This is a genomic window from Paracoccus sp. (in: a-proteobacteria), assembly GCF_030604785.1.
Classification (GTDB): Bacteria; Pseudomonadota; Alphaproteobacteria; order Rhodobacterales; family Rhodobacteraceae; genus Paracoccus.
Window position 1 is genome coordinate 1 of record NZ_JAUVVF010000027.1, and the last position, 49,510, is coordinate 49,510.

Here is a 49,510-nt window from a genome sequence, read left to right on the forward strand (position 1 = left end):
AATCACGGATCAAGCGCCAATCTCTCGACGCCCAGCCCGGTCATCCATTCCCAGAATTTCCTCAGAAGAACCAACCTCAAGGCCGCTTCCCCATCCCCTCAAGCGTTCCCGCCTTCGGTGAAGCGGTAGATAGGCGGAGCAAACGGCAGACGCAACAGGAAAAATGACAGGGAGATGAAAGTTTCTCGCAACCCACTGTATTCGATGTGGAAATACGATCCATGCCGGCCTCCGCCCCCCGAATCGCGGCAGAATCGCCCTCGCCGACAGCCTGCCTGCGCCCGGCTTGAAATCGGCGCGCCCTGCCCCTAGCTTTGGCCTTGGCGGGTTTCTGCTCTTCGCGCGTGCGGCCATTTTTCCACTGGCCTATAAGTTTTCCGAGGGTGCTGGCTCTGTCGTGACCCTGGTCACGTTACCCGGTGCCCACCTGAATGATCAGGCTTTCGGGAAATCTGACGCCGCCGCGGTCGCTGCGGTTCCCGCCACCCCCCACACACCTCCCGCGACACGGAAAAGGGCGACCCGAGGGCCGCCCTTCCAGAGAGACAAGTGATCGAGGGAACGATCAGAAGCCGTAGACGACCGCGACGCCCAGACGGTTGTCGGTGCGGGTTTCGCGATTTTCGACATATTCGGTGCGATAGCTCACACGGGTCGCCAGCTGATCCGACACGCGGAAATTGACGCCCAGCTCGTTGGTGATGCGGTCGTTCGCATCGCTCGAACCCAGATAGTCGGTGTCGTTGGTCAGGAAGACCATGTCGTTGAAGCGGTGATACAGGCGCGACGAGGCGATGTAGCCCGTCTCGGTCACCGAACCTTCGTCGCCCGAGAAGGCGGCGCCGGTCTGCTGGTAGCGGATGCCGACACCGGCCTGGACGCGCCACGCAGTGTCCTGCGTGTTGATGATTCGGTAGCCCGGACCGAAGCCGAGGAAGCCGTCGCGACGCAGGTCGTCCGGGCGGTTCGTGCCGTTCACCAGACCGTCGACCTTCAGGCTGCCGAGGGCGAAGCCGTAGAACTGGTCGTTGAAGTAGTACTGGGCGTCATAGATCGCCTGCGTCTCTTCGGTGTCGCGGTCACCGTCGTCGTTCTCGCCGTATTCGATCGAGACGCCGACGCTCTGCGCGAACTGGCCCTGGTTGTAGTTGACGCGGCCGGCGATCGCCAGATCCTGGTTCTCGGTGTTGCCGGTGCGGCCGGTGTAGCTCAGCGACATGGTGCCGAACAGGCCGGTGCGGCGGTCGGCGGGGCCGAAGCGGTCGGCGTCGGCCGAGCGGTCGAAATCGTCACGCACCGCATCTTCGATATCGGTGATGCGGTCGTCGATCTGCGTCACGCCGACGGCGGTGGCGCCGGTAGCGCGCTCGGTCTGTGCCAGGGCGGGGACCGACAGGACGGCCATCATCGCGGCGGTGCTGGTCAACAGGGTAATCTTTTTCATCTTCATCCTCACGAGCTGAGTGTCGTCTGTCCGGCTGTGTCATGCCGGAGCATCTCTGCTGGTTTGAGAACTAAGGGTCCGCCCGCCGGGTTCAAACCCCAGCCCCACACAAGGGAAAATGCCGAAAACGTGAGGAAATCGTGATTTTCGCGAGATCGGCAATAGATCGCTCAAATTGTGACGACATGATTTGTGATGCAACCGGAACCCGTCATCACAAAGCGCAACGCATCCAGTAGGTTTGCGCCCTTTTCTCTTTGCGGTCGCCGTGATGAACGGATTCGTGCATCTGAAACAGATGTGTGACTGCCTACTTGTTAGGCAGGTCATCCGTGGTTTCAGAGCCAGGAACTTGTTGCCTTCACGCCACACTTATCGAACGGGCGCCACAGGTCAAGCCTGCTGGATGGCCGGAACCGAGGCCGCTCCGGAACATGAAAAAGGCCCGGTCAAGGACCGGGCCTTTCGGATATGCACAGAACTGGCGGGTTCAGAACGCTTCGGGACGCAGTTCGCGGGCGACGTGATCCAGAACGGCGTTCAAGAATTTCGGCTCTTTTCCTTCCGGGAAGAAGGCCTCGGTCAGGCGCACATATTCCGAGATCACCACCTTGGGCGGCGCCTTGCCCGCAACCAGTTCCGCCCCGGCGGAGCGGAACATCGCACGCAGGACCGGGTCGATCCGGTCAATGGGCCAGCGCGCAACCAGGGCGCGGTCGGTGGCCTGGTCGATCCGCGACTGCCAGGTGACCGCATCGTCCAGGATGCGCGCGAACAGATCCTCGTCCGCGGCCGAGGTCGGACCGTCGCGGTCGTCGGCGTCGATGCGGTAATTGCGGAATTCGCGCGTGACGCGCTCGGCGGATTGGCCGGCGGCCTCCATCTGGAACAGGGCCTGCACGGCATAAAGCCGGGCCGCACTGCTCAGGCTGCGGCGGTCGGGGCGCGGGGTGGCGGTGTCCGAATTCATGCGCGGCCCTGCCCGTCCAGCTCGCCCGCAAGGCGGATCACGTCATGAGGCACGGCGCGGCCGGGGGCCGATTGCCAGCGCCGCGCCAGCGCGACGAGGTGCAGGGCCGCCGCGGCGGCGCCGCCGCCCTTGTTCATGTCGGCGGGATCGGCGCGGCGTTCGGCCTGCGCCATGGTCTCGACCGTCAGGATGCCGTTGCCGATGCAGATGCCCTGAAGGCCCAGCAGGGTCAGCCCGCGCGAGCTGTCGTTGCAGACCGTATCGTAATGCGTCGTCTCGCCGCGCACCACGCAGCCAAGCGCGACGAAGCCGTCATGCCGCCCGGCCCGCGCGGCAAGCGCGATGGCGGTCGGGATTTCCAGCGCGCCCGGCACCTCGACGATGTCAAGCTGCGCTCCGGCGGCCTCGGCCACGGCGCGCGTGCCGGCCAACAGGTCGTCAGCGATCGCGCGATAATAGGGCGCGACCACCGCCAGCAGCCGCACGGGCGCATCGAAATGCGGCAGCGGCAGGTCGTGTTGCTCGGTATGGGATGCCATGGCTCAGTCCTTGGGGATAGGCCGGGTGGAATGGATGGAAAGCCCGTAGCCGTCAAGCCCCACGACCTTGACCGGCGCGGTATTCGTCAGAAGGATCAGTTCGGACAGGCCAAGCGTGGACAGGATCTGCGCCCCCAGCCCGTATTGCCGCAGGATATGGGGCGCGGGTTCGCCGGGCTGGGTGATCTTCTCGACCAGATCACGGATCAGGACGACGACGCCGCGCCCCTCATCGGCGATGGCGCGCATGGCGGCGGGCAGGCTGCCGCCCGATCCGCGCTGCACGCCCAGAACGTCATGCAGCGGGTCCAGCGCGTGCATCCGGACCAGAACCGGGCCCGGCGCGGTCAAGTCGCCCTTGGTCAGGACGATATGCTCGGCGCCCTGCGTCTCGTCGGCGAAGATGCGCATCATCCATTCGCCGCCATGTTCGGACACGACCTGGCGCTGCGCGCGCTCGACGATCAGGTTGTCGTGGCGGCGGCGATAGCGGATCAGGTCGCTGATCGTGCCGATCTTCAACCCGTGGCGCTGCGCGAAGGCCACCAGATCGGGAAGCCGCGCCATGCTGCCGTCGTCGTTCATGATCTCGCAGATCACGCCGGCCGGGTTCAGCCCGGCCAGCCGCGAGATGTCCACGGCGGCCTCGGTATGACCCGCCCGGACCAGCACGCCGCCGTCGCGCGCGCGCAGCGGAAAGATATGGCCGGGCGTCGCGATGTCGGCCGCCCCTTTCGAGGGATCGATGGCCACGCTGACCGTGCGCGCGCGATCATGGGCGCTGATGCCGGTCGTCACGCCCTCGCGCGCCTCGATCGACATGGTAAAGGCGGTCTCGTGACGGCTGGAATTGCGCGGGCTCATCAGGCCGAGGCCAAGTGCCTCGATCCGGGCCGCGGTCATGGACAGGCAGATCAGCCCGCGCCCATGCGTCGCCATGAAGTTGATCGCGTCGGGCGTGGCCATCTGCGCGGGGATCACCAGATCGCCCTCGTTCTCGCGATCCTCGTGATCGACCAGGATGAACATGCGGCCGTTGCGGGCCTCGTCGATGATCTCTTCGATGGGCGAGATCGCGTCAGACAGGTCCGTCTCGACAGGGCCGGGCTTTTCATACTGCATGGGCTTACCTTTCCAGCGATTGCCCCTGATCTAGCCCAGCCGCACCGCAAGGGCCAGAGGCAGGGCGCCGCGTCACGGATGCCCGATGGTCCGGTCAGCCTCGGCAAGACGGGCGACATAGCGGGCCAGCGTGTCGATTTCCAGGTTCACGGCATCGCCCTCGGCGGCATCGCCCCAGGTCGTGACCTCTTGCGTGTGCGGGATGAGGTTGATGCCGAAGGACGTGCCCTCGACCTCGTTCACCGTCAGCGAGGTGCCGTTCAGCGCGACCGAGCCCTTGGGCGCGATGAAGCGCGCCAGCGCGGCGGGTGCCTCAAAGACCAGACGCAGGCTGTCGCCCTCGCGCCGCGCCTCGGTGATCCGGGCCACGCCGTCCACATGCCCGCTGACGATGTGGCCGCCCAGCTCGTCACCGACGCGCAGCGCGCGTTCCAGGTTCAGCCGCTTGCCGACCGGCCAGCCGGCGCTGCCGATATTCGTCTTCGACAGCGTCTCGGCCGAGATGTCCACGTCGAACCAGTCGGGCCCCTTGGCGATCACGGTCAGGCAGACGCCATCGCAGGCGATCGAGGCACCCATATCCACACCCGCCATGTCATAGCCGCAGCCGATCCGGGCGCGCATGTCGCCCCGCATCTCGACCGCCAGCACCTTGCCGATATCGGTGATGATCCCGGTGAACATCGCTTTCCTTCCCTGAAACCTGCCTCGAGTTAGGACAAACCCCCTGCCCGTTCAAGCGGCCTGGGGGCGCGAAGTCGCGCATGCGCCGCGGCGCGGGGCAATTGCACGATAAATCGGTGGCGCCACGGGCCGTCTCATGCGATGACTGGAGAAGGAAAAATCCGTTGTCCGCCAATAACGATCGCCCCATGTATCACCACAGCCCCGCGCTGCCCCAGACCGCCGACCGGCAGACCGGCATCCCGCCGGAAGCCGTCACGGATCGCGTCTTCCTGATGCTGCAAGGTCCGCACGGGCCGTTCTTCAACCGCCTGGCCACGCTGCTGGCGGCGGCTGGCGCGACGATCTGGCGCTGCGGCTTCAACGCGGGGGACCAGTTCTTCTGGTCGGACCGCGACCGCTTCATCCCCCATCACGGCAGCGTCGAGGATTGGCCGGACCATCTGGACCGCATCCTGACCGAAAAGGGCGTCACCGACATCGTGCTTTACGGCGATGTGCGCGCGATCCACGCCATCGCCCGCGAAAAGGCCGCCGAACGCGGCATCACCGTCCATGTCTTCGAAGAGGGATATCTGCGCCCCTACTGGATCAGCTACGAACGCGAGGGTTCGAACGGCCATTCGGCGCTGATGCGGATCCCGCTTGCGCAGATGCGCGCGGCGCTGCGCGAACAGGTCAGCGAGGTTCGCCGCCCGCCCGCCCATTGGGGCGACATGCGCCAGCACAAGTTCTATGGCCTGTTCTACCACCTGCTGCTGCTGATCATGAACGGCGATTACCGCGCCTATCGCGGCCACCGCGCGATCCCGGTGGCGACCGAGGTGCGGCTGAATGCCCGGCGGCTGGTTCTGGCACCGCTTTACGCCCTGCAGCGCAGCCTGCAATGGCGCCGCCTGCGCCTGTCGGGCTGGCCCTTCAGCCTTGTGCTGATGCAGCTCGAACATGACAGCAATTTCCTCGGGCACTCGCCCTTTACCCGGAACGCGCAGTTCATCGACCAGGTGATCGACGCCTTCGCGCGCTCGGCCCCTCGCCATCACCATCTGGTCTTCAAGGCCCATCCGCTGGAAGACGGGCGCGCGGGCAACCGTGCCGCGATCCAGGCGGCGGGCGAACGCAATGGCTGCCTCGACCGCATCCACTACATCCGCGGCGGCAAGCTGGCCGAGATCCTGTCGCATGCCCGCGCCGTCGTCACGGTCAACTCGACCGGCGCGCAGCAGGCGTTGTGGCGGGGCATCCCGGTCAAGGCGCTTGGCCGGGCGGTCTATGACAAGCCGGGCCTCGTCTCGGACCAGGATCTCGACACGTTCTTCGCCCGACCCATGCCGCCCGATCCGCAGGCCTATCGCGTGTTTCGCGATTATCTGCTGCAGACAAGCCAGATTCCGGGGGGGTTCTACGCCAAAAGGTCGCGCGCCCATGCGCTGCGGCTTGTGGCCGACATGATGCTGTCGCCCGAGGACCCCTATCAGGCCCTGGCCGCCGGTCATGTGACCCATCGGCACCAACCCACCGAGCGCGAGCGCTGATCCCCTCTGCCGCTGCAATTCCGGTAGCGGCAGAGGCAATTCGCCGCTAAATTGCGCCAAAAGGCGTCCGCCCCGACCGGACGATAATAACAGGAGTATCAGAGGTGACAGTACCCTTCCGTGCATCGGCCGTGTTCCGGTTGATGATGATTGCGTCGCTTGCCCTGCTGGCGGCCTGCGCCCTGCCCCGTTCCGGCCCGAACAAGACCGAGATCTTTCGCGGCTCGGTCGAAAAAGGCGGCAACACGCATGTCATCTATGTCAACGACCACGTGACACGCGCCTCTGCCTTTGCGCCCGCTTTCGGCTTTTCCGCCAATTTCCGCAACGCCTCGCAGGTCGGCGCGGACGAGATCCGGGCCGGCGACCGGCTGGCTCTGGCGATCTGGGAAAACGTGCAGGACGGGCTGCTGACCTCGGCCGGGGCCAGTTCCGCCCAGCTGACCGAGATCCAGGTGGACAGCGACGGCTTCATCTTCGTGCCCTATGCGGGCCGGGTCCGCGCGGCGGGCAACACGCCCGACCAGCTGCGCCAGATCATCACCGACCAGCTTGCGGTCCGCACGCCCGATCCGCAGGTCTCGGTTGCGCGCGTGGCGGGCGACGGGGCGACGGTGTCGGTCATGGGCCGGGTCAGCGCGCAGGGCGTCTATCCGATCGAGCGGCCGACCCGTTCGCTGTCGGCGATGCTGGCGCGCGCGGGCGGCGTGGCCATTCCGCCGGAGGTCGCGGTGATCACCGTCAAGCGCGGCAGCGAATCCGGCAAGGTCTGGCTGACCGATCTCTATGCCAGCCCGACCAATGACATCGCCCTGCGTCCCGGCGACCTGATCGTCGTGGAAGAGGATCAGCGCACCTTCACCTCGCTCGGCGCGCTTGGCGGCCAGACCCGAGTGCCGCTTGGCAACGAGGTCATCAACGCCGTCGAGGCGATCGCGATGGTCGGCGGTCTCAGCACCCAGCTGGCCGACCCGACCGGCGTCTTCGTCCTGCGCGACGAACCGCCCTCGGTCGCCAGCCGCGTGCTGGGCCGGCCCGTCGCCAGCACCACGCGCTTTGCCTATGTGCTGGACCTGACGCGTCCGAACGGGCTGTTCCTGGCGCGCGACTTCATCATCCGCGACGGCGACACGATCTATGTGACCGAAGCGCCCTATGTGCAGTGGCAAAAGACGCTTGGCGCGATCACGGGCAGCGCGGCGACGGCGGACAGCTTGTCGAACCTGGGCAACTGATCCGCCCATGCAGGCCGAAAGACCAACAGCCGCCGGGATCCCCCGGCGGCTTCATGTTTTCAACCTGGGCTTCCTTCGCCAGCCGCGCCTTTCGCGCATCCTGACGCTGGCGGGCTGGAAACCCGTCTTAGGCCTGCCCGGCCCGGACGGCGCGGTGGGCATCTGGGGCGCCAGTCCGACCGCGTGGCGCGGGCGCCGCATCGCCGCGCGCACCGGCGCATCGGTGATCACGGTCGAGGACGCGTTTTTGCGTTCGATCCTGCCGGGTCGGGCGCGGGGTGCGCTGGCACGACGGGGTCCGATCGGTCTGCTGATCGACCCCGAAGGGCTGCATTTCGACCCGGACCGCCCCTCGCGGCTGGAACGCCTGATCGGCGCGCCCCTGCCGCCAGAGATTGCGGCGCGGGCCCGCGACGCGCTGGCCCGGCTGCGCGCCGCCGATCTGTCGAAATACAATTCCCATGACCCCGCCCTGCAGGGACCCGAGCCCGGCTATGTGCTGGTGATCGATCAGACGCGCGGCGATGCCTCGCTGCGCGGCGCCGGACGGGAACTGTTTCTGTCGATGCTTGAGGCCGCGCGGGACGAGAATTCCGGCCAGCGCATCGTGATCCGCGCCCATCCCGAAACCGCCCAGGGCCTGCGGCCGGGCCATCTGACGCGCGACGATCTTCGCGAAGGCGAAATGATCTGCGACGCCCCCGTCTCGCCCTGGCGACTGGTCGAGGGGGCTGCGCGGGTCTATGCCGTCAGCTCGCAGCTGGGTTACGAGGCCTTGCTGGCGGGCCATCGGCCACGGCTTTTCGGCCTGCCCTTCTATGCGGGCTGGGGCCTCAGCGAGGACGAAGAGGCCCTGCCGCAGGGCCGCAGGGGGCACGCCACGACCGAGGCCCTGTTCGCCGCCAGTCATCTGGCCGGGCCGGTCTGGTATGATCCCTGCCGCGACCGCCTGACCGATTTCGAGGGCGCGCTGGACCAGATCGAGGCCGAGGCCAAAGCCTTCCGTCAGGACCGCGACGGCCATCGGGCCTATGGCATGCGGCTGTGGAAAAGGCGCTTTCTGGCGCGCGAATTCGGGGATGTGCGGCCCCTGCGCTTCCAGTCGCGGCCCTCGCCTCAGGTCACGCTGGCTTGGGCAGGCGCAGCCGAGGCCGTGCCGCAGGCGATCCGGGTCGAGGACGGGTTCCTGCGGTCGCGGGGGCTGGGCGCGGCGCTGACGCCGCCGCTTTCCATCGTGGCCGACGATCTGGGGATCTATTTCGACCCCACCGCCCCCTCGCGCCTGGAGGCGCTGATCGAGGCGGGGCCGCCGCCGGGCGGCGAGGCGCGGGCGGGGCGGCTGATCGCGGCGCTGATCGCGGCAGGGCTGACGAAATACAATCTGGGCGGCGGCGCGGACCTGCCACCGGCCGACGGGCGGCGTCGCATCCTGGTTCCGGGGCAGGTCGAGAATGACGCCTCGATCCTGCGCGGGGCGGGGGCCGAGCGGACCAATCTGGCGCTGTTGCAGCGGGTGCGGGCCGAAAACCCCGATGCGCAGGTGATCTACAAGCCCCATCCCGATGTCGAGGCGGGTCTGCGCCCCGGTCTGATCGCGCCCGAGGCGCTGGCGGCCCTGGCCGATCATGTCGCGAAACGCACCGATCCGCTGGCGCTGATCGCGGCGGTGGACGAGGTCTGGACGATCACCTCGACCCTTGGCTTCGAGGCGCTGTTGCGGGGCCTGCCGGTAACGACGCTTGGCCGTCCCTTTTACGCGGGCTGGGGCCTGACGCGCGATCTGGGACCGGCATTCGCGCGCCGCCGGGCGAGACCATCGCTGGAGGAGCTGGCCCATGCCTGCCTGATCGCCTATCCGCGCTACCGCGATCCGGTGACGGGCCTTCCCTGCCCCGCTGAACTGGCGCTGGAGCGTCTGGCCGCAGGGCGCGGCCTGCAACCCGCCGGATTGAGGCTGCTGGCCAAGGCGCAGGGTGCGCTGGCGGGCCATTCCTGGATATGGCGGCGCTGAGGGCAGGCCTGGCAGGGGGGCGCTGCCCCCCGTCCTGCGGACTCCCCCCGGGATATTTTGACCAAGGCAAAGGCGGGAATGGCGACGCTTGGCCGACGCGGCACCGCGACGCATTGGCAGGCCTTGGTTGGGCGGGGCAGTCTGGGCGGCCGATGGCTGCTCAGAGGATGCCGTGACACGACTGATCCTGGTGCTGGGCGACCAGCTTTCGCATGAGATCGCCGCCCTGCGCGAGGCGCGGCCGGGCGATGTGGTGCTGATGGCCGAGGTGATGGACGAGGCGAGCTATGTCCGCCACCACCCGCAGAAGATCGCGTTCATCTTTGCAGCGATGCGGAAATTTGCGGCCGAACTGCAAGGCCGGTGTCTGGACGTGGCCTATACCCGGCTGGATGATCCCGAAAACAGCCAGTCTATCGGCGGCGAGATCCTGCGCCTGGCTGCTGCGCGCGGTGCGGCCGAGGTGATCGCCACCGAGCCGGGCGAATGGCGGCTGATCCGGGCTCTGGCCGATCTGCCGATCCCGGTGCATCAGCGGGCCGATGACCGGTTCTTTGCCAGCCATGCCGAATTCGAGGCTTGGGCCAAGGGCCGCAAGGAATTGCGGATGGAATGGTTCTATCGCGAGATGCGGCGCAAGACCGGCCTGTTGATGCAAGGCGACCAACCCGAGGGCGGGCAGTGGAATTACGACCATGACAATCGCAAGCCTGCCTCGGCCGATCTGTTGCGCGTCAGGCCGCCCGTCTGCGAGCCCGATGCGGTGACGTCCGAGGTCCTGGATCTGGTCGAGGCGCGGTTTCCCGACAATTTCGGCCGCCTGCGTCCCTTTGGCTGGGCGACGGACCGGGCGGGGGCGCTGCGGATGCTGGATCACTTCATCCGCCATGCGTTGGACGAGTTCGGCCCCTATCAGGATGCGATGCTCGAGGACGATCCGTTCCTGCACCATTCGCTGCTGTCGCCCTATATCAATGCGGGGCTTCTGTCGCCGCGCGAGGTCTGCGAGGCCGTGGCGCAGGCCCATGCGCGGGGCGAGGTGCGGCTGAATTCGGCCGAGGGCTTCATCCGCCAGATCCTTGGCTGGCGCGAATACATGCGGGGGATCTATTTCCTCGAAGGGCCTGACTACACCACACGGAACGTGCTGGATCACCGCCGCGACCTGCCGCCCCTGTTCTGGGGCGCGAAGACGCGGATGAACTGCATGGCCCGCGTCGTCGGTCAGACGCGCGATCGCGCCTATGCCCATCACATCCAGCGCCTGATGGTCACGGGGAATTTCGCGCTGCTGGCGGGGATCGATCCGGCTCAGGTCCATGAATGGTATCTGGCCGTCTATGTCGACGCCTATGAATGGGTCGAGGCGCCGAACGTCATCGGGATGAGCCAGTTCGCCGATGGGGGCGTGGTGGGCTCGAAGCCCTATGTCAGCTCCGGGAACTACATCAGCAAGATGTCCGATTACTGCAGGGGCTGCGCCTACAAGGTCGCCGCGCGGACCGGTCCCGATGCCTGCCCGTTCAACCTGCTATACTGGGACTTCCTGGACCGCCATCGCGACCGTTTCGCGCGCAATCCTCGCATCGGCCGCATCTATGCGACCTGGGACAGGATGGACGAAGCACGCCGCCGCACGATCCGGGCCGAGGCGGCGGATTTTCTGAACCGCATGGTCTCGGGCGAGACCGTCTGACGCTTGACGCCGCCGCCTTGCCCGGCGAGTTTGACGCAGGGGCATCGGGAGGAACAGGCATGATCTGCAGTTGCGGCCATCACACGGCGGCGGACCCGGAACTGGGTGGACAGACCGTCACCCTGTCGCGGCCGGCCGTCTCGCTGCACGGCCGGCTGATCTGCCAGAGCGCGTCCCAGATGCTGACCGCGCTGGACCTGCTGCCCGGTCACGTCGCCGCCAGCCGGGCCGAGCCGGGCTGCCTGCTGTTCAGGATCGACCAGACCGACGATCCCGCGATCTGGACGCTGCGCGAGGTCTTTGCCGACGAGGCCGCCTTCGCCGCCCACCGGACCCGCAGCGCGGCCAGCCGCTGGGGTCAGCGCAGCCGCAAGATGGGCCGCGACTTTCATCGGCATGACACCCATCCTCGCATCCGGCCCGAAAGCCCGACGGACCGCGAGGGGCTGGACCGTTTGCTGCGGCTGGGATCGGGACGCGGGGCCAGGATGATGGAGCGTCTGCGCGCCGATGGCGACCTGACGCATTCGCTGATCGCCCATCTCGAGGGGCAGCCGGTGGGCCATGTCGCCCTTTCACCGCTGGCGGCGGACACGCCTGCATTGGCGCTTGGCCCGCTCATGGTCCATCCGGCCTTGCGGGGCCGCGGGCTGGGGCGCGCCCTGATCGCCGCAGCGATCGAGGCGGCAGGCCCGGACCCTGTCGTCGCCTTCGGCCCGCCTGCGCTGTTCGCGCCCTGCGGCTTTCGCCCCGTCGAGCCGGATCCGTCCGGCCAGGGGTCTGCGGCCCTTGTCCATGGCACGCTACCCGCAGGCAGCGCGATCCGGCAGGCCCACGCCTTCACCGATCCCTGACCGGGGCGAGAGCCCCTTGCGCCCTTCGGTTTCAGCGTCCACATCTGAACCGGACAAGGGAAAGGACCGATCATGGCAGGCAGCATGGCATTTGACGCGCAGGAACCGGCAAAGGGCGAATTCGGCGCTTTGCCCGAATGGGATCTGACCGATCTCTATCCCGCGCCGGACAGCCCGGAACTGGCCGCCGATACCGAGGCTCTGGGCCAGCGCGTCGCCCGCTTTGCCCAGACCTACCAGAACCGCCTGGCCGATCTGACGCCCGCCGAAATGCTGGCCTGCATCGAGGAATACGAGCAGATCGACATTCTGGCCGGCCGGATCATGTCCTATGTCGGGCTGCGTTATTACCAGAACACGACCGATCCGATCCGCGCCAAGCAGATGGGCGACCTGCAGGGCAAGATCACGGACCTGACGACGCCGCTGGTCTTCTTCAGCCTCGAATTCAACCGCATCCCGGACGAGACCTATCAGGCCGTCTTTGCCGCCGCGGACGGCCCGGCGCGCTACAAGCCGGTCTTCGACCGGATGCGCGCGATGCGCCCACACCAGCTGTCCGACGAACTCGAGCAGTTCCTGCACGACAATTCGGTCGTGGGCGCCGTTGCCTGGAACCGCCTGTTCGACGAGACCACCGCCGCGCTGACCTTTGACGTGGACGGAGAGACGCTTGGCATGGAAGCCACGCTGAACCTCCTGACCGACCACGACCGCGCCCGGCGCGAGGCCGGTGCCCGCGCGCTGGCCAAGGTCTTCACCGCGAATGTCGGATTGTTCGCGCGCATCCACAACACGCTGGCCAAGGAAAAGGCGATCGAGGACAAGTGGCGCAAGATGCCCTCGGCCCAACATGCCCGGCACCTGTCGAACCATGTCGAACCCGAAGTCGTCGAGGCGCTGCGCAATGCCGTCACCGCCGCCTATCCGCGCCTGTCGCACCGCTATTATGCGCTGAAGGCGCGCTGGCTGGGGCTGGACAAGCTGCAGGTCTGGGACCGCAATGCACCACTGCCCTCTGACACGCCCCGGATCATCGACTGGCCAGAGGCCAGGGCGACGGTGCTGGACGCCTATGCGGGCTTTTCGCCCGATCTGGCCGATCTGGCGCGGCCGTTCTTCGACAAGGGCTGGATCGATGCGGGGGTGAAGCCCGGCAAGGCGCCCGGCGCCTTCGCCCATCCGACGGTGACGACCGCGCATCCCTATATCCTGCTCAATTACCTGGGCAAGCCGCGCGATGTGATGACACTGGCCCATGAGCTGGGCCACGGCGTCCACCAGCGTCTGGCCGCAGGTCAGGGCGAGCTTCTGGCCTCGACGCCGCTGACGCTGGCGGAAACGGCCTCGGTCTTCGGCGAGATGCTGACCTTCCGCGCGCTTCTGTCCAAGACCACCGATCCGGCGCAGAAGAAGGCTCTGCTGGCTGGCAAGGTCGAGGACATGATCAACACGGTGATCCGTCAGATCGCGTTCTACGATTTCGAATGCCGCCTGCACGCCGCCCGGGCCGAGGGCGAGTTGACGCCCGACGACATCAACGCGCTGTGGATGCAGGTCCAGCATGAAAGCCTTGGCCCGGTCTTTGAATTCATGCCGGGATACGAGACTTTCTGGACCTATATCCCGCATTTCGTTCATTCGCCCTTTTACGTCTACGCCTATGCGTTCGGCGACGGGCTGGTGAACGCGCTTTATGCCGCCTACGAGGACGGGCTGCCGGACTTCCAGGCCCGCTATTTCGATCTTCTCCGGGCGGGCGGTTCGCGTCACCACAAGGACCTTCTGGCGCCGTTCGGGCTGGACGCCTCGGACCCGGCCTTCTGGGACAAGGGCCTGTCGATGATCGAGGGCCTGATCGACCAGCTCGAGGCGCTGGAAGACTGACCGAAACGCTTTGCCGCTGAGCGGGGCCGGTTTATCATCGGCCGCCGACGATGCGGAGGGAATCATGGCAAGACGCGCTGTGCTGGGGCTTGTCCTTGCGCTGGCCTCTGCACTTGCGCTGTTCTTCACGATTGCCCCCGCCAGGATCGAGCGCAGCATGAACGTCGTGTCCATGCCGCCCGGCGGCTGGCCGGTCACCGAGCACGCCCTGGCGCTGCATGCCGATCTGATCATCGGCGATCTGCATTCCGGCATGCTGGTCTGGGATCGCGACCCGTTGCGCCGCGCCGGTCGCGGCCACACCGACCTTCCGCGCCTGAAAGAGGGCAATGTCGCTGTGCACGTGATCGCGGCCAATACCGACAGCCCGTTCGGCCAGAACTACACGCGCAACCGCTCGGATTCGCGCGACCGGGTGTCGGCGCTGTTCATCACGCAGCTTCGCCCGCCCAAGACCTGGTTCTCGGCGATGGAACGTGCTCTGGAGCAGGCCAACGATCTTGCCGAGGCCGAGGCCCGCGCCCCCGAGACCCTTCGCATCATCCGCGCCCGCCCCGACCTCGACATGGTGCTTTCGGCGCGGCAGCAAGGCCAGCCGCTTGTGGGTGCCCTGCTCGCGATCGAGGGCGCCTATCTGCTGAACGGGGATCCCGCCAATCTTGACCGTCTCGTTCAGGCCGGGTTCCGCGTCGTCGGGCTGGTCGAGTTCCTCGACAACGAATTGGGTCCCAGCCTGCACGGCGAAAGCTATCGCGACTACGGTCTCACCGGTTTCGGTCGCCTGATGGTCCGGCGCATGATCGACCAGAACCTGATCATCGACCTGTCCCATGCTTCGCCCGCCACGGTGGCCGACGTCCTGGCCATTCCCGGCGCTCGGCCGATCCTGTCGCATACGGGCGTCCTGTCGCATTGTCCCAGCACCCGGAACATCGCTGACACCAAGCTGCAGAAGATCGCGGCGGCGGGCGGCCTGATCGGCATCGGGTTCTGGAGCGACGTCGTCTGCGGCACCACCCCGGCCGAAATTGCGGGCGCCATCCGCGCGGCGATCGCTCTGGTGGGCGAGGATCATGTCGCGCTAGGGTCGAACTGGGACGGGGGCGTCGAGGTGCCGTTCGACGCGGCGCATCTGCCCGCCCTGACCCAAGCCCTGCTGGATGCCGGGCTGCGAGAGGAACAGATCCGCAAGGTGATGGGGGGCAACATGATCCGCTTCCTCAGCGAGGCCTTGCCGCAGCATTGAGAGGCTGGAATGAAACGGACGACCCTTCTGAACGCGCCCTTGTCGGGGCTCATCGCCTCGATGGGGCATGGCGATCTGCTGGTCATCGGCGATGCGGGGCTGCCGGTGCCGCAAGGGGTTCGTGTCATCGATCTGGCGGTGACGCGGGGTGTGCCGGGGGTGTTCGACGTGCTTGACGCGGTGCTGGCGGAACTGGTGGTCGAACGCTCGGCCGTGGCCAGCGAGGCCGACCCCGCGCTGGTGGGCCGGTTCGCCGAGCGCGACATCGGCGCAATGGGCCGTCTATCGCATGAAGAGTTCAAAGAGCACAGCCGCAAGGCCCGCGCCATTGTGCGCACGGGCGAGTGCACGCCCTATGCGAATATCTGCCTTTGGGCCGGTGTCGCATTCTAGGGCGGGAACCAGCCGATGATTACCGGTGTTCCGGTTGCATTAATGCAGACAAAACAATCAAAGGAGTGTCTCATGCAACGGAAATTCATCGGCTTCGCCGCCCTTCTGGCCGTGATGGGTCTTGCCGCTTGCGAGACGGTGCAGGGTGCGGGCCGCGACATTTCGACCGCCGGCGAGGTCATCCAGCAGGAAAGCGCCGAGGCTCAGGCGGGCATGTGAGCCGCGACCTGCGGTCGGGCGGCGGTCTGACCGCCGCCTGACACTTCGATTCATTCCGACGGTTCAAGATAGCTGGCAACGCGCTGCGACTGCGCCTCGACCAGATGCAGGGCCTGTTCGTCCAGATCGGTGCGCGTGTTGCGGCTGAGAAAGCAGAACATGCCGAAGACGCTGCCATCGGCCCGATGAACCGGAACGCTGAGATGGCTGCCGATCGGAATCATCCGCGTGATGGGCAATTCGACAGCGATCGGATGCTGGCTGGTATCGCCCATCAGGCGCGGCAGGCCGCCATCCAGGATGTGCTTGCAATAGACCTCTCGCAGATCCATCGACTGGCTGGGCTGGATCAGCGCTTCAAGCCCCGGCGCGCTGACGGCACGGAAGACGGCGCGTTCGTCCACGAATTCAGAAAGATACCCCACCTCCATCCCCAAGGTTTCGCGCACTGTTTCCAGCGTCGTCTGGATCGCGCAAGCGCGGGTGGCGTCCGCCGCGATCTGCGGCAAAGTGGGGCTGTGCTTCGTCATCGGGAACCTCCTGCGGCTGATCCCGGCCAGACTAAACCCGAACCGCTCCTGAACGAGACCGATAGTGCCGACAGATTTAGCGATCCGCCTCGGGCGGCAAGGGCTGGAACAGGGCCGCGACCTGTCGCTCGTGGGGCTTGAAGCGATGTTCGACCACATAGATGCCCTGCCAGCGGCCCAGCATCATTTGCCCCTTCTGCACGGGAATCTGCAGGCTGACCGGCAGGATCGCGGCCTTCAGATGGGCCGGCATGTCGTCCGGTCCCTCGTAGCGATGCGTGATCCAGCCCATCGAGGGATGGTCCGCCGGGGGCGCCAGCCGGTCCAGCCAGGCCAGCATGTCGTGCTGCACCTCGGGATCGGCATTCTCCTGGATCAGAAGCGAGGCCGATGTGTGCCGGATCATCAGCGTCAGAAGCCCGTCGCCCCTGCCCCGCAGCCAGGTCGCGACCTGATCGGTGATCTCATGGCAGCGCGGACCATGCGTCGTGACCGTGAAACTTGTCATCATGGCGCGGCCCCCGACATGGGCAACGCGGGCGGTTCGTCCTCGGGGTCGTGGTCCATGGTGATCTGCTTGCTGGCCCGGGCGCCGAGGCCCCGCAGCATCTCGACCTGCCGGATCACGTTGCCCGAGCCGCGCGACAGCCGGTCCAGCGCCTGACCCTGCGCCTTGTTGGCCTGATCCAGCGCGCGGCTGACGGCCTCCATCGCGTCGATCACGCCGGCCAGCTTGTCGTAAAGCGCCCCGGCCCGGCGCGCGATTTCGGCGGCGTTGCTTTCGCGCCGCTCGACCGCCCAGATATGTTCGACCGTGCGCAGGGTCAGCATCAGCGTCGTGGGCGTGGTCAGGCCGACCCGCCGCTCCATCGCGAAGGCGGCCAGCGAGGGATCGGCGCGCAAGGCCTCCGAGAAGGCGCCCTCGATGGGCACGAACATCAGGACGTAGTCCACAGCGCCGTCATCCAGCCGCTGATAGCCGCGATCCGAAAGCTGCGTGACATGGGCGCGCATCGCGGCCACATGGCGACGCAGGGCTGCCTGTGCCTCGGCGGGGTCGTCATGGGTGACGGCGATCTCGTAATCGTTCAGCGAGACCTTGCTGTCGATCACCATGACCTTGCCGCGCGGCATCTTGACCACCACGTCGGGCCGCCACAGCTTGCCGTCGCCGTCGCGCCAGCTGGATTGCATGTCGTAATGCGTGCCGGCCAGCAGGCCCGAATCCTCAAGGATGCGTTCCAGCACCATCTCGCCCCAGGCGCCTTGGCGCTGCTTGTCGCCTTTCAGCGCGCGGGTCAGCGCCACGGCCTCGCGGCTGATCTGCTCGCTGCGCTGGTGCAGTGACAGGATATGCTCGCGCAGGCGGACAGCCTCTTCGTCAAGGATGCGGTTCCGGCTGCTGAGTTCGGTCTGAAAGCGGTGAACCTGCTCGCGGAAGGGCGTCAGCAGCGCGTTCAGCTGATCGTTCTGGCTTTTCTGCAGATCGGCCTGCTGGTTGCGCAGCGTCTCGGCCGACAGCAGCTTGAACTGGCCGGTCATCTCCTCGCGCAGGGCGCGCAGCGTGGCGACCTCGCGGGCGCTGGCCTCTCGGTCCTTCTCGGCGGCCAGACGCGTCTCGGCCAGGCGCGTTTCCAGCGCGGCATGATCGCGACGGGCCTGATGCAGCGCGTCCGTCAGACTGTCGCGTTCCTCGGACAGTTCCGACAGGCGCGCGGCCTGCACATCCAGCCGCGCCTCGATCTGGCCCAGCCGCATCTCGGCCTGATGGGCACGGATGCCCGTCTGGGCGGCCTGATCCTCGGCCTGGGCACGCAGACGGTCGGCCGCGGCCAGCCGATCCTCGGACAGGGCCGCACGCTGTCCCGCCTGCGTCGCACGGCGCCAGAACAGCAAGACCGCCGCCAGCAGGACAAGCGACAGGATCTGCCATGGCAAGGCTCCGTTGACCGCAGGTCCAAGCGTATCCGACATGGCAATCCCCCTGAAAATGCGGCCAGTGTTCACATTTTGTGCCGCAAGACAAGGGCGCTAGCCTGGCAGCATCCGCAGAAAGCTGACGACGCTGCCCGCATAATCCCCCGGATTCACGGTCGAACTGCCCGAGCGGGCGAACCAGTCCATCAGCGACATCTGATCGCGGTCGGAATAGCGCATCGTCCAGTCCCGGAACAGACGGTGTTCCAGCGGACCCGAGGACAGGATCTGCACCGCGTCATGGCGGCGGTCCCGCATCAGCAGTGCCAGCACCTCGCGCAGGGCCGGGGCCGGGCCTTCCAGCCATTGGAAGAACAGGCCCGATTCGTGGTGCAGGCAGCCGGTGAGGGCCAGATCGCGGTTGCGATCCCGCGCCGAGGCGAGGATGGCGCGCATGTCGTCATCGCTCAGCCAAGGTGCGGCATTGCTGCGGTAAAGCAGGAAAGAAAGTCCGGTCAGTCCATCAAGCCTATTGGTCAAGGAAGGACCGCAGCTTCCTGCTCCGCGACGGGTGCTTGAGCTTGCGCAGGGCCTTTGCCTCGATCTGGCGGATACGCTCGCGGGTGACGCTGAATTGCTGGCCGACTTCTTCCAGCGTGTGATCGGTGTTCATGCCGATGCCGAAACGCATCCGCAGAACACGTTCCTCGCGGGGCGTGAGGCTGGCCAGCACGCGGGTGGTGGTTTCCTTCAGGTTCTCCTGAATCGCGCTGTCGAGCGGCAGGACGGCGTTCTTGTCCTCGATGAAATCGCCGAGCTGGCTGTCCTCCTCGTCCCCGATCGGGGTCTCGAGGCTGATCGGCTCCTTGGCGATCTTCATCACCTTGCGGACCTTCTCCAGCGGCATCTGCAGCTTTTCGGCCAGCTCCTCGGGCGTCGGCTCGCGGCCGATCTCGTGCAGCATCTGGCGGCCTGTGCGGACCAGCTTGTTGATCGTCTCGATCATGTGGACCGGGATGCGGATGGTCCGCGCCTGATCGGCGATGGACCGGGTGATCGCCTGCCGGATCCACCAAGTTGCATAGGTCGAGAACTTGTAGCCGCGGCGGTACTCGAACTTGTCCACGGCCTTCATCAGGCCGATGTTCCCCTCCTGGATCAGGTCGAGGAATTGTAGGCCACGGTTCGTGTATTTCTTGGCGATCGAGATGACCAGGCGCAGGTTCGCCTCAACCATCTCCTTCTTGGCCTGACGGGCCTCCTTCTCGCCGCGCTGGACCTGGGCCACGATACGGCGGAATTCCTCGATATCGACGCCGACATATTGGCCGACCTCGGCCATGTCGCCGCGCAGCTTCTCGACCTGATCGCGCGAACGCTCGAACAGGGCCTGCCAGCCGCGACCGGCCTGGCCGGACATGCGCTCGATCCAGGTCGGGTCCAGTTCGCTGCCGCGATAGGCGTCGATGAATTCGCGGCGGTTGATGCGGGCGGCGTCGGCCAGCTTCACCATGCCGGAATCGATGGTCACGATGCGGCGGTTGATGCCGTAAAGCTGATCGACCAGCGCCTCGATCCGGCTGTTGTTCAGGTGCAGCGAATTGACCAGCGCCACGATCTCGGAGCGCAGGACCTGGTAATCGGTCTCGGCGGTGGCCGAGAAGCTGTTATCCTCGTTCAGGGTCGCGGACATGCGCTGATCCTGCATGTCGGCCAGACGCTCGTAATTCAGCGCGATGGCTTCCAGCGTCTCAAGTACCTTGGGCTTGAGGCTGGCCTCCATCGCGGCTAGCGACAGGTTCTGGCCCTCTTCGTCCTCGTCCTCGTCGTCGCTGCGCAGCGGATTGCCGTCGGCGTCGAATTCCTCGCGCTTCTGGGCGGTCGCGGCCGAGTCGGCTTCGGGGGTCAGCTCTTCCTCGTCGGCATCCTCGCCTTCACCGTCGAGCGACTGGCCGAACGTGGTCTCAAGGTCGATGACGTCGCGCAGCAGGATCTCTTCGTCCAGAAGCTCCTCGCGCCACATGGTGATGGCCTTGAAGGTCAGTGGGCTTTCGCAGAGGCCCGCGATCATAGTGTTGCGACCGGCCTCGATGCGTTTGGCGATGGCGATCTCGCCCTCGCGCGACAGCAATTCGACGCTGCCCATCTCACGCAGATACATCCGCACGGGGTCGTCGGTGCGGTCCAGCTTTTCGGTCTCGGTCGCTGCGACGGCGACCTCGCGCGAGCCGGAACCGGTCACGGCGACCGCGCCGCCCTCGGATTCCTCGGCGCCGTCCTCGTCCTCGATGACGTTGATGCCCATCTCGGACAGCATCGACATCACGTCCTCGATCTGCTCGGAGCTGACCTGCTCGGGCGGCAGGACGGTGTTCAGCTGATCATAGGTGATGTAGCCGCGCTCGCGCGCCTCGGCGATCATGCGCTTGACCGCCGCCTGGCTCATGTCCAGCGTGTGGGCGTTGTCGTCGCGTTCGGTCTTGTCGTGATCGTCGTCCTTGGCGGCCATCAACGGCTCCCTTTTCAGCGGTCTGGCAGCGATTCGCGAGGAAACCGAATCGGCGCTTGAGACCAAGATATCTAGCCTGCTTCGAGGTCGAATCAAAGACCGGCCCCAAGTGATGATTCGCAAAGCTGCGCGAGCGGCGGGCGGCAGCCCTTAGCGTCGCGGAGGCTTGCGCCAGATCTGACCCGATAACCAGTCCGACAGCTGCGCGGCCAAGGCATCGCGATCCTCGTTCAGGTCGCCCGTCGTCTCGATCTCGGGGCGCTCGGCGCGGTGGCGGGCGCGGGCGATCTGGCTGATACGCCAGGTCAGACCCTCGTCGGCCTCGCCCTGGATCTCTGACTCGGCGCGCGCCAGTTCCGATTGCGCGGCGCGTTCAGCCTCGAGCCGGTCCAGAAGATTGCCCAGAATGGCGGATGCGGCCTCGTCCTGCTGCTGTTCGATGACGGTCGGGGTCAGCCCCAGATGGGAATCGCGCCTTAGCCTGTCAAGGCAGCGCGAACCTTCGGGCGTGCTGCCCTGTGTCAGCAGATCGTGCAGCAGGGCGGCGCGCTCGGGGTCATGCGGCATCAGGCGTTCCAGCCGCGCCTCGACCGGAGGGATGCAGGCCGGGCGCAGGGCGCAGATCAGGAGCGCCGCGCCTTCCAGCAGGTCGGCGCCGCGTTCGGGCACGGCCACCGGGACGGGGGTGCTCGTCGCCCGCGGGGCCGTCGAGGCCCCTTGGCGCCGGGCCGGGCTGCGCCCGGCCGCGCCCCGTCCGGAACCGGTCCGCCCCGAACCCGATGGCCGCCCGCCGCTGAAGAGAGCCCACCGCTTGTCGCGGATTTCCTGCTGGTAATGGCTGCGCGTCAGCTCGTCGGGGATGCGGGCGATGGCCTCGGACAGGCGGCGATCCAGCGCGGCCTTGCGTTCAGGGCTGTCAAAGACCTGCCCCTCGGTCTCGCGCGACCACAGCAGATCGACCAGAGGCCGTGCCTGATCCAGAAGCGCGCCCATCGCGCCCGGACCCGCGGCCTTGATCAGGTCGTCCGGGTCCTGACCGGAAGGCAGCATGACGAAGCGCAGGGCCTGACCCGGCCCGGTCAGCGGCAGCGCCAGATCGATCAGGCGCTGCGCCGCGCGCTGGCCCGCCGCATCGCCATCGAGCGCGATCACAGGCTCGGGCGAGACGCGCCACATCAGGCGAAGCTGTTCCTCGGTGATCGCGGTGCCCAAGGGGGCGACGGCGCCTTCGAACCCCGCGCGGGCCAGCGCGATGACGTCCATATAGCCCTCGGCCACGATCAGGCGCTGGCCCTTGGCCACCGCCGAGCGGGCGGGGCCCAGATTGTAGAGGTTGCGCCCCTTGTCGAAGAGCGGCGTCTCCGGGCTGTTAAGGTATTTCGCCCGCGCATTCGGATCCATGGCGCGGCCGCCAAAGCCGATGCAGCGCCCCTGCCCGTCGCGAATCGGAAAGATGATGCGCCCCCGGAACCGGTCATAGGCCGCCCCGCCGCCATCGGGGCGCGCGGACATGCCGGCCTCGACGATCTGGTCCTCAGGGAAGCCCTTTTCGCGCAGCGCGGCGGTCAGGGCCGTGCGCTGGTCGGGGGCGAAGCCGATCTCGAACCGCTCCAGCGCCGCGTTGTCCAGACCGCGCCGAGCCAGGTAGTCGCGCGCCTCGGCGGCGGCCGAGGTCTGAAGCTGCAGGCGGAACCAGCGGCAGGCGGCCTCGGTCACATCCAGCAGCGTCTTGCGGCGGTCGGTGCGTTCGCGGGCGCGGGGGTCGGGTTCGGGCATCGACAGCCCGGCCTCGGCGGCCAGCAGCTTGACCGCATCCATGAATTCCAGCCCGTCATGGTCGCGCAGGAAGCTGACCACGTCGCCCTTGGCGTGGCAGCCGAAGCAGTAATAGAACCCCTTCTGGTCGTCGCAATGGAAGCTGGCCGACTTTTCCTGATGGAACGGACAGGGCGCCCACCAATCGCCGCGCGCCTGGTTCGACTTGCGCAGATCCCATGTGACCTTGCGGCCGATCACGCGGCTGATCGGAACGCGGTTGCGAATCTCGTCGAGGAAGCCGGGGGGCAGGGACATGGTGCGATTATCCGGCATGAGGCGCTGCCCGGCAAGCGGGCGATCGGTCAGACCCTATGCGGCCCCCACGGCCCCGCGCGCAAGACCCCAGTAGATCTGCGCGATCCGGTCACGGTCCAGTCGGCCGCCCTCGCGATACCAGTTCGTGACCCCGGTCAGCATGGCGATCAGCGCCAGCGTGGTCAGCTTGACATCCTCGATCCGCATCACGCCCGCCGCCACGCCGTCGCGCAGGATGCGTTCCAGCATCGCCTCGTATTGCCCGCGCAGGGCCGCGATGCGGGCGAAATTTTCGGGCGTGAGGTTGCGAAGCTCCATGTAGGACAGAAAGACCGAATCGGGGTGGTCGATGCTGAAGCCGATGTGGAAGCGCACGAAACGTTCCAGCCGCGCCAGCGGATCAGCCGCCGGATCGTCGCACCAGGCGTCCAGCAGGTCCTGCATATGGCTTTCCAGAAGATCATGCAGCAGCGCCTGCTTGTCGGGCGTATAGGCGTAAAGCGCGCCGGCCTGCACGCCCACCGCCGCCGCGATCTGGCGCATGGACACGGCCGCATAGCCCTGCCGCGCAAACAGGCGGCGGGCTTCGTCGCGAAGCAGGGGGCCGGTGATTTCGGCGCGGGAACCTTGTGTGCGGGCCATGCCCGTTCATAGCGCCCGCCCGCTGCCGCGAAAAGCTGCCATTGCCGCGACCGTGGGCTGGGCCTAGGGTTGCCCCATGATCCTGCGCGCCCTGCCCCTATGCCTTGCCGCCCTGACCGCCGCCTGCGCCGAGCGCGGCGAATATCCGCGCCTTCTGCCCACGGCCGAGGTGCTGGCCGAACCGGCCCTGCCGGCCCATGCAGCACCGGCCGCCACGCCCGAGGGCGCGGCCCGGACCGAGGCCGATACCCTGTCGCGCGCCGAGGCCCTGCTGCGCCGCGCCGGGGGACTGCGCGGACCGGTGATCGAGCCCAGCCTGCGCGACCGCCTGACCGGCGCGGGCGGGTGATTGCGCCAAGGCGTGCCGACTGGTAAGGAAACCTGACCAGATCCCGGAGAGCCTCATGCCCGCCATCACCTGCATCGAAGACCTCAAGGCGCTGCACCGCGCCCGCGCGCCGAAAATGTTCTACGACTACGCGGAATCGGGCAGCTATACCGAACAGACCTTCCGCGAGAACTGCACCGATTTCGCGCGGCTGCGCCTGCGCCAGAAGGTGGCCGTGGACATGTCGAACCGCAATCTGGCGGCGCAGATGGTGGGGCTGCCGGTCTCGATGCCGGTCGGGCTGGCACCGGTCGGGCTGACCGGGATGCAGCATGCCGATGGCGAGATCCTGGCCGCCCGCGCGGCCGAGGCCTTCGGCGTGCCCTTCTGCCTGTCCACCATGTCGATCTGTTCCATCGAGGACGTGGCCGAACACACCACCAAGCCCTTCATGTTCCAGCTTTACGTCATGAAGGATCAGGACTTCCTGGCCGCGATCATCGAACGCGCCAAGGCCGCGAAATGCAGCGCGCTGGTCCTGACGCTGGACCTGCAGATCCTGGGGCAGCGACACAAGGACCTGAAGAACGGCCTGTCCGCCCCGCCCCGGATGACGCTGCCGGTGATGCTGGATCTGGCGACCCGCTGGAGGTGGGGCCTGAAGATGCTTCAGACTAGGCGGCGCGGCTTCGGCAACATCGTCGGCCATGCCAAGGGCGTGGGCGACACGCGATCGCTGATGAGCTGGACGGCCGAGCAGTTCGACGAGCGGCTCGACTGGGACAAGATCGCCGCGATCCGCGACATGTGGGGCGGCAAGCTGATCCTCAAGGGCATTCTGGACCCCGAGGATGCGCGCATCGCCGCCGATTTCGGGGCGGATGCCATCGTGGTCAGCAATCATGGCGGGCGCCAGCTGGACGGGGCGCTGTCCTCGATCCGGATGCTGCCCCATATCGTGCGCGCGGTTGGCGACCGGGTCGAGATCCACATGGACAGCGGCATCCGGTCCGGGCAGGACGTGCTGAAGGCGCTGGCCATGGGCGCGGACGCGGCCTGGATCGGCCGCGCCTGGCTGCATGGCCTGGGCGCGATGGGCCAGCCCGGCGTGACCCGCGCGCTGGAGATCATCCGCAAGGAACTGGACGTGACGATGGCGCTCTGCGGCGAACGCGACGTGGCCGCGCTTGGCCGGCACAACCTGCTGGTGCCACACGGCTTCGAGACCGAATACGGCGCCTGACGCGCCCCTGTTCCGGGCGCAAAAGGGGCTTCACATCCGCGCTGTCCTGCGATAAGGGCCACGACTTGTCGTCATGCACCCTGGAGGATGGCGACACCAACAACGGATAAGGAATACGATCATGGCCAAAGAGATCCCGGATCTGGTGGCCGAGCCGCGCGCGGGGACAGGCAAGGGAGCCGCCCGCCAAGCTCGCCGCGAAGGCAAGGTGCCCGGCATCGTCTATGGGGACAACAAGGACCCCGTGTCGATCCAGTTCGACTTCAACAAGCTGCTGACCACGCTGCGCGCGGGCCGCTTCATGTCCACCCTGTGGAACCTGAAGGTCGACGGCCAGGATGACGTGCGCGTCGTCTGCCGTGGTGTCCAGCGCGATGTCGTCAAGGATCTGCCGATCCACATCGACTTCATGCGCCTGCGCCGCACCTCGAAGGTGAACCTGTTCATCCCGGTCGAGTTCATCAACCAGGACAAGTGCCCCGGCCTCAAGCGCGGCGGCACGCTGGTGACGGTCCGCGCCGAGGTCGAGCTGGTCGTGACCGCGGGTGACATCCCCGATCACATCACCGTCGATCTGGAAGGCCTGGATGTCGGCGCCACGATCCATATCGAGGACGTGACGCTGCCCGAAGGCGCCAAGCCCACCATCGACCGCAACTTCGTCATCGCGAACATCGCAGCCCCGTCGGCGCTGCGTTCGGACGACGCCGAGGAAGCCGCGGAATAATCTCCGCGCGCTTCGGTCGCATCAGACAGGGGGCGGTGCCATGGGCGCCGCCCCTTTCCATTCAGCGCAGCCTTTGCTAGCCCGCTTGCATGGAGACACGCATGGAACCCGTCCACATCATCGGCGCCGGCCTCGCCGGATCCGAGGCAGCCTGGCAGATCGCCCGTGCCGGCGTCCCGGTCGTCCTGCACGAGATGCGCCCCGCCAAAGGCACCTTCGCGCACCGCACCGGCGACTGCGCCGAGATGGTCTGCTCGAACAGCTTCCGCTCGGACGACGACGTGATGAACGCCGTCGGCCAGCTGCACTGGGAGATGCGGGCGGCAGCCGGGCTGATCATGCAGATGGCCGCCCGCCACCGCCTGCCTGCGGGCGGCGCGCTGGCCGTGGACCGCGACGCCTTCTCGGCCGCCGTGACCGAGGCGCTGCGGGCCGAGCCGCTGGTCACGATCCAGCCCGGCGAGATCACCGAACTGCCGGACAGCGGCAACTGGATCGTGGCGACGGGGCCGCTGACCTCGGATGCGCTGGCCGGCGCGATCCGCCGGCTCACCGGCACCGAGGCGCTGGCCTTCTTCGACGCGATCGCGCCGATCGTCCACGCCGAGACGATCGACATGTCCGTCGCGTGGGAGCAGTCGCGCTATGACAAGGGCGAGTCGCTGGCCGAGCAGAAGGCCTACATCAACTGCCCGATGACCAGGGCCGAATACGAGGCCTTCATCGACGCCCTGCTGGCCGCCGAGAAGACCGAGTTCCACGAGGGCGAGACGGCGGGCTATTTCGACGGCTGCCTGCCGATCGAGGTCATGGCCGAGCGCGGCCGCGAGACCTTGCGCCACGGCCCGATGAAGCCCGTCGGCCTGACCAACGCCCACCGGCCAGAGGAGAAGCCCTACGCCGTCGTCCAGCTGCGGCGGGACAACGCGCTCGGCACGCTCTACAACATCGTCGGCTTCCAGACCAAGATGAAGTACGGCGCGCAGACCCAGGTCTTCCGCATGATCCCGGGCCTGCAGGACGCCAGCTTCGCCCGCCTCGGCGGGATCCACAGGAACAGCTTCCTCAATTCGCCCACGCTGCTCGACGACCGGATGCGCCTGCGCCTCGCGCCGCATCTGCGCTTTGCCGGGCAGGTCACGGGAGTCGAGGGCTATGTCGAAAGCGCCGCGATGGGCCTTCTGGCGGGCCGCATGGCCGCCGCGCAGGCCCTAGGGCGCGATTTGCCGCCCCCGCCCGTCACCACCGCGATGGGCGCGCTGGTCAACCACATCACCGGCGGTGCCGAGGCCAGGACGTTCCAGCCGATGAACGTGAACTTCGGCCTCTTCCCGCCGCTCGAGGAGGCGAGGGGCGGCCGCCGCGGCCGCAAGGACCGTTATCCGGCCTACACGCAGCGCGCCAAGGACGATTTCGGGGCATGGCTGGCGGCGAGCTGACGCGCTTTGCGCCCTCACCCACGGGGCTGCTGCATCTGGGCCACGCCTTCTCGGCGCTGATCGCGGCGACGCATGGCCGCTTTCACCTGCGGATCGAGGACATCGACCGGGATCGCTGCCGCCCCGAATTCGAGACCGCGATCTTCGAGGACCTCGCCTGGCTCGGCCTCGACTGGCCCCGGCCGGTGATGCGCCAATCCGACCGACTGCCCGCCTACCAGCAGGCGCTGGACCGCCTCGCGGCCCTGACCTATCCCTGCCGCTGCCGCCGCGCCGATATCCGCGCCGCCCTATCCGCCCCGCAAGAAGGCGCCCTGCCTGCGGGTCCCGACGGGCTGATCTATCCGGGCACCTGCCGCCACCGTGGCCACGATCAGGCCGGGCCCGATGACGTCATCCGCCTCGACGCGGCCCGGGCTTTCGCAGCACTCGGCCTCGACCGCATCGCCTTCCGCGATCAGGCGACACAGCCCGACCGGGACCACGCTTTGACCGCGACCGAATTCACCGCCACGATCGGGGACGTGATCCTGTCCCGGCGCGGCATGGGCACGTCCTACCATCTGGCAGTCGTCATCGACGACGCCGCCCAGGGCATCACTCTCGTGACACGCGGCCGCGACCTGCTGCAGGCGACCTTCATCCATATCCTGCTGCAACGCCTTCTGGACCTGCCGACCCCCCGCTATCTGCATCACCGCCTGATCCGCGACGATGCCGGCAAGCGCCTCGCCAAACGCGACGATGCCCGCGCGCTGCGCCATTACCGAGAGGCGGGCGCCACCCCGGACGACATCCGCCGCATGATCGGCCTCTGACTTTGCCTTGGTCCAAATATCCCGGGGGGAGCCCGCAGGGCGGGGGGCAGCGCCCCCCTACGCCATCGGCGTCATGATCTCGACCTCGGCGCCCTCGCGGATCGCGGTGTAGAAACAGGACCGCCGGTTCGTGTGACAGGCCGGCCCCGCCTGCCGCACCAGAACCAGCAGGCAGTCGCGGTCGCAATCCACCCGCATCTCGACCAGCTCCTGCACATGGCCCGAGCTTTCCCCCTTGACCCAGAAGCCCTGCCGCGATCGCGACCAATAGGTCACGCGCCCCGTCTGCAGCGTGCGGGCCACGGCCTCGGCATTCATCCAAGCCATCATCAGGACCTCGCCCGATGCGGCATCCTGCGCGATGGCGGGAACCAGACCGGCCCCGTCATATTTGAGGCTGAGTGGGTCGAACATCCTGTTTCCTTTCACGGACCGGCCTCCTATCTAACGAATGCCTCCGGCCCGCGAAAGAACCCCAGGGAAAGAACCATGTCCGACAGCGACCTCATGCAGCTCTATTCCCGCCGGATCCTCGCCTTGACGACGGTCATTCCGCATCTGGGCCGCCTGGCCGACCCGCAGGCCGAGGCGACACGGCGCGCACCGCATTGCGGCTCGTCGGTCAGCGTCCAGCTGCGCCTGTCGGGGGATCGCATCGCGGAATTCGCGCAGGAGGTGCGGGCCTGCGCGCTCGGCCAGGCCTCTGCCTCGGTTCTGGGACAGGCGGTGATGGGCTGCGACCGCGCCGAGATCGCCGCCGCGCGCGAGGCGCTGCGTGCCATGCTGAAGGACGGCGCCCCGCCCCCCGCCGCCCCGTTCGAGGCGCTGGAGGCCCTGATTCCCGCCCGCGACTATCCCAATCGCCATGCCTCGATCCTGCTGGCATGGGATGCGACGCTCGACGCGATGGACGCCGCCGCCCAGGCCGCCTGAAACAGCGCCCCAGACCGACATGACATGAAAAAACCGGCCCGCGGAAACGGGCCGGTCAAGTTGCGCGTGCTTCGGGGATCGGTTGACCGCACAGGCGAACGGTCAAAGGGCAACGCGGGGCAGAATACGGTGGAAGCAGGCTCAGGGTTGCAGGATCGCGGGCAACCACAGGACGATTGTGGTGATCACGGCCAGGGCGGTCACACCGATGATGTCGGACAGAAATTCACGGGTCATGGCAGCAACTCCTCTCTGTTGCTGCTTTGTTCCCATATTCATCCGATTCGGTAAAGAACTTTTTAAGAACATCCGCTAGCCGACCGAGATCAGGCGAAAGGCCTGATCCTGCTGCATCAGCCACATCAGCATCCGCACGGCCTGCCCGCGCGGGCTGCTCAGGTCCGGGTCGCGCTCCAGCAGGGCGCGGGCATCGCTCTGGGCGACGGCCATCAGCCCGGCCTGATGCTCCAGATCGCCGATCCGGAATCGGGGCAGGCCCGATTGCGCGGTGCCGATCACGTCGCCCGCGCCGCGCATCTCCAGATCGACCTCGGCGATGCGGAACCCGTCCTCGGTGTCGCGCAGCGTGGTCAGGCGGCGCATCCCGGTCTCGTTCAGGGGGGCGTGATACATCAGCAGGCAGGTCGAGGCCCCCTGCCCGCGCCCGACCCGGCCGCGAAGCTGGTGCAGCTGCGCCAGACCGAAGCTTTCGGCGCGCTCGATCACCATGATCGTGGCTTCCGGCACGTCGACACCGACCTCGATCACCGTCGTCGCCACCAGGATTTGCGCCCGCCCCGAGGCGAAATCGGCCATCGCCGCGTCGCGCTGATCGGCGGCCATCTGGCCATGGACCATCCGCACGAGGTCGCCGAACCGCGCCCGCAACGCGGTGAACCGCGCCTCGGCGGCAGTCAGGTCGCTGACTTCGCTTTCATCGACCAGCGGGCACACCCAATAGGCCCGCGCACCGCGTGCGAGGACGGCGTCCAGCCGCGCCACGACCTCGTCCATGCGCTGATCGCTGATCATCACGGTGGTGATCGGCTGGCGACCAGGCGGTTTTTCGTCCAGCACCGACAGGTCCAGATCGCCATATTGCGACAGCGCCAAGGATCGCGGGATGGGGGTTGCGGTCATGATCAGCATGTCGGGCGGCTCGTTGCCCTTGGCCGACAGTTCCAGACGCTGCGCCACGCCGAAACGGTGCTGTTCATCGATGATCGCCAACCGAAGGTCGGCGAAGGACACGTCCTTCTGAAAGACCGCATGCGTGCCGACCAGAATGTCGATCCGTCCCTCGGCCAGATCGGTCAGGATCATGGCCCGCGCCTCGCCCTTGTCGCGGCCGGTCAGCGCCGCCAGCCGCACCCCCGCCAGCCGGGCCAGCGGCTCAAGCGCGCGGGCATGCTGCCGCGCCAGGATCTCGGTCGGCGCCATCAGAACGGCCTGGCCCCCGGCCTCGACCGCCACCAGCGCCGCCAGCAGCGCGACCAGCGTCTTGCCGGCGCCGACATCGCCCTGAAGCAGCCGGTTCATGCGCCGGTCGCTGGCCATGTCGGCCGCGATCTCGGTCACGGCCCGCGACTGCGCCCCGGTCGGAGGCCAGGGCAGACCCGCCAGAACCCGCGCGCGCAGCCGCCCGTCGCCGGGGCTGGGCCGACCACGCAACCGCCGCTTTTCGCGCCGCACCAGCGCCAGCGTCATCTGATGGGCCAGAAACTCGTCATAGGCCAGCCGCGCCCGGCATGGCGCATCGGGCGACAGATCGCGGGCCGAGGCCGGGTGATGCGCCTGATCCAGCGCGGCGGCCATGCCCGGCCAGCCGCGCGCGGCGACAAGCTGCGGGTCGATCCATTCCGCAAGGTCCGGCAGCCGCGTCATTGCCGCCTCGACGCCGCGCGCCATCATCTTCTGCGTCAGCCCCGCCGAGAGGGGATAGACCGGCTCGAAACCCGCCGGAGGCTGCTCGCCCTCGGGCAGGATGTGGTCGGGATGGATCATCTGAGCGAGGCCGTCGAACAATTCGATCTTGCCGCTGACAAGACGCCGTGCGCCCACTGGAAGCTGCGAGGCGATCCAGTCGCCGCGCGCCCGGAAGAAAACCAGCGTCACGTCGCCCCCCTCGTCGTCGCTGCAATGCACCCGCCAGGGACGGTTGCGCGCACTCGGCGCGTGATGGCGGGTGATCGTCAGGGTCAGGGTGACGATCTCGGGCGGGCGGGCATCGGCGATGCGCGCAACGCGCCTGCGAGCGATCCCGCCGGTGGGCAGCGTCATCAGCAGGTCGCGCGGGCGGGTGATGCCCATCTGCTCCAACGCGGCGCGCGCCTTTGGGCCGATGCCCGGCAGCGTCTCGATCCCCGCGAAAAGCGGGAACAGGGCGGGCGGGCGGCCCCTTGCCTCCGTCATCCGGCCCCCGCGATGCGCAGCCATTCATCCTCGTCGATGACGGTCACGCCCAGCTCGGCGGCCTTGGACGCCTTGGACCCCGCCCCCGGCCCGGCGATCAGCAGATCGGTGCGCGCACTGACCGAGCCTGCGACCTTGGCGCCCATCGCCTCGGCCCGCGACTTGGCCTCGGCCCGGGTCATGCGCTCAAGCGTGCCGGTGAAGACCAGCGTCTTGCCGCTGATCTCGGTCCGGGCTTCGGGCGCGGCCTCGACATCCAGCGGGGTGATCTGCTCCAGCAGGCGGTCGATGCCCGCACGTTCGGCCTCTTGCGCAAAGGCGGTGACCAGCGAGCCCGCCAGAACCTCGCCGATGCCGTCGATCCCGACCAGGTCGGCCCAGGCGGCGCGCGCCTCGTCGCCCGGATCGGGCGCCTCGGACCATACGCGGTCGCGCGTTTCCTTCAGCCGGGCACGGCGGCCCTGTGCAGCGGCCTCGGCGCGCTCATGGGCGACCGCCTCCTCGGCGCGGACATGACGCTCGGCGGCGGGGGCGGCGCGGTCCAAGGCGCCCGCCAGCGCCGACCAGCTGCCGTAATGGCGCGCCAGCGTGGCCGAGGCGACCTCGCCCACATGGCGGATGCCAAGCGCAAAGATCAGCCGCGCCAGGGGGATGCGACGCCGTTCCTCGATCGCCGCGAAAAGTTTTTCCACCGAGCGCTCGCCAAAGCCCTCGCGGTTCTTCAGGCGCGCCAGTCCGGCGTCGTCGCGGGCGGCGAGGGTGAAGATATGCGCGGGCTCACGGATCGGCAGAGCCGGATCGGCAAAGAACATCTCGATCTGCTTCGCACCAAGGCCGTCGATGTCGAAGGCGGCGCGGCTGACGAAATGCTTCAGCTTCTCGACCGCCTGGGCCGGGCAGGTCAGACCGCCCGTGCAGCGGCGCACGGAATCGCCCGGTTCGCGGATCGCCTCGGCCCCGCATTCGGGGCAATGGGTCGGAAATGCGAAGGGCACCGCGTCATCCGCGCGGCGCGACAGGTCAACATCGGCGATTTTGGGGATCACGTCGCCCGCCCGGTAGATCTGGACCCAGTCGCCCTCGCGGATGTCGCGACCCTCGCGGATCGGGGCGCCGGAACTGTCGCGCCCGGCGATGTAATCCTCGTTGTGAAGCGTCGCGTTCGAGACGACCACCCCGCCCACCGTGACCGGTGCCAGACGTGCCACCGGCGAGAGGGCGCCTGTGCGGCCGACCTGGATCTCGATCCGCTCGAGCCGGGTCCAGGCGGTCTCGGCCGGGAACTTGTGGGCCAGCGCCCAGCGCGGCGTGGTCGCGCGGAAGCCCAGCCGCGCCTGATAGGACAGATCGTCGACCTTGTAGACCACGCCGTCGATGTCATAGCCGAGGCTGGCACGCTGCTTCTCGATCTCGGTCCAGGTCACGATCAGGCCCTCGGCGTCCTGGCAGCGCCGCATCAGCGGGTTGGTCTGGAACCCCAGCGCGGCCAGCCGTGCGACGGCATCGAATTGCGTGTCGGCTAGGGGCTCGGACAGCGCCCCCCAGCCATAGGCGAAATAGCGCAGCGGCCTGCGCGCCGTCACGGCAGGATCGATCTGGCGCAGCGAGCCCGCCGCCGCATTGCGCGGATTGGCAAAGATCTTCCCCTCGCCCGAGGCGTTCAGCGCCGCGAAATCCGCGTGCGACATGTAGACCTCGCCCCGCACCTCGAGGATCTCGGGCGCGCCCTGCAGCCGCTGCGGAATGTCAGCGATGGTCATGGCGTTTGCCGTGACGTTCTCGCCGACCACCCCGTCGCCCCGCGTCGCCGCCTGGACAAGGATGCCGTTCTCGTAGCGCAGCGACAGCGAAAGGCCGTCGATCTTGGGCTCGGCCGTCAGCGCAAGGGGCTGATCCGCGCCAAGGTTCAGGAAGCTGCGGATGCGGGCGATGAAATCCGTGACATCCTCGCGCGAGAACCCGTTGGCCAGCGACATCATGCGCTGCGCATGCGTGACCTTGCCGAAGCCTTCCGAGGGCGCAGCGCCGACCCGCCGGGTGGGGCTGTCAGGGCGGGCCAGATCCGGGTGAAGCTCCTCGAGCTGCTGCAGGCGCCGCTTGAGCGCGTCATAATCAGCGTCCGAGATCACCGGCGCGTCCTCGCTGTGATAGGCGTGATCCGCCGCCGACACGCGCGCCACCAGTCCGGCGATTTCGGCCATCACGTCCTGCCGATCCGCCCCTGCCTTGCTGTCACTGCCCGTCATGCCACCCCTCGCCGCACAGGTCGTGGCCGCAGGCCACGAAACACGCTTGGGTATCGCCGAAGCCGCGCGCAAGTTCCAGCCCGCCGAAGTTGGCGTGGCGGCCCGTCGCGTCGCCGCGTCGATCAGGCGCCGAGGGCCAGCCGTTCCTCTTGCGCGGGGCCGGGGTCGCGCAGGACGTAGCCGCGGCCCCAGACGGTCTCGATGTAGTTCTCGCCGCCAAGCGCCTCGGTCAGCTTCTTGCGCAGCTTGCAGATGAAGACGTCGATGATCTTCAGTTCGGGCTCGTCCATCCCGCCATAGAGGTGGTTCAGGAACATCTCCTTGGTCAGGGTCGTCCCCTTGCGCAGGCTGAGCAGTTCCAGGATCTGGTATTCCTTGCCCGTCAGGTTCACCGGACGCCCCGCCACCTCGACCGAGCGGGAATCGAGGTTCACCGTGATGTCACCCGTCCGGATCAGCGCCTGGCTGTGCCCCTTCGATCGCCGGATGATGGCCTGGATGCGCGCCTGCAATTCCTCGCGGTTGAAGGGCTTGGTCATGTAATCGTCCGCGCCGAAGCCGAAGCCGCGCAGTTTGCTTTCGGTGTCGTCCGACCCGGTCAGGATCAGGATCGGCGTGTCGATCCGCGCCAGCCGCAGATGGCGCAGCACCTCCATCCCGTGCATGTCGGGCAGGTCCAGATCCAGCAGGATCAGATCGTAATCATAGAGCTTGGCAAGGTCGATGCCCTCCTCGCCCATATCGGTGCGGAACACATTGTAGCTGGCTGCCGTCAGCATCAATTCGATCGCGCGCGCGGTGCTGGGATCGTCCTCAACCAGAAGAATACGCATGGCCAATATATTCCTTCGATTCGCCGTGGTCCTAGCCCGACCATCGCGCCAACAGGTTAATATGCCGTTACCATGCCTCCAGACGGGCAGACTAATCAACCTTTGGTTGTCTAAACCTCTGCAAGGACGTGACCTTCAGCGCGGTGCGGCCATGTTTCTCGACGGCACTGGCCCAGGCGTCGAGTTCCTCGTCCGACAGGCCGTAGCGGCGCAGAGCCTCGTCGCGCGTGATCAGACCGTGGCGGATGGCCAGCACGACCACTTCCTTGCGGCTGGCGACCCAACGGGTATCGCCGGGTGGCAGGTCCGCCATCGTCAGTATGCGTCCATCAGGCAAGGTCACGGTTCTTGGCCCCGAGCTCTTTTTCACGAACATTCAACCTGTCCTTCGTTCCATGGACAGACCATCGCATTGCCCCCTTGCCTACGGGTTAACCCGTCTGCCGTTTTAGCCCGCCGATCCCTTGAGAATGCCGGGCATTTGCATATATTTTGACGCAATCCGCCGCCCAACGGGCCGGCCCGCCCGCCCCCGGAGATCGCCATGACCGCCACCACGCTGACTGATGCCCCTTCGGGTGTCGCGGAAATCAACAGTCTCGGCTTTGCCAAGCCGCCGGCGCAGACGCGCGTGGTGGTGGCGATGTCGGGCGGGGTGGACAGTTCGGTCGTCGCCGCCAAGCTGAAGGCCGAGGGCTATGACGTGATCGGCGTGACGCTGCAGCTTTACGACCATGGTGCGGCGCTGGCCAAGAAAGGCGCCTGCTGCGCGGGTCAGGACATCCACGACGCCCGCCGCGTGGCCGAGCGGATGGGCTTTCCGCATTATGTGCTGGATTACGAAAACAAGTTCCGCGAATCGGTGATCGACGAATTCGCCGACGCCTATCTGGCCGGTGCGACGCCCGTGCCCTGCATCCGCTGCAACGAGCGGGTGAAGTTCCGCGACCTGCTGAACACGGCGCGCGATCTGGATGCCGATTGCATGGCGACCGGCCACTACATCCAGCGCAAGGTGGGCGCCAAGGCCGAATTGCACATGGCCGCCGACCCGGTCCGCGACCAGAGCTATTTCCTGTTCTCGACCACGCAGGAACAGCTTGATTTCCTGCGCTTCCCGCTTGGCCACCTGCCCAGCAAGGCCGAGACGCGGGCGCTGGCCGCCGAATACGGGCTGATCGTGGCCGACAAGCCCGACAGCCAAGACATCTGCTTCGTGCCGAACGGCGACTATGCCTCGGTGATCGAGAAGCTGCGTCCGGGTGCCGCCGATCCGGGCGAGATCGTGGATATGAAGGGCCGCGTCCTCGGCCAGCATCGCGGCGTGATCCATTACACGATCGGGCAGCGGCGCGGCCTGGGGATCGGGGGCCTTGGCGATCCGCTTTATGTGGTGCGTCTGGAACCCGACAGCCGCCGCGTCGTCGTGGGGCCGAAATCGGCACTGGCCACCACCATAGTCAACGTAACCGAGGTGAACTGGCTGGGCGACCAGCCCTTCGCGGGCGAGATCGCCTGTTCGGTCCGCATCCGCTCCACCCGGCCGCCCAAGCCCGCCATCCTGCGCGCCCTGCCCGGCAACCGCGCCGAGGTCGAGCTTCTGGACCCCGAGGAAGGTGTCAGCCCCGGCCAGGCCTGCGTGTTCTACGAGACCGGCGGAACCCGCGTTCTGGGCGGCGGCTGGATCAGCCTGCGTCGGCGGCCAGCTGCCTGATCCGCGCGATCATCGCGCGCACGCCGTTCGAGCGCTGCGCCGAAAGATGTTCGTCCAGACCCAGCCGGGCCAGCTGCGCCTGCGCGTCCACGTCTGCCACCTGCCCGACGGGCAGGCCCGAATACAGCGCGTGCAGCACCGCGATCAGCCCGCGCACGATCAGCGCGTCGCTGTCGCCCTCGAAGTCGAAGCGGCCATTCTCGATCCGGGGCATGATCCAGACCTGGCTGGCGCAGCCGTCGACCTTGGTGGCGGGCACCTGAAGCGCCGGGTCCATCGGGGGCATGGCGCGGCCAAGCTCGATCACGTGGCGGTAGCGTTCCTCCCAATCGTCGAGGAAATCGAAGGTGGCGGCGAGGTCGTCAAAGGCGGGGGTGGCCATGGGGTTCTCCTGTCTCGGGGACCGGGGTAGCCTGCGCTTGTCCGAAGGTCAAAGAGGCTTTTCGGCGCGCGCCCTTTGGCCTAACACTCGGGCCTGTGCCGCCCCTGCGCGGCGGGACCGCAAGAGGAATGCCGCGATGATCAGACTGACCCTGCCGCTGTTGATTGCCGCGCTGGCACTGTCGGGCTGCGGGCGGCTTGGCGACAGCAGGCTGAACCCGTTTCGCGGCGGCCCGACCACCCCGGCCACGCTGACCCCCGAGGGCGGCTACGCGCTGCGCGACGCGCGCCCGGCCGTTCCGATGCTGATGGGCGCGGAATGGCAACCCCTGCCCGAGGGACGGCTGCTGGTCGTGCGCGGCCTTGCGCCGGTCAAGGGCTATCATTCGGCAGGCCTGATCACGGAACGGGTGCAGCCCGGCGGCAGGCTGGCGCCCGATGCCGACGGCGTGCTGCGCCTGCGCTTTGTCGCATCGCCCCCGGCGGCGGACGATCCGGCGGCGGCCCTGCGCGCGGATGCGGCGACCGACACGATCACCGTCGCGCGCCCGATCAGCTTTGCCCAGCTTCGCCGCATCGCGGCCATCGAGATCACCGGCGGCGACAGGGTCATCCGCCTGTCGCGCTGATCCGGTTGCCGCCCCCCGGCGCGGGGGCTAAGGTGGCGGCTTCAAGACAGGTGCCCGATGACCGAGACACAAGAGGCCGCATACAAGGTTCTGGCGCGGAAATACCGGCCCGAGACCTTTGCCGACCTGGTGGGCCAGGATGCGATGGTCCGCACGCTGAAGAACGCCTTTGCCGCCGACCGGATCGCGCAGGCCTTCGTGATGACGGGCATCCGCGGCACCGGCAAGACGACCACGGCACGCATCATCGCCAAGGGCATGAACTGCATCGGCCCCGACGGCACGGGTGGTCCCACCACCGAACCCTGCGGGCGCTGCGAGCATTGCGTGGCCATCGCCGAGGGGCGCCATGTCGACGTGATGGAGATGGACGCGGCCTCGCGCACGGGCGTGGGCGACATCCGCGAGATCATCGAATCGGTGCATTACCGGGCGGCCAGCGCGCGCTACAAGATCTACATCATCGACGAGGTCCACATGCTGTCGACCAGCGCGTTCAACGCGCTGCTGAAGACGCTGGAAGAGCCGCCCCCGCATGTGAAGTTCATCTTTGCCACGACCGAAATCCGCAAGGTTCCGGTCACCGTCCTGTCGCGCTGCCAGCGCTTCGATCTGCGGCGGATCGAACCCGAGGTGATGATCGCGCTCCTGCGCCGCATCGCGGATGCCGAGGGGGCCTCGATCACCGATGACGCGCTGGCACTGATCACGCGCGCGGCCGAGGGCTCGGCCCGGGACGCGACCTCGCTTCTGGATCAGGCGATCAGCCATGGCGCGGGCGAGACGACCGCCGATCAGGTCCGCGCGATGCTGGGTCTGGCCGACAGGGGCCGGGTGATCGACCTCTTCGAGATGATCCTGCGCGGCGACGCCGCCGCCGCCCTGACCGAGCTTCAGGGCCAGTATGCCGACGGAGCCGACCCGGTGGCGGTGCTGCGCGATCTTGCGGATGTGACGCACTGGATCTCGGTCGCCAAGATCACGCCGGACGCGCTGGAGGACCCGACCATCGCCCCCGATGAACGCCTGCGCGGCCGCGATCTGTGCGAACGGCTGCCGATGCGCGTCCTGTCGCGGATGTGGCAGATGCTGCTCAAGGCGCTGGACGAGGTCTCGGCCGCGCCGAACGCGATGATGGCCGCCGAGATGGCGGTGATCCGCCTGACCCATGTGGCCGACCTGCCCGACCCCGAGGCGCTTATCCGCCGCGTCCAGCAGGCGCAGAACGCAGGCGAATTCGCGCGCGGACCCGCCATGGCCGGGACCGGTTCGGGGGCGGGCGCGCAGGCGGTGGAAGCCCCTCACGCGATGCGCCGCGCCCGCCCTGCACCGGCGGTCCAGTCGCGCGGTTCCGCAGCGCAGGCGCTGGCCGTGGCGCCGGAACTGGTCGAGAGCTTTCCCGACTTCGCCTCGGTCGTCGATCTGATCGCACGGATGCGGGACATGACGCTTTTGGTGATGGTCGAGCGCCATGTCTCGCTGGTGCGCTACAGCCCCGGCCGGATCGAGTTCCAGCCGCGCGGCAATGCGCCTGCGGAACTGGCGCAGCGTCTGGCCGAACGCCTGCGCGGCTGGACGGGCGGGCAGCGTTGGGCGGTCACCGTCACGAACGAGGACGGCGCCCCCACCATCGCCGAGATGCGCGAGGCCGAGGAACGCGAAGCCCAGGAACGCGCCCTGGCCCTGCCGATCGTCCAGCAGGTGCTGGCGACCTTTCCCGGCGCGACCCTGACCCGCGTCACACGCGCCGCGCCCCCGCCCGTCATCGCAGACGAGGCCGAGGGCGCCGGCAATCCCCATGACGGAACCGAAGGCCCCGTGGCCGAGGTTGAGGAATGGGACCCCTTCGAAGATGAGGATTAGGCGATGATCAAGGGTTTGGGCGGCATTGGCGACATGGCCAAGATGATGAAGGCCGCCAAGGACATGCAGGACAAGATGGGCCAGATGCAGGAAGAGATGGCCCGCATCACCGTGACCGGAGAATCCGGCGCGGGGCTGGTGCGGGCCACCTGCACCGCAAAAGGCGAGCTGACGGAGCTGGAGATTGACCCCTCGATCTTCGTTCCCTCGGAAAAGGAGGTCGTCGAGGACCTGATCCTTGCCGCCATCAAGGAGGCGCAGCGCCTGGCCGAGGAACGGATGAAATCCGAGATGGCGAAGATGACCGAAGGGCTGGGCCTGCCGCCCGGCATCAAGCTGCCCTTCTGAGCCATGCGCGACCCGCAGGCCGAGGGCAGCGACGACATTCAGGCGCTGATCGCCCTGATGGGGCGACTGCCGGGGCTCGGTCCGCGTTCGGCCCGGCGGATCGTGCTGCAACTGATCCGCAGGCGCGGCGACCAGATGGCGCAGCTTGCCGCGCTGATGGAGAAGGTGGCGCAGAACTCGCGCGAATGCCTGTCCTGCGGCAACATCACCGACCGCGACCTGTGCGCGATCTGCGCCGACCCCGCCCGCGCCACGGGCGAGATCTGCGTGGTTCAGGACGTCGCCGATCTGTGGGCGCTGGAACGCGGCCGCGCCTTTCGCGGCCGCTATCACGTGCTGGGCGGCACGCTCTCGGCTCTGGACGAGATCGGCCCCGAGGATCTGGGCATCCCGCAGCTTCTGGACCGCATCGCCTCTGAAAGCGTGTCCGAGGTGATCCTGGCGCTGAACGCGACCGTCGATGGCCAGACCACCGCCCATTACATCGCCGACGCGCTGGAGGGGCAGGCCGTCACCGTCACGGGCCTTGCCCAGGGCGTGCCCATCGGCGGAGAACTGGATTATCTGGACGACGGAACGATCAGCGCGGCGCTGAGGGCGCGGCGACGCCTGTGAGCGTCACTGGATCCGGGCGGGTGCCAGGGCGCGGGCAAGGCTTGCCTCGCCCCGGCCGTGCTGGGCGGGATTGTAGTTGCGGATCGTGTCGGTGCGCGCGGTGTCCAGCAGGCGGTTGCCGATCTGCGTCGGCGTGGCATTGGTGAACTTGCTGCCCAGGACGGCCGCGTATCCGCTGACCACCGGCGCGGCATAAGAGGTGCCGTCCAGCCCGGTCAGATCGCCCCGGACGCCGACGGTCAGGAACTGGCGCTGCGCGCGACGATCCTGCCCCGGGCGGTTCGAATAGCTGGCCAGATTGGCCCGGTCCGAGGGCGAGCCATGCCGGTCCAGCGCGCCCACGAAGATCGCCGCATCGCTGCCCAGCAGCGCAAGGTTCAGGTAATCGCTCCGGCCCGCCCGGTTCGCCCCGCCAAGCGCCGCGCCGTCATTGCCCGCAGCCTTGACCACCAGAGCCGATCCCTGCCGCGCATGGCGGATGACCGAGGCTTCTTGCGCCGACCATGCGATCCGCGCGGGGCTGTGACCGGCGGTCGCGAACATGGCATAGCTCAGATTGACGACGTTCAGGCCGGCGCCAAGCGACACCGCGCGGTTGGACCCCATGTCGTGGCGGCGCAGCTGTGCCTGCGGGGCCAGCAGCGACAGTTCAAGCTGCGTCCAGTCGCCATGACGCTGGCTCAGCCGGCCGGTGCCCAGATCGGCCTCGATCCGCGCGCCGCGGTCGAAACTGTCCACGACGGTGACGCTGGTGCCCTGTCCGCGATAGCCCGCATTCCAGGCATCCGCGACATCGGGATGCATCCAGGGCCGGAACTGCGGATGCGTTGCCTGCCGAGGGGCGGGACGGCTTGCCACGACCGCACGGCGGGTGGCCGCCGCAGGCCGCGCGCCCTGCCCGTCACGGGCGAAATCCTGACCCAGGGCCCCAAGCGCCGGATTCTGCGCCGATACCGCCTGGGGCGCGGCCAGCGACAGCAGGATGGCGAAGAAGGCTGCTAGGGGGCGGTAGGGGCGTGTCATTCTGCATCCTCGGATAACCGGATGCAGTCCTAATATGGCTGATGGTATTCCTCCTATACCGCCTTACGGATGGGCGGCATCCTTTCGGATGGGTCGCCGGGCTGTTCGGCCCCTAAAGAAAAGGCCCGCCCCTTCATCAAGGGGCGGGCCGTTCCTCGGAATGACGAGGCCACGATCAGGCGGCGGCTTTCGCCTTTTCGACGATCGCGCCAAAGGCTTCGGGCTCGTTCACGGCCAGATCGGCCAGAACCTTGCGGTCCACCTCGATCCCGGCTTTCGCCAGAAGGTTGATGAAGCGCGAATAGGTCATCTCGGCGTCGACCAGACGGACGGCGGCGTTGATGCGCTGGATCCACAGGGCGCGGAAATTGCGCTTGCGGTTCTTGCGGTCGCGGGTGGCGTACTGGTTCGCCTTGTCCACGGCCTGGGTGGCGGTGCGGAAGTTCCGCGAACGGGCGCCGTAATAGCCCTTGGCCTGCTCCAGGACCTTCTTGTGGCGGGCGTGGGTGACCTTGCCGGATTTAACTCGTGCCATTGTTCAGTCCTCGGATCAGCGGTTGTAGGGCATGTATTTCTTGACGATCTTGGCATCCGCGTCCGAAAGGACCGTGGTGCCGCGCGCGTCGCGAATGAACTTCGTGGTGCGCTTGATCATGCCGTGGCGCTTGCCGGCCTGGGCGGATTTCACCTTGCCCGAGGCCGTGAACGAGAACCGCTTCTTGGCAGCGGATTTGGTCTTCATCTTCGGCATTTTCATCTCCTTCATCAGAGTGAACGCGCGACTCGGCAATGCCAACTTGGCCGGCCGCACGGGATCGGAAGCGTGCCTGATAAGCGCGCTTGCGTGATTTGGCAAGAGGGGTCAGGGCGCGATGCGGCCCGTCAGCCTGTCCAGCGATGCAGCCAGCCCTTCGGGGCTGAACGGCTGGGGCTGCATGGCAAAGGCCCAGAAGATCAGCAGGATGCCCGCGACGAAGGCCAAAGCCGCCGCGCGCGGCGGCTGGGTCCGCAGAAGCTGGACCACTGCCAGAACGACCGACAGCAGGCACAGGACCAGACCGGCCCCCAGAAGAATATCCGTCATCGCAGACCCCCGTTGATGCGTGGCCCGATTACTCGGGATCGCTGGCGTAGATCAAGCGTTCGTCGCAGGGCGCGATCCGCAGGATGTTGGTCGAACCGGCGACGTTGAAGGGCACGCCCGCCATCACCACGACCTTGCGGCTTTCATCCGCGAACCCGAACTTGCGCGCGGCGCGGGTGGCGTTCACCACGGCCTCCTTGAAGCGCGACAGGCGCGCGGTCGCCACGCCATGCGTGCCCCAGGTCAGGCAGAGACGGCGCAGCACGCGATCCTCGGGCGACAGCGCCAGGATCGGCACGCGCGGACGCTCGCGCCCCACCAGGCTGACGGTCTGGCCCGACTGCGTGAAGACGCAGATCGCCGCCACATCGGTGGTCTCGGCGATCTCGCGCGCCGCGGTCACGATCGCATCGGGGACCGAGGACAGCGAGGCCTTGCGCGCCGCCTCGATGATCGAGCGGTAGTTCGGGTCCGCCTCGACCGAGCGGGCGACGCTGTCCATCGTGGTCACGGCCTCGACCGGATAGCTGCCCGCGGCGCTTTCGGCCGACAGCATGACGGCATCGGCGCCCTCGTAGATGGCATTGGCCACGTCGCTGACCTCGGCGCGGGTCGGCATCGGGCTTTCGATCATCGATTCCAGCATCTGGGTCGCCACGATCACCGGCTTGGCGGCGCTGCGGCACAGGCGGACCAGACGCTTCTGGATCGGCGGCACCGAATGGACCGGCAGTTCCACGCCCAGATCGCCCCGCGCCACCATGATCCCGTCCGAGACCTTGAGGATCTCGTCAAAGGCGCGCACGGCGGCGGGTTTCTCGATCTTGGACAGGATGGCGGCGCGGCCACGGGCCAGCACCTTGGCCTCTTCGACATCCTCGGGGCGCTGCACGAAGGACAGGGCCAGCCAGTCCACGCCCAGTTCGCAGGCGAATTCCAGATCGGCGCGGTCCTTGTCGGACAAGGCCGCCAGCGGCAGGACCACGTCTGGGACGTTCACGCCCTTGCGGTCGCTGATCGTGCCGCCCACGGTGACGGTGCAATCGGCATGTTCGGGACCGCAGGACACGACCTTGAGGCGGATCTTGCCGTCATTGACCAGAAGCTCGGCGCCTTCGACCAGCGCCGCGAAGATCTCCGGATGGGGCAGCTGCACGCGGCTGGCCGTGCCGGGCTCGGGGCTGAGGTCAAAGCGGAACGAATCGCCCTCGGACAGGTCGTGCGGGCCGGCCGCGAACTGGCCCACGCGCAGCTTGGGGCCCTGCAGGTCGGCCAGGACGGCGATGGGGCGGCCCGTCTCGGCCTCGATGGCGCGGATTGCGTCATAGCGCGCGCGGTGATCCTCGTGGCTGCCATGGCTCATGTTCAGCCGGAACACGTCTGCCCCCGCTTCGAACAGAGCCCGGATCATCTGGCTGCTGGACGAGGCCGGCCCAAGGGTGGCCACGATCTTCACGTTGCGATGTCTTCTCATAGTCCCGCCCCTTTGACGTTTAGCGCTATCTATGGCGCAAATGCTGCGTGGCGGCAACTGGCGTCCGGCCCGCATTCATCGTAAGCAGGCCTGCAGCATGAATGATGACGCAACCATGACGGAACCCGCCTTCTGGATCGAGGGCCAGAATCGCCCCTCGCGCTGGCTGATCACCTGTGATCACGCCACGAACCGCGTGCCGGACTGGATCGGCGGCGGCGATCTGGGCATCGCGCCGGCCGACATGGCCCGCCACATCGCCTATGACGTGGGTGCGGCCGGCCTGGCCTCGGCCCTGGCGGAGCGGATGGAGGCGCCGGCGATCTTCTCCGATTTCTCGCGGCTGGTGATCGACCCGAACCGGGGCGAGGACGATCCCACCCTGCTGATGCGGCTTTACGACGGCACCGTGATCCCGGCCAACCGCGACGCGGATGCGGCAGAGCGCGAAAGGCGGCTGGAGCGGCTGCACCGGCCCTATCACCGGGCGCTGGCGTCGCTGGCCGACAGCCATCCCGCGCGCTGCATCTGCGCGATCCACAGCTTCACGCCGCAGCTTCGCGGCCGCCCGCCCCGGCCCTGGCAGGTCGGCATCCTCTATTCCCACCGCGACGCGCGGCTAGGCCCGGCCATGGTGGCGGCCTGCCGGGACGAGGGCTGGATCACCGGCGAGAACCAGCCCTATGACGGGCATCTGGACGGGGATTCCATCGACCGGCACGCTTTGGCCCATGGGCGTCCGAACATGCTGATCGAGCTTCGCAACGACCTGATCGCCTCGGCCGAGGGTCAGGCGGAGTGGGCGGCACGGCTGGCGCCGGTCATCGCGGCGGTTCTGGCGCAGGCGGGGCTTTAGCGCGCTTGGCGGGAAAAGAAAGGGGGGGCGCTGCCCCCCGATCGCCGGCGGCGATCTCCCCCCGGGATATTTGGACCAAGGCAAAGACGGGCCGCCGGAAGAGTTTTCCGGCCCCCCTTCTTCCGGTCAGATCGCGGCCTTGCGGCTTTCTTCCAGATAGATCTCGCGCAGGCGGCTGGCGACGGGGCCGACCTTGCCCGAGCCCACGGCGGCGCCGTCGATGCTGACGACCGGCATCACGAAGGCCGAGGCCGAAGTGATGAAGGCCTCGTCGGCGGCCTGGGCCTCGGCGATGGTGAAGGGGCGTTCCTCGACCTTCATCTGCGCCTCGGCGGCAAAGCGCAGGACGGCGGCGCGGGTGATGCCGTGCAGGATGTCATGGCTGAGCTGGCGCGTGACGATCGTGTTGCCCTTGACGATATAGGCATTGTTCGACGTGCCTTCGGTCACATGCCCGTCCTGCACCATCCAGGCATCGTCGGCGCCGCGGGCCTTGGCCTCCATCTTGGCCATCGAGGGGTAGAGAAGCTGCACCGTCTTGATGTCGCGCCGGCCCCAGCGCAGATCCTCGACGCTGACCACGCTCCAGCCGGTTTTCGCGGCCGGGGCATCCGCGAGGCCGGGCTTGGCCTGCGTGAACATGACGACGGTGGGGACCGTGTCCTCGGGGGGATAGGCGAAGTCGCGGTCGCCGGGATTGCCGCGCGTCACCTGAAGATAGACAAGACCGTCGGTGATGCCGTTGCGCGCCACCAGGTCGCGATGGGCGGCAAGGTATTCGTCGTCGGACAGCGGATTGGCGATGGCCAGTTCCGCGAGCGAGCGCTTGAGGCGGATCATGTGGCCCTCGAAGTCGATCAGCTTGCCGCCGAGCACGCTGACCACCTCGTAGACGCCGTCGGCCATCAGGAAGCCGCGGTCGAAGACCGAGACGCGGGCCTCGGATTCGGGCAGGTAATCGCCGTTCACATAGACTGTCCGCGTCATCGAGATCCTCCTTGCGCGTGGCTTGCGCGCCGGTCCTGCGCCCAAAGCGGCCGCAGGTCAAGAACCTGGCATCACGCGCGGCGCAGCTTGCGGAATGCGGCCGAGGCGCCCCAGCCCGCCAGCACCGCCACGGCCAGCGACATCAGCCCGTAAAGCAGCGGCTGGTCGAAGGCCAAGCGGTAGAGCCAGCGTTCCAGCCCGACCTTTCGGACCATGATCGGGGCGCGATGGACATCGATCACCTGACCGTCGCGCACGAGAAAGATGCGGGTCTTGTATTCGCCCTCGACCAGGGTGGCGGGCAAGGCGATATCGGCGCGGAACAGCGTCTCCTCGGCCAGATGAACGCCGCCCTCGTCCAGAAGGAAGCGGCCCTCGGCCTCGCGCAGGCGCAGAAGCGCCTCGGTAAAGGGCACGGTGTCGCGGACCTCGAGCGCCCCTTCGAAGGCGCGCATCGCCTGCGGCAGCGAGATGCGGTAGCGCGCATCCCAGGCCGGGTCGAGGATCTGGTCCAGCGGCCCGGTCGAGGCGACGGCGTAGTAGCTGGGGGCCGCGCCCACCTCGACGCGTTCTGTGTTGATCCAGATGCCGGCCCGGCGCGCCTTGCGCCAGACCGTCAGCGCCTGCGAGGGGGCCTCGACCGTGACGATGACGTGCAGCGGCGTGTCCGGGATCGGCGTCTCGCGCCGGATCGCGCCGTAGATCAGGATGTCGGACCCGTCGAAGCTGGCGGTGATCGCGACCGAGTCGCTGGACAGGCCCACGACGACCTGTTCGGCAGGCTGTTCGGCCTCGGGGCGGCTGACATTCTCGGGGGCGGGCGCGCGCGGCAGGCCCGGATCGGGATAGAGGGGGAACGCCTCGTCCTGCGCCAGCGCGGCAGGGGCCAGGGCAAGGGCCAGGATCAGGGCCAGCCGCCGCATCACCGCGCCCTCACCACGATCGAGTAGAGGTCCTCGGGCGGCAGGAACAGGTCCAGCGCCAGCTTGCCGCAGACCGCCAGCACCAGCAGCGCAAGCAGGATGCGCAGCTGCTCGGCCCTCAGCCTTGCACCAAGCGAGGTGCCAATCTGCGCGCCCACGACCCCGCCGACGATCAGCAGCACCGCCAGCATCACGTCGACCGTATTGTAGCTGACCGCGTGCATCAGCGTGGTGAAGGCCGTGACGAAGGTGATCTGAAAGAGCGACGTGCCGACGACGACCTTGGTCGGCATTCCCAGCAGATAGATCATCGCCGGGACCATGATGAAGCCGCCGCCCACACCCATGATCGCGGCCAGAACCCCCACCGCCAGCCCGACCAGCAGGGGCGGAATGACGCTGATATAGAGGCCCGAGGCGCGGAACTTGACCTTGAGCGGCAGGCGATGGACCCACATGTGATCATGCAGCTTGCGCCTTGGCGCAGCGGGATTGCGGGCGCGGCGCAGCGCGCGGATGCTTTCCTGCAGCATCATCGTGCCGATCAGGCCCAGAAAGACGACATAGCAGAGCTGCACGACCAGCTCGACCTGGCCCAGCCGCTGCAGGACGTTGAAGACCAGCACCCCGAGCGCCGATCCGACAAGCCCCCCCGCCAGCAGCACGCCCCCCATGCGGAAATCGACGGTGCGGCGCTTCATGTGGGCCAGCACGCCGGAAACGGACGAGGCCACGACCTGGTTCGCGCCGGTCGCCACGGCGATGGCGGGCGGGATGCCGATGAAGAACAGAAGCGGCGTGATCAGGAAGCCGCCGCCCACGCCGAACAGGCCGCTCATCAGCCCGACCAGCCCCCCCAGGCCGATCAGGGTGAAGGCGTTGACCGAAACCTCGGCGATGGGAAGATAGATCTGCATGCTGCCGCGCCGGTTGCCCGGATCAAGGATGCAACACCCCCCGGCACAGGTCAAACCGCTTTCGGCCGCCTCGCAACGGGTTGAAGCAGGCGCGGGCGGCGGCTAATCAGGTCCGGTCACGATGGCGTGCGCGCGACCGCGCGGGCCGTGTTCGGCGGGGGAATATCGGCATGCGCATCCTGATCACCAACGATGACGGCATCAACGCCCCCGGCCTTGAGGTGCTGCACCAGATCGCCACCGAACTGGCCGGCCCGCACGGCGAGGTCTGGACCGTCGCCCCCGCCTTCGAACAATCGGGCGTGGCCCATTGCATCAGCTACACCCACCCCACCATGATCGCCCGCCTGTCCGAGCGCCGTTATGCCGCCGAGGGCAGCCCCGCCGATTGCGTGCTGGCCGCTGTCGGCGACCTGATGGCCGACGCCCTGCCCGATCTGGTTCTGTCGGGCGTCAATCGTGGCAACAATTCGGGCGAGAACGCGATGTATTCCGGCACGATCGGCGGCGCGATGGAGGCCGCCTTGCAGGGCCTGCCCGCCATCGCGCTGTCGCAATATCTGGGCCCGGAAACCGCCGATCTGGCCGACCCGTTCGAGGCCTCGCGCCGGCACGGCGCGTCGTTGATCCGGCAGCTTCTGGATCACGGCGACTGGGATTCCGACAAGGATTTCCGCCTGTTCTACAACGTGAACTTTCCGCCGCTGCCTGCCTCGAAGGTGCGCGGCATCCGCGTGGCGCCTCAGGGCAAGCGGCGCGGCAGCCGGTTCGGCGCCGTGCCTTATACCGCGCCGAACGGGCGGCGCTTCATGTGGATCGCCGGCGGCTCGCAGCAGGCCGAGGCACAGCCGGGCAGCGATGTGGCGGTGAACCTTGACGGTTACGTCTCGGTCACGCCGATGCGGGCGGACCTGACCTGCCATGCCTCGCTGTCGCGCCTGGCCGGTGCGCTGGACGGCAAGCCCCTGGCCTTCGGGGACTAGACCATGATCGAGGACGAAGCCGAGGACGCGCCCGATCACGACCCCGCCGAACGCAAGATGCGGTTCCTGTTCGCGCTGCGCTCGCGCGGCGTGACCGACCCGCGCGTGCTTCAGGCGATGGAGCGGATCGACCGGGGCCTCTTCGTGCGCGGACAGTTCGCAGACCGCGCCTATGAGGATACGCCCCTGCCGATCCCCTGCGGCCAGACGATCAGCCAGCCCTCGGTCGTGGGCCTGATGACGCAGGCGCTGGCGGCTGGCCCCCGCGATACCGTGCTCGAGGTCGGGACGGGCTCGGGTTATCAGGCCGCGATCCTGTCCGGCCTCTGCCGCCGGATCTATACGGTCGACCGTCACCGCCGTCTGGTTCAGGAAGCCGAGGCGATCTTTCGCGATCTGGGCCTCTACAACATCACCGCGCAGGTGGCCGACGGTTCGCGCGGATTGCCCGATCAGGCGCCCTTTGATCGCATTCTCGTGACGGCCGCAGCCGAGGACCCGCCGGGGCCGCTGTTGGCACAGCTGAAGATCGGCGGTATCATGGTGGTTCCGGTCGGACAATCGGACGCGGTCCAGACCCTGATCCGTGTCACGCGGTCCGAAACCGGTTTCGATTACGACGAATTGCGACAGGTTCGTTTCGTGCCGCTGGTCGAGGGGTTGGGCCAGACATGACCCCCGCCGGCGGATGGGCAGGCAGGCTGAGGGCATAAGATCATGAGTGGGAATTTCAGGCGGCTTGCCGCAACGGGCTTCGTTCTGGGCCTGCTGGCCTCGTGCGGGCCGAATGGCGGCTTCGACCCCGATCTGCGCGGCTGGATGCCGGGCAATCTGGCCACCGATGACGCGGCGGCGGCCGCACCGGCCCGGCCCGAACCCGACCAGCGCGGCGTGATCACCTTTGCCAACGGACAGGTCGCGGTGGCGCGGGCAGGCGACACGCCCTCGGCCATCGCGGCAAGGCTGGGGCTGGGCGCAGCGGAACTGGCGCGGCACAATGCGCTGATGCCCGACACGGTGCTGGAGGCCGGCGCGGTGCTTGTCCTGCCGTCGCGAGTGGCGGGCGCCCCTGCGGGCGGCGCGGCGGGCGCTGGCGGCGTCGCGGCGGTGACCGACCCCTTCGCCAACCAGCCCTCGCGCAGCACGGCGCCGACCGGCACGCCCCCTGCGGCGGCCCCGGCGGCGACACCCGCCGCCAGCCCGACTGCCGCGCCGCGCGAGCATGTCG

The 49,510-nt window shown here is 67.7% G+C and carries 50 protein-coding genes; 24 read left to right on the forward strand and 26 right to left on the reverse strand.

Annotation, left to right across the window (positions count from 1 at the left end):
- Positions 1-565: 565 nt before the first annotated feature.
- The 5 genes from QAR72_RS10005 to QAR72_RS10025 form a co-directional block, all read right to left on the reverse strand.
- Positions 566-1,444, reverse strand: a complete 879-nt coding sequence (locus QAR72_RS10005; RefSeq protein WP_304617232.1) for a DUF481 domain-containing protein — start codon at positions 1,442-1,444, stop codon at positions 566-568.
- Positions 1,445-1,934: 490 nt separating this feature from the next.
- Complete coding sequence (nusB, locus tag QAR72_RS10010; RefSeq protein ID WP_304617233.1) at positions 1,935-2,414, reverse strand: transcription antitermination factor NusB; 480 nt, start codon at positions 2,412-2,414, stop codon at positions 1,935-1,937.
- A complete protein-coding gene (locus QAR72_RS10015; protein WP_304617234.1) occupies positions 2,411-2,953 on the reverse strand; it encodes a 6,7-dimethyl-8-ribityllumazine synthase in 543 nt (180 codons plus the stop codon). The genes nusB and QAR72_RS10015 overlap by 4 nt, the downstream gene beginning before the upstream one ends.
- Before the next feature lie 3 nt (positions 2,954-2,956).
- Positions 2,957-4,075, reverse strand: coding sequence for a 3,4-dihydroxy-2-butanone-4-phosphate synthase (ribB, locus tag QAR72_RS10020; protein ID WP_304617235.1), 1,119 nt, complete (start codon positions 4,073-4,075; stop codon positions 2,957-2,959).
- Between the two features lie 72 nt (positions 4,076-4,147).
- A complete protein-coding gene (locus tag QAR72_RS10025; protein ID WP_304617236.1) occupies positions 4,148-4,759 on the reverse strand; it encodes a riboflavin synthase in 612 nt (203 codons plus the stop codon).
- 275 nt (positions 4,760-5,034) lie between these two features.
- Here QAR72_RS10025 and QAR72_RS10030 point away from each other — a divergent pair, with 275 nt between their 5' ends.
- The 9 genes from QAR72_RS10030 (at position 5,035) to QAR72_RS10070 (ending at position 15,835) form a co-directional block, all read left to right on the forward strand.
- Entirely contained in the window at positions 5,035-6,294 is a 1,260-nt protein-coding gene (locus QAR72_RS10030; protein WP_304617277.1) for a capsule biosynthesis protein, read from the forward strand.
- 146 nt (positions 6,295-6,440) lie between these two features.
- Positions 6,441-7,529: a polysaccharide biosynthesis/export family protein gene (locus QAR72_RS10035; protein ID WP_304617278.1), complete on the forward strand. Its 1,089-nt coding sequence runs from the start codon at positions 6,441-6,443 to the stop codon at positions 7,527-7,529.
- 7 nt (positions 7,530-7,536) lie between these two features.
- Entirely contained in the window at positions 7,537-9,540 is a 2,004-nt protein-coding gene (locus QAR72_RS10040; protein WP_304617237.1) for a capsular polysaccharide biosynthesis protein, read from the forward strand.
- Between the two features lie 172 nt (positions 9,541-9,712).
- Positions 9,713-11,236, forward strand: coding sequence for a cryptochrome/photolyase family protein (locus QAR72_RS10045; RefSeq protein ID WP_304617238.1), 1,524 nt, complete (start codon positions 9,713-9,715; stop codon positions 11,234-11,236).
- 59 nt (positions 11,237-11,295) lie between these two features.
- The gene (locus tag QAR72_RS10050) at positions 11,296-12,090 is read left to right on the forward strand and encodes a GNAT family N-acetyltransferase (protein WP_304617239.1); all 795 of its coding nucleotides are present in this window, start codon (positions 11,296-11,298) and stop codon (positions 12,088-12,090) included.
- A 72-nt stretch (positions 12,091-12,162) separates the two neighbouring features.
- Entirely contained in the window at positions 12,163-13,977 is a 1,815-nt protein-coding gene (locus tag QAR72_RS10055) for a M3 family oligoendopeptidase (RefSeq protein WP_304617240.1), read from the forward strand.
- 64 nt (positions 13,978-14,041) lie between these two features.
- Positions 14,042-15,223 (forward strand): dipeptidase, encoded by a 1,182-nt coding sequence (locus QAR72_RS10060; protein ID WP_304617241.1) that lies wholly within the window; start codon positions 14,042-14,044, stop codon positions 15,221-15,223.
- Positions 15,224-15,232: 9 nt separating this feature from the next.
- Positions 15,233-15,616, forward strand: a complete 384-nt coding sequence (gene rbsD, locus QAR72_RS10065) for a D-ribose pyranase (protein ID WP_304617242.1) — start codon at positions 15,233-15,235, stop codon at positions 15,614-15,616.
- 72 nt (positions 15,617-15,688) lie between these two features.
- Complete coding sequence (locus tag QAR72_RS10070; protein WP_304617243.1) at positions 15,689-15,835, forward strand: entericidin A/B family lipoprotein; 147 nt, start codon at positions 15,689-15,691, stop codon at positions 15,833-15,835.
- A gap of 50 nt (positions 15,836-15,885) precedes the next feature.
- Here QAR72_RS10070 and QAR72_RS10075 read toward each other — a convergent pair whose 3' ends face one another.
- The 7 genes from QAR72_RS10075 to QAR72_RS10105 form a co-directional block, all read right to left on the reverse strand.
- Positions 15,886-16,365 carry a GAF domain-containing protein gene (locus QAR72_RS10075; RefSeq protein ID WP_304617244.1) on the reverse strand — a complete coding sequence of 160 codons (480 nt, stop codon included), beginning with the start codon at positions 16,363-16,365 and terminating at the stop codon, positions 15,886-15,888.
- A gap of 76 nt (positions 16,366-16,441) precedes the next feature.
- Positions 16,442-16,876, reverse strand: coding sequence for a secondary thiamine-phosphate synthase enzyme YjbQ (locus QAR72_RS10080; RefSeq protein WP_304617245.1), 435 nt, complete (start codon positions 16,874-16,876; stop codon positions 16,442-16,444).
- Complete coding sequence (gene rmuC / locus QAR72_RS10085; protein ID WP_304617246.1) at positions 16,873-18,339, reverse strand: DNA recombination protein RmuC; 1,467 nt, start codon at positions 18,337-18,339, stop codon at positions 16,873-16,875. Before rmuC ends, QAR72_RS10080 begins: the two co-directional genes overlap by 4 nt.
- 57 nt (positions 18,340-18,396) lie before the next feature.
- On the reverse strand, positions 18,397-18,822 hold the full coding sequence (locus QAR72_RS10090; protein WP_304617247.1) for a BLUF domain-containing protein: 426 nt from the start codon (positions 18,820-18,822) through the stop codon (positions 18,397-18,399).
- Complete coding sequence (rpoD, locus tag QAR72_RS10095; protein ID WP_304617248.1) at positions 18,812-20,791, reverse strand: RNA polymerase sigma factor RpoD; 1,980 nt, start codon at positions 20,789-20,791, stop codon at positions 18,812-18,814. Before rpoD ends, QAR72_RS10090 begins: the two co-directional genes overlap by 11 nt.
- A 150-nt stretch (positions 20,792-20,941) precedes the next feature.
- Positions 20,942-22,864: a DNA primase gene (dnaG, locus tag QAR72_RS10100; RefSeq protein ID WP_304617249.1), complete on the reverse strand. Its 1,923-nt coding sequence runs from the start codon at positions 22,862-22,864 to the stop codon at positions 20,942-20,944.
- A gap of 54 nt (positions 22,865-22,918) precedes the next feature.
- A complete protein-coding gene (locus QAR72_RS10105; RefSeq protein ID WP_304617250.1) occupies positions 22,919-23,506 on the reverse strand; it encodes a TetR/AcrR family transcriptional regulator in 588 nt (195 codons plus the stop codon).
- A 76-nt stretch (positions 23,507-23,582) separates the two neighbouring features.
- Here QAR72_RS10105 and QAR72_RS10110 point away from each other — a divergent pair, with 76 nt between their 5' ends.
- The 5 genes from QAR72_RS10110 to gluQRS all read left to right on the forward strand — a co-directional run bounded on the left by QAR72_RS10110 (position 23,583) and on the right by gluQRS (position 28,061).
- Positions 23,583-23,855 carry a hypothetical protein gene (locus tag QAR72_RS10110; protein WP_304617251.1) on the forward strand — a complete coding sequence of 91 codons (273 nt, stop codon included), beginning with the start codon at positions 23,583-23,585 and terminating at the stop codon, positions 23,853-23,855.
- A 55-nt stretch (positions 23,856-23,910) separates the two neighbouring features.
- Complete coding sequence (locus QAR72_RS10115; RefSeq protein WP_304617252.1) at positions 23,911-25,077, forward strand: alpha-hydroxy acid oxidase; 1,167 nt, start codon at positions 23,911-23,913, stop codon at positions 25,075-25,077.
- 121 nt (positions 25,078-25,198) lie between these two features.
- Positions 25,199-25,804 carry a 50S ribosomal protein L25/general stress protein Ctc gene (locus QAR72_RS10120; RefSeq protein ID WP_304617253.1) on the forward strand — a complete coding sequence of 202 codons (606 nt, stop codon included), beginning with the start codon at positions 25,199-25,201 and terminating at the stop codon, positions 25,802-25,804.
- A 101-nt stretch (positions 25,805-25,905) separates the two neighbouring features.
- The gene (gene trmFO, locus QAR72_RS10125; protein WP_304617279.1) at positions 25,906-27,243 is read left to right on the forward strand and encodes a methylenetetrahydrofolate--tRNA-(uracil(54)-C(5))-methyltransferase (FADH(2)-oxidizing) TrmFO; all 1,338 of its coding nucleotides are present in this window, start codon (positions 25,906-25,908) and stop codon (positions 27,241-27,243) included.
- Positions 27,225-28,061: a tRNA glutamyl-Q(34) synthetase GluQRS gene (gene gluQRS / locus QAR72_RS10130; protein ID WP_304617254.1), complete on the forward strand. Its 837-nt coding sequence runs from the start codon at positions 27,225-27,227 to the stop codon at positions 28,059-28,061. The genes trmFO and gluQRS overlap by 19 nt, the downstream gene beginning before the upstream one ends.
- Before the next feature lie 57 nt (positions 28,062-28,118).
- Here the strand turns inward: gluQRS and hisI are convergent, their stop codons facing one another.
- Positions 28,119-28,475, reverse strand: coding sequence for a phosphoribosyl-AMP cyclohydrolase (gene hisI / locus QAR72_RS10135; RefSeq protein WP_304617255.1), 357 nt, complete (start codon positions 28,473-28,475; stop codon positions 28,119-28,121).
- Between the two features lie 75 nt (positions 28,476-28,550).
- Between hisI and QAR72_RS10140 the strand changes: the two genes are divergently transcribed.
- Complete coding sequence (locus QAR72_RS10140) at positions 28,551-28,994, forward strand: iron-sulfur cluster assembly scaffold protein (RefSeq protein WP_304617256.1); 444 nt, start codon at positions 28,551-28,553, stop codon at positions 28,992-28,994.
- Between the two features lie 312 nt (positions 28,995-29,306).
- Here QAR72_RS10140 and recG read toward each other — a convergent pair whose 3' ends face one another.
- The 4 genes from recG to sciP all read right to left on the reverse strand — a co-directional run bounded on the left by recG (position 29,307) and on the right by sciP (position 34,861).
- A complete protein-coding gene (gene recG / locus QAR72_RS10145; protein WP_304617257.1) occupies positions 29,307-31,406 on the reverse strand; it encodes an ATP-dependent DNA helicase RecG in 2,100 nt (699 codons plus the stop codon).
- Positions 31,403-33,652: an NAD-dependent DNA ligase LigA gene (ligA, locus tag QAR72_RS10150; protein WP_304617258.1), complete on the reverse strand. Its 2,250-nt coding sequence runs from the start codon at positions 33,650-33,652 to the stop codon at positions 31,403-31,405. The genes recG and ligA overlap by 4 nt, the downstream gene beginning before the upstream one ends.
- Positions 33,653-33,774: 122 nt before the next feature.
- Positions 33,775-34,485 carry a response regulator transcription factor CtrA gene (gene ctrA, locus QAR72_RS10155; protein WP_304617259.1) on the reverse strand — a complete coding sequence of 237 codons (711 nt, stop codon included), beginning with the start codon at positions 34,483-34,485 and terminating at the stop codon, positions 33,775-33,777.
- A 91-nt stretch (positions 34,486-34,576) separates the two neighbouring features.
- On the reverse strand, positions 34,577-34,861 hold the full coding sequence (gene sciP / locus QAR72_RS10160; protein ID WP_304617260.1) for a CtrA inhibitor SciP: 285 nt from the start codon (positions 34,859-34,861) through the stop codon (positions 34,577-34,579).
- A 168-nt stretch (positions 34,862-35,029) separates the two neighbouring features.
- Between sciP and mnmA the strand changes: the two genes are divergently transcribed.
- Positions 35,030-36,199, forward strand: coding sequence for a tRNA 2-thiouridine(34) synthase MnmA (gene mnmA, locus QAR72_RS10165; protein ID WP_304617261.1), 1,170 nt, complete (start codon positions 35,030-35,032; stop codon positions 36,197-36,199).
- Here the strand turns inward: mnmA and QAR72_RS10170 are convergent.
- Entirely contained in the window at positions 36,171-36,581 is a 411-nt protein-coding gene (locus tag QAR72_RS10170) for a SufE family protein (protein WP_304617262.1), read from the reverse strand. The genes mnmA and QAR72_RS10170 overlap by 29 nt on opposite strands.
- Before the next feature lie 136 nt (positions 36,582-36,717).
- Here QAR72_RS10170 and QAR72_RS10175 point away from each other — a divergent pair, with 136 nt between their 5' ends.
- Genes QAR72_RS10175 through recR form a run of 4 tightly spaced genes read left to right on the forward strand, consistent with a single transcriptional unit; the run spans position 36,718 to position 40,035 of the window.
- The gene (locus QAR72_RS10175) at positions 36,718-37,209 is read left to right on the forward strand and encodes a hypothetical protein (protein ID WP_304617263.1); all 492 of its coding nucleotides are present in this window, start codon (positions 36,718-36,720) and stop codon (positions 37,207-37,209) included.
- 57 nt (positions 37,210-37,266) lie between these two features.
- Positions 37,267-39,072: a DNA polymerase III subunit gamma/tau gene (locus QAR72_RS10180; RefSeq protein WP_304617264.1), complete on the forward strand. Its 1,806-nt coding sequence runs from the start codon at positions 37,267-37,269 to the stop codon at positions 39,070-39,072.
- A gap of 3 nt (positions 39,073-39,075) precedes the next feature.
- On the forward strand, positions 39,076-39,420 hold the full coding sequence (locus tag QAR72_RS10185) for a YbaB/EbfC family nucleoid-associated protein (protein WP_304617265.1): 345 nt from the start codon (positions 39,076-39,078) through the stop codon (positions 39,418-39,420).
- A gap of 3 nt (positions 39,421-39,423) precedes the next feature.
- A complete protein-coding gene (gene recR / locus QAR72_RS10190) occupies positions 39,424-40,035 on the forward strand; it encodes a recombination mediator RecR (RefSeq protein WP_304617266.1) in 612 nt (203 codons plus the stop codon).
- Between the two features lie 3 nt (positions 40,036-40,038).
- On the opposite strand, the gene QAR72_RS10195 is transcribed toward recR, so the two are convergent.
- The 5 genes from QAR72_RS10195 to pyk all read right to left on the reverse strand — a co-directional run bounded on the left by QAR72_RS10195 (position 40,039) and on the right by pyk (position 43,616).
- Complete coding sequence (locus tag QAR72_RS10195) at positions 40,039-41,058, reverse strand: S8 family serine peptidase (protein WP_304617267.1); 1,020 nt, start codon at positions 41,056-41,058, stop codon at positions 40,039-40,041.
- Between the two features lie 175 nt (positions 41,059-41,233).
- Positions 41,234-41,593 (reverse strand): 50S ribosomal protein L20, encoded by a 360-nt coding sequence (rplT, locus tag QAR72_RS10200; protein WP_304617268.1) that lies wholly within the window; start codon positions 41,591-41,593, stop codon positions 41,234-41,236.
- A gap of 15 nt (positions 41,594-41,608) precedes the next feature.
- Positions 41,609-41,809 carry a 50S ribosomal protein L35 gene (rpmI, locus tag QAR72_RS10205; RefSeq protein WP_187793478.1) on the reverse strand — a complete coding sequence of 67 codons (201 nt, stop codon included), beginning with the start codon at positions 41,807-41,809 and terminating at the stop codon, positions 41,609-41,611.
- Positions 41,810-41,920: 111 nt separating this feature from the next.
- The gene (locus tag QAR72_RS10210) at positions 41,921-42,142 is read right to left on the reverse strand and encodes a hypothetical protein (RefSeq protein ID WP_304617269.1); all 222 of its coding nucleotides are present in this window, start codon (positions 42,140-42,142) and stop codon (positions 41,921-41,923) included.
- A gap of 28 nt (positions 42,143-42,170) precedes the next feature.
- Positions 42,171-43,616, reverse strand: a complete 1,446-nt coding sequence (gene pyk / locus QAR72_RS10215; protein WP_304617270.1) for a pyruvate kinase — start codon at positions 43,614-43,616, stop codon at positions 42,171-42,173.
- Between the two features lie 115 nt (positions 43,617-43,731).
- Here pyk and QAR72_RS10220 point away from each other — a divergent pair, with 115 nt between their 5' ends.
- Positions 43,732-44,472, forward strand: a complete 741-nt coding sequence (locus tag QAR72_RS10220) for an N-formylglutamate amidohydrolase (RefSeq protein ID WP_304617280.1) — start codon at positions 43,732-43,734, stop codon at positions 44,470-44,472.
- 126 nt (positions 44,473-44,598) lie between these two features.
- Here the strand turns inward: QAR72_RS10220 and QAR72_RS10225 are convergent, their stop codons facing one another.
- The 3 genes from QAR72_RS10225 to QAR72_RS10235 all read right to left on the reverse strand — a co-directional run bounded on the left by QAR72_RS10225 (position 44,599) and on the right by QAR72_RS10235 (position 47,299).
- Positions 44,599-45,459: a D-amino-acid transaminase gene (locus QAR72_RS10225; protein WP_304617271.1), complete on the reverse strand. Its 861-nt coding sequence runs from the start codon at positions 45,457-45,459 to the stop codon at positions 44,599-44,601.
- 71 nt (positions 45,460-45,530) lie between these two features.
- A complete protein-coding gene (locus QAR72_RS10230) occupies positions 45,531-46,385 on the reverse strand; it encodes a TIGR02186 family protein (protein WP_304617272.1) in 855 nt (284 codons plus the stop codon).
- A complete protein-coding gene (locus tag QAR72_RS10235; RefSeq protein WP_304617273.1) occupies positions 46,382-47,299 on the reverse strand; it encodes a sulfite exporter TauE/SafE family protein in 918 nt (305 codons plus the stop codon). Before QAR72_RS10235 ends, QAR72_RS10230 begins: the two co-directional genes overlap by 4 nt.
- Positions 47,300-47,469: 170 nt before the next feature.
- Here QAR72_RS10235 and surE point away from each other — a divergent pair, with 170 nt between their 5' ends.
- From surE to QAR72_RS10250, 3 genes are all read left to right on the forward strand, one after another.
- Positions 47,470-48,282 (forward strand): 5'/3'-nucleotidase SurE, encoded by an 813-nt coding sequence (gene surE, locus QAR72_RS10240; RefSeq protein WP_304617274.1) that lies wholly within the window; start codon positions 47,470-47,472, stop codon positions 48,280-48,282.
- A 3-nt stretch (positions 48,283-48,285) separates the two neighbouring features.
- Positions 48,286-48,957, forward strand: a complete 672-nt coding sequence (locus QAR72_RS10245; protein ID WP_304617275.1) for a protein-L-isoaspartate(D-aspartate) O-methyltransferase — start codon at positions 48,286-48,288, stop codon at positions 48,955-48,957.
- Positions 48,958-48,999: 42 nt separating this feature from the next.
- On the forward strand, positions 49,000-49,510 hold a 511-nt coding region (locus tag QAR72_RS10250), incomplete at its 3' end, for a LysM peptidoglycan-binding domain-containing protein (RefSeq protein ID WP_304617276.1).

Bases quoted from the DNA above. Each gene is read 5' to 3' on its own strand.
- QAR72_RS10050 (WP_304617239.1), top strand. From the start codon at position 11,296: ATGATCTGCAGTTGCGGCCATCACACGGCGGCGGACCCGGAACTGGGT.
- surE (WP_304617274.1), top strand. From the start codon at position 47,470: ATGCGCATCCTGATCACCAACGATGACGGCATCAACGCCCCCGGCCTT.
- rmuC (WP_304617246.1), bottom strand. From the start codon at position 18,339: ATGTCGGATACGCTTGGACCTGCGGTCAACGGAGCCTTGCCATGGCAG.
- rbsD (WP_304617242.1), top strand. From the start codon at position 15,233: ATGAAACGGACGACCCTTCTGAACGCGCCCTTGTCGGGGCTCATCGCC.
- QAR72_RS10225 (WP_304617271.1), bottom strand. From the start codon at position 45,459: ATGACGCGGACAGTCTATGTGAACGGCGATTACCTGCCCGAATCCGAG.
- QAR72_RS10120 (WP_304617253.1), top strand. From the start codon at position 25,199: ATGGCCAAAGAGATCCCGGATCTGGTGGCCGAGCCGCGCGCGGGGACA.
- rpoD (WP_304617248.1), bottom strand. From the start codon at position 20,791: ATGGCCGCCAAGGACGACGATCACGACAAGACCGAACGCGACGACAAC.
- QAR72_RS10080 (WP_304617245.1), bottom strand. From the start codon at position 16,876: ATGATGACAAGTTTCACGGTCACGACGCATGGTCCGCGCTGCCATGAG.
- QAR72_RS10055 (WP_304617240.1), top strand. From the start codon at position 12,163: ATGGCAGGCAGCATGGCATTTGACGCGCAGGAACCGGCAAAGGGCGAA.
- QAR72_RS10210 (WP_304617269.1), bottom strand. From the start codon at position 42,142: ATGACGGATATTCTTCTGGGGGCCGGTCTGGTCCTGTGCCTGCTGTCG.
- trmFO (WP_304617279.1), top strand. From the start codon at position 25,906: ATGGAACCCGTCCACATCATCGGCGCCGGCCTCGCCGGATCCGAGGCA.
- QAR72_RS10195 (WP_304617267.1), bottom strand. From the start codon at position 41,058: ATGACACGCCCCTACCGCCCCCTAGCAGCCTTCTTCGCCATCCTGCTG.
- recG (WP_304617257.1), bottom strand. From the start codon at position 31,406: ATGACGGAGGCAAGGGGCCGCCCGCCCGCCCTGTTCCCGCTTTTCGCG.
- rpmI (WP_187793478.1), bottom strand. From the start codon at position 41,809: ATGCCGAAGATGAAGACCAAATCCGCTGCCAAGAAGCGGTTCTCGTTC.
- QAR72_RS10175 (WP_304617263.1), top strand. From the start codon at position 36,718: ATGATCAGACTGACCCTGCCGCTGTTGATTGCCGCGCTGGCACTGTCG.
- rplT (WP_304617268.1), bottom strand. From the start codon at position 41,593: ATGGCACGAGTTAAATCCGGCAAGGTCACCCACGCCCGCCACAAGAAG.
- QAR72_RS10005 (WP_304617232.1), bottom strand. From the start codon at position 1,444: ATGAAAAAGATTACCCTGTTGACCAGCACCGCCGCGATGATGGCCGTC.
- ctrA (WP_304617259.1), bottom strand. From the start codon at position 34,485: ATGCGTATTCTTCTGGTTGAGGACGATCCCAGCACCGCGCGCGCGATC.
- QAR72_RS10015 (WP_304617234.1), bottom strand. From the start codon at position 2,953: ATGGCATCCCATACCGAGCAACACGACCTGCCGCTGCCGCATTTCGAT.
- QAR72_RS10060 (WP_304617241.1), top strand. From the start codon at position 14,042: ATGGCAAGACGCGCTGTGCTGGGGCTTGTCCTTGCGCTGGCCTCTGCA.
- QAR72_RS10030 (WP_304617277.1), top strand. From the start codon at position 5,035: ATGCTGCAAGGTCCGCACGGGCCGTTCTTCAACCGCCTGGCCACGCTG.
- QAR72_RS10070 (WP_304617243.1), top strand. From the start codon at position 15,689: ATGCAACGGAAATTCATCGGCTTCGCCGCCCTTCTGGCCGTGATGGGT.
- dnaG (WP_304617249.1), bottom strand. From the start codon at position 22,864: ATGTCCCTGCCCCCCGGCTTCCTCGACGAGATTCGCAACCGCGTTCCG.
- QAR72_RS10105 (WP_304617250.1), bottom strand. From the start codon at position 23,506: ATGGCCCGCACACAAGGTTCCCGCGCCGAAATCACCGGCCCCCTGCTT.
- hisI (WP_304617255.1), bottom strand. From the start codon at position 28,475: ATGTTCGACCCACTCAGCCTCAAATATGACGGGGCCGGTCTGGTTCCC.
- mnmA (WP_304617261.1), top strand. From the start codon at position 35,030: ATGACCGCCACCACGCTGACTGATGCCCCTTCGGGTGTCGCGGAAATC.
- sciP (WP_304617260.1), bottom strand. From the start codon at position 34,861: ATGTTCGTGAAAAAGAGCTCGGGGCCAAGAACCGTGACCTTGCCTGAT.
- QAR72_RS10140 (WP_304617256.1), top strand. From the start codon at position 28,551: ATGTCCGACAGCGACCTCATGCAGCTCTATTCCCGCCGGATCCTCGCC.
- QAR72_RS10075 (WP_304617244.1), bottom strand. From the start codon at position 16,365: ATGACGAAGCACAGCCCCACTTTGCCGCAGATCGCGGCGGACGCCACC.
- QAR72_RS10245 (WP_304617275.1), top strand. From the start codon at position 48,286: ATGATCGAGGACGAAGCCGAGGACGCGCCCGATCACGACCCCGCCGAA.
- QAR72_RS10040 (WP_304617237.1), top strand. From the start codon at position 7,537: ATGCAGGCCGAAAGACCAACAGCCGCCGGGATCCCCCGGCGGCTTCAT.
- QAR72_RS10115 (WP_304617252.1), top strand. From the start codon at position 23,911: ATGCCCGCCATCACCTGCATCGAAGACCTCAAGGCGCTGCACCGCGCC.
- recR (WP_304617266.1), top strand. From the start codon at position 39,424: ATGCGCGACCCGCAGGCCGAGGGCAGCGACGACATTCAGGCGCTGATC.
- QAR72_RS10220 (WP_304617280.1), top strand. From the start codon at position 43,732: ATGACGGAACCCGCCTTCTGGATCGAGGGCCAGAATCGCCCCTCGCGC.
- nusB (WP_304617233.1), bottom strand. From the start codon at position 2,414: ATGAATTCGGACACCGCCACCCCGCGCCCCGACCGCCGCAGCCTGAGC.
- ligA (WP_304617258.1), bottom strand. From the start codon at position 33,652: ATGACGGGCAGTGACAGCAAGGCAGGGGCGGATCGGCAGGACGTGATG.
- QAR72_RS10180 (WP_304617264.1), top strand. From the start codon at position 37,267: ATGACCGAGACACAAGAGGCCGCATACAAGGTTCTGGCGCGGAAATAC.
- QAR72_RS10170 (WP_304617262.1), bottom strand. From the start codon at position 36,581: ATGGCCACCCCCGCCTTTGACGACCTCGCCGCCACCTTCGATTTCCTC.
- QAR72_RS10235 (WP_304617273.1), bottom strand. From the start codon at position 47,299: ATGCAGATCTATCTTCCCATCGCCGAGGTTTCGGTCAACGCCTTCACC.
- QAR72_RS10185 (WP_304617265.1), top strand. From the start codon at position 39,076: ATGATCAAGGGTTTGGGCGGCATTGGCGACATGGCCAAGATGATGAAG.
- QAR72_RS10110 (WP_304617251.1), top strand. From the start codon at position 23,583: ATGATCCTGCGCGCCCTGCCCCTATGCCTTGCCGCCCTGACCGCCGCC.
- gluQRS (WP_304617254.1), top strand. From the start codon at position 27,225: ATGGCTGGCGGCGAGCTGACGCGCTTTGCGCCCTCACCCACGGGGCTG.
- QAR72_RS10035 (WP_304617278.1), top strand. From the start codon at position 6,441: ATGATTGCGTCGCTTGCCCTGCTGGCGGCCTGCGCCCTGCCCCGTTCC.
- ribB (WP_304617235.1), bottom strand. From the start codon at position 4,075: ATGCAGTATGAAAAGCCCGGCCCTGTCGAGACGGACCTGTCTGACGCG.
- QAR72_RS10025 (WP_304617236.1), bottom strand. From the start codon at position 4,759: ATGTTCACCGGGATCATCACCGATATCGGCAAGGTGCTGGCGGTCGAG.
- pyk (WP_304617270.1), bottom strand. From the start codon at position 43,616: ATGAGAAGACATCGCAACGTGAAGATCGTGGCCACCCTTGGGCCGGCC.